Origin of the sequence: Desulfopila aestuarii DSM 18488 (genome assembly GCF_900143695.1) — a bacterium.
Lineage (GTDB): Bacteria > Desulfobacterota > Desulfobulbia > Desulfobulbales > Desulfocapsaceae > Desulfopila > Desulfopila aestuarii.
This window is the reverse complement of record NZ_FRFE01000038.1, coordinates 1-46,292: the sequence shown is the minus strand read 5'-3', so window position 1 is coordinate 46,292 and position 46,292 is coordinate 1. Positions and strand designations below refer to the sequence as shown.

Here is a 46,292-nt window from a genome sequence, read left to right as displayed (position 1 = left end):
TTCGCCGGTTTCTCTCTTCCGCGAATCGCCGTGGAATCTCGACTGATATGTCCGACAAGTTCCTGCGACAAATATGTCTCTACCAACGCATCGTGCACTCGATTGCCAAGGATGCCCGCAGCAAACTCATTGAAAGCGCGCGAAAATGTCGATTCCGACGGGACATCATCAGCATGTATAAACCCGCATATCCGCCGTAAATTCATGGCTGAAAGGAGGGCTCGGCGCAAATCGCTGGTTGTTGCAAGGCGATAGTACGCTTTTACCACAAACGCTCGGGCCAGAGCCTGCCGGTCGAGAGGCTTTCGCCCCGGATAACGATAATTGGTTATATTTTTCGGTACATATCGTTCAACCTGGACAAGTTCCAGAATTGATACCAATCGTTCCTCCTGTTCAGTTAACGGTGTTGGCAAGCATTGGTTTAGATGAGGAAATAGACTTCTTTGGACACGTCCCATCAACCATGATATCGTGTCTATGAGCTTCATGGCATTCTCCTTGGATTGGTTTTGCTGGATACAAAACTATACCAGGAAATGCCATGAAGCTATGTTATTTCAACATGTCAAATCAAAATGCTCCCTGATTTTGTTATTGCACGTCTTTTTGCAAAAGGCTCATTGGTAAGAAATAAACCGATTCAACTGAGCTCATCCCATGAAGGGGCGAGCTTACCCCATCAGGGCAAAACCGCCCCATTATCTATTTTATGTACTCCAGCCACAGCTTACCGAGGTTAGCATCAATGCAGTGGGGTGATTCTTCCCCATTCTGAGGCAAGGGCAATTATTCACTTTGCTCCTCACAAATCGCATATTTTCTCTACATAACAATATGTTGAAAAAATGCTCTAACCCTGGACCAGAAAATGCGCACTATTGTGTAATTGTCCGTGAATCGATTTCAAGCAAAAAACACTGTCCCTATAACACATATCTTCTACAACAAGGGCAGACAGGTTGTCAGCTATCAGTGGAGGAGCATCATGAAATAATCAATTTCTGAAACAGCTCATACATCCCAGATTCCCAAAGATGAGTACGATATCAATTTTGAATTCAACTTGACCTTCAGCCTGACGGATTACATCCTCATGTTCATGTATCTTGTGATTCTTTTGCCCGTTGAACTGGTCAACAGAATCATGAGCGACTGCTATGTCGCCTATAAAGAGAGGAAGGCGCGTGAGGAAAGCATGAGGCCGCTTTTTATGGAATGACTGACAGGGCAGCATAGATAATTGTTCGGGTCGACCATTGAAACGTTTGACTTCTTCACCTGTAAAGCTCGCCTTCTACAAGCTAGTTTTGCAGGTGTGGATAGAACGAGTGAAGACCAGTCATTAAATTTTGAATGTACCGGTGTTGTTGGATACAAAACTCTTACAGAACGCTCCTCCATCTTTCCTTTTTCATCCACATCCTTGCACGAACTCCTGATAATGTTATTTTCCCATTGACTTAATAACGATAATCGTTATTAATAACAACAATCATTCGTTTCCTGATTGATCTATCACAAGCTCAACGTTGTGCCGGAAGTTTTTACATCATTACCACTGTTTCACAATGATCCCTTGAAGCGGCTGGGCGGGCTATTCCGCCTGCCAGAGAAGTGACACCCGTATACCATTTATTAACGGAGCGATACATGAAAAAGGTATTGATTGCGTACGCAAGCAGGACAGGTAACACAGGCAAAATGGCCAATTTTCTTGCTGAAGGAGTAAGGTTCGCTGGGCACACTGTTGAGATAAAAAAGATCTCTGAAATTGAAAACGCCGAAGAGCTGAACGGCTACGATGCCTATCTCTTTGGTTGTCCCACCTACCATAAGGATATGACAGGCGGCATGAAGCAGTTTTTGTTCCTCGCCGAAAAAGCCGAGCTCACCAGTGCTGCCGGTGGTGCTTTTGGCTCCCATACTCACAGCGGAGAATCAGCCCCAATGATTTTTGACACCATGGAGTATGTCTTTAAAATGAAGATGACTAACCTCGGGCCACTTAATCTGACCGAAGCGACCATCGCCACCCAGGAAGGCCTGAAAGCCTGCCAGGATTATGGCAAGGCACTGGCTGAAACCCTGTAAGGACAAACGTTCTGCGACGTGCGAAAGTATTCAAGGCGTGATCACAACCCGATGTTCACGCCTTATTCAATTTCTGGGCAACTCCTCTGCGTCGCCAGCATGAACCAGGACCAGTCCATTCCCTCTCATCCGAACCACTACCTGCTGACACTGTTGAATCCCTTCTGAGAATTTCAAATCGTCGGATTCATTATGAACTCCCACCCCGACAATTGAGAGATCATCTCCATGACAAAGACCCGCTTTCCTTCTTGGCAGATCAGCTCGCACATGGTCAAATATAGCTGAAGTATGCAGGGAGAAAACCTGTTACAGCTATTTGACTATTCAATCAGTCACTCAATTAACGGCTGGCACGTTGATTCGCAAAGCCAGCGAATTTGCTTGAATACAAAAATATTCCCCACTCTCGTAACACACCGACAATGGAGTTATACCTATGAAGATCATGATCTGCGGTAAAGGCGGATGCGGTAAAAGCACCCTCACCGTTCTACTTGCCAAGGCGCTTACCAACGCAGGCAAGAGAGTACTGGTAGTGGACGCCGACGAATCCAACCTCTGCCTCCACCGATTGCTTGGTGCAAAACAGCCAGAAATCATGATGGATGCCATGGGCGGACGCCAGGGCACCCGCGAAAAGCTGAAGCAGGCCAAGGATCAGGACCATGAAGACGATTTCTTCAAAAACATCATGAGCGTTGACGATTTGCCTCCGGATTGTGTGCAAGAAGCAAATGGCATCAAGCTCCTGGTAGTCGGAAAAATCAAGGAGTTTGGCGAGGGCTGCGCCTGCATGATCGGTGGCATCTCCAAAGCCGTGCTCTCACGGTTACACGAAGCCAAAGACGAGATCATCTTGATCGACGCCGAAGCTGGGCTCGAACATTTCGGTCGTCAGGTAGACCGGGGCTGTGACATGGCTCTCTGTGTGATCGACCCCAGTTATGAATCGATCCAGATGGCTGGCCGCGCCCGTCAAATCGCTGAGGCGGCAGGGGTACAGACCTATTTCATCCTCAACAAAGTTGAGGACGATGTGCGGCAAGTGATGGCCGAAAGCCTCGACCCGAAAAGGGTTATTGGAGCAATCCCCCGCAGCGATACCCTGTTCATCCAGAGCCTGAGAGGTCAGCCCCTCTCCGTCGAGATGACCGAGATCGAGGAAGCCTGCGCATTTCTCTTGAACTACAAAAAGCCGCTGACGCTGAGTATGAAGCTGTAGAAAATGAATCCTTCTTTTCTGGCTTTCACCTATACCTGAAGAATCGAGATAGTATGACATATTCAATCGAGCCAGACGACCTCCGCAATATGGTCGGAGATACCATATTTAACCGTGGCAGGAAGTACACCCATCGGGTTTCCCATCTTTCGAGAATCGAAGACGGTTCGCTGGTGGCCTGGGTCACAGGAAATCGACGCTATACTACTTCGGTTCAGCCCAGCGACAATGGAGCTCTGGATTACTTCTGCTCCTGCCCATATCAGGGACTGTGCAAGCATGTGGTAGCAGTGGTGCTGAAAGCCAGTGAGCTGCAGCTCGCCAACGAAGAAATCCCCCTCCTTGATCAGGATGATGATCTTTACCAAGACCTTTTTTACGAAAAAGAGTTCGATGAAGATACGGAATCAGGTGACACTGAACAGCATATCCGCACTTTTCTGGCAGAAAAAAACCGAGATGAACTGCAGGAGATGCTCGTGGCCTTTGCTCTTCGACACCCGGAAATTGCCGGTGAAATCCATAAATCTGCACTGTTAAGTGATGGTCAGATAGATACACTCGTTCGCGAATTGCGTCGAGAAATCCGGGACCTCACCGAAGAAGATGCCTGGCGCAGCCACTGGAATGACGAAGGGAATCTACCAGATTACTCCCATGTTCAGGAGCAGCTACGTAACCTGCTTGCCTCCGGATATGCCGATGAGGTCGTCAAATTGGGTGAACAGCTCTTTGAGGAAGGCCATTATCAGGTGGGGCAGTCTCATGACGAAGGCGAAACAGCCGCGGCTATCAGTGCCTGCCTCGAAGTGGTTTGTGAAGCCCTGCCCAGATCCTCAATTCCGCAACCGGAGCAGCTATTGTGGTATTTCGACCGGCAATTGAAAGATGAGTATGACATTTTAGGCGATCCAGCCATAATCTTTGACAATCCGATATATACCACCGCCGACTGGCAGGTCGTCGCTGACGCTCTCGAGATGCAACTTGCCGAAATGGCCAAGCCGAAATCCTCCTCATTCATTGATACCTTCCGACGAAAAGCGGTCATGGACCAGCTCTTGAATGCCTATAGCTTCAGCGGCAATGAAAAAAAGATCATTCCCTTGCTGGAAAAAGAAGTTAAGTATTGTCAATGTTATACCCAACTAGTCGATGCTCTCCTGCAGCAGGGTGATCGGGAAAGAGCCCGGGCATGGTGCATTGAAGGACACAAACAGACGCATAAGGATTTGTCGGGTCTTGCCGACAACCTGCAGCGTCGATTATGCCAAATGGCGGAAGAGGAGAAAAACTTCAAACTGGTTGCAGCGTACCTCGTTGAGAACTATGTCCGCCACCCGTCACGGGAAACCTATCGAAATGTAGCTGAAGTTGCCCAACACATCGGCCTCTGGCCTGCAATCCGCACTGCACTGCTTACCTATCTGGAGAACGGTACAGCTCCAGCCGGCAGTAAGGGCAGTACCGCAACCTGGCCCCTTCCCGAACCTGAGACAGGGCCACGACGGCTGACGAAGAACGACAAACCTCAGAAAAATGAATCCCTGGCGTTACGTATTCAAATAGCTCTCCTGGAAGAGCGCTATGACGACGCCGTTGCTCTCTATCGAGAACTGTTAAAGGCAGGAAGATACCGAAACACCCAGCTAGACAATGAGCTGGCCAATGCAGTACAGGAAACCCATCCGGATCTCACATTGCAAATCTGGCGAACGGGTGCCCAGCGACTCATTGACGAAGTCAAGCCAAGCTCCTACCCGGGAGCTGCCGGCTACCTCCGAAAAATGCAACGATTATATGAAAAACTCGGTAAGGACGACACATGGACAACCCTGCTCCAACAGATACGAAAAGAACACAAGGCCAAGCGACGTCTCATGGAAGTGCTGAACGATCTGGAAAAAAATCCGGAACGGTACAACTGAAAAAGCGGCAACCCAACACCAGACATCATGCCCTTTGATTACCAGACCATTGAGCTGCTGCGTAAGAATCACCCCGCCTGGCGGCTGCTCTGTTCCGATCACGCTCCGCTGGTAGCCACCTTTCTGCACCGGGTTTTTATCAAACCGAATATCCGGGTACTGGCGCTGGCCGACCTGGCCGAGTCCTTGGAAGACGAACTGTTTCTCTTACGTGAAGCCTACGGTTCAGGGGCATTCCCCCGTTCAGCCCAGGAGTACCTGAACGACTGGGCGGACAACAGTAAGGGATGGCTCAGGAAATATTACCCGCCCGGGGTGGACGAGCCCCACTTCGACCTGACCTCGGCCAGTGAGAAAGCCATCTCCTGGCTGGAGAGCCTTGCCGAACGCTCTTTTGTCGGCACGGAGTCGCGACTGCTGACCCTTTTTGCCCTGCTTCGCCAGATAGCGGAAGGGAGCGAAACCGATCCCAAAGTGCGCATCAGTGAGTTACAGAAACGGCGAGACGGGATCAACCGTGAAATTGAGCGAATCGAGGCCGGTGATATCTCCCTTCTTGACGAAACCGCGGTCAAGGACCGGTTCCAGCAATTTCTGCAATTGGCACGTGAACTTCTTGCCGATTTTCGTGAAGTGGAACACAATTTCCGCACGCTTGACCGCCAGGTGCGGGAGCGCATTGCCCTATGGGACGGCAGGAAAGGGGAACTGCTGCAGGAAATCATGGGCCGGCGCGACGCCATCGCCGATTCGGACCAGGGCAAAAGTTTCCGGGCTTTCTGGGATTTTCTCATGTCCCAGACCCGGCAGGAGGAACTAACAGACTTACTCGAACAGGTGTTGGCTCTGGAACCCGTTACCTCAATGGCGCCCGATCCGCGGCTGCGGCGAGTACATTACGACTGGCTGGAAGCTGGGGAGCATACCCAGCGCACCGTTGCCCGCCTTTCACAACAACTACGCCGCTTTCTCGACGATCAGGCCTGGTTGGAAAATCGCCGGATCATGGAACTCCTCCACGAAATCGAGTCCAAGGCCATCGGCGTACGCGAAGCAGCACCTTCCGGAAATTTTATGGAGATAAATGAGTTTAGCGCAACCGTTGAGCTGCCGTTTGAACGACCGCTCTTCATACCTTCCCCAAAGCTGCACATTACCGATATCACACTCAAGGAAGGCGAGGCCGAAATGGATACCGCTGCCCTCTACGCCCAGGCGATGGTCAATCGAGCCGAACTTGCCCGCCACATTCGCCAGGCTCTGCAATCACGCGCCCAGATCAGCCTGGCCGAACTTATCTCTCTACACCCTCTGCAACTTGGGTTGGCAGAGCTGCTGGCCTACCTCCAGCTGGCAAGTGAAAGGCCCAACACCGTCATCGACGAAACAGTAGTCGACACCATTGAATGGACCACAAAGGAAGGTACCCGCCGTCGTGCCGGAGTTGCACGCATTCTTTTCACACCAACCGGTAAGGCATAAACAGAGCCCGCGGCCACAATGAATTACTGAAAACCGATTTTTTTTTTTGGGAAAACCAGCATGAATGAACATTCTGCAAACATCGGAACCACTGAACAACCTGGCGATCTTTCCATCGTTGTGATCGCTCTTTTACAAGGAGTGGTGTATCGCGACGAACGGGGAGAAATATGGAACGCCCTCATAGCGTTACAGCCGCAGGTGCGCGATTATCTGGCGGTGATAGGGCTGGAACTGGTGCTGGATGAAGCGGAAGGCTATGGCTTTCTCCAATCGCGTCAACATGAAAGCGAAGACGGAACAGTAGTTCTGCCGCGTCTGGTGCGGCGTCAGCAACTCGCCTATCCGGTGAGTCTGCTGCTGGCCCTGCTGCGAAAAAAACTCGCGGAATTCGACGCCGCTGGTGGCGACACCCGCCTGATTCTCTCCCTCGACGAAATCGTTGAGCTCTTCCGGGTCTTTTTGCCCGCCGGCAGCAATGAGGCCAGGCTGATCGATCAGATAGATGCCCATATCAACAAAGTGGTGAAAATCGGATTTGTTCGCCCATTAAAGGGCCAGCAACAGCTCTTTGAAGTGCGTCGCATTCTTAAGGCCTTTGTCGATGGTCAATGGCTGGCTGAGTTTGACCAACGGCTAGGGGAGTATCAGCAGGAACTCCGGCAAAAGGGAGAGAAGGCCAATGGCTGAACCGTTACGCCTCGATTTTGTCGGTGACGACCGGCTAGCCGGTTTTCGTCTGCAACGGCTGGAAGTGTTCAACTGGGGGACCTTCGACCAGCAGGTGTGGGTGCTGAACCTTGGCGGCAAGAACTGCCTGCTCACCGGGGATATCGGCTCCGGCAAATCAACCCTGGTCGATGCCGTAACCACTCTGCTGGTACCGGCCCACCAGGTCGCCTATAACAAGGCAGCGGGTGGTGAGAGCCGGGAGAGAACGCTCCGCTCTTATGTCCAGGGCTATTACAAATCTGAGAGATCCGACACCAGTGCCAGCGCCAAACCGGTGGCGCTCCGGGACAACAGCAGTTATTCGGTCATTCTCGGGGTTTTTCACAACGCCGGTTTTGGCAAAACCGTTTCCCTGGCCCAGGTGTTCTGGACCAGCGATCCTCAAAGCCAGCCCGCCCGCTTCTATGCCGCTTGCGAGAAAGAACTTGTCATCACCAAGGATTTCAGTGGATTCGGCGGCGAAATCGGCGTACTTCGTAAACGACTGCGAGCAGAAGGGGTCAACCTGTTTGAGAGTTTTCCGCCCTACGGCGCCTGGTTCAGACGACGATTCGGCATTGAAAACGAACAGGCTCTGGAGCTTTTCCATCAAACCGTATCGCTTAAGTCGGTGGGCAACCTTACCGGCTTTGTTCGCACCCATATGCTCGAGCCCTTTGCGGTCACACCCCGCATCGAGGAATTGATAGGCCATTTCGACGATCTTAACCGAGCCCACGAAGCAGTGTTGAAAGCCAAGAATCAGATGGAACTACTGGAGCCGCTGGTCGCCGACTGCGACCGACACCAGCAGTTGGTAATTGATGCAGAGGGTTTGCGTAGCTGTAGGCAAGCGTTACGACCATGGTTTGGCGGGCTCAAACTTGACCTTCTGACAAAACGGCTGCAAAAACTTTCTGAGGAGTTTCAACGCCACACCGTCCGCATTGATGCTCTCACCGAGCAGCGACGCCAACTGCAGTCCAAGGACCGGGAACTCCGGCGCAGTATCGCGGAAAACGGCGGCGACCGCATTGAACGTATCGAAGAGGAGATCCGGAGCTGCCTTGTCGAACAACAACGAAAACAACGAAAAGCCGAGCAATATACAGACCTGTTGAAACCTCTTGGTCTGCATCCGGCAGACAGTGTCGGGGCATTTCTAGTTCTCAGGCAAAAATGCGATCTCCTGCTGGAAAAAACCGAGGCAGAAGAGGCCGCCATCCAGAATCGTCGTAATGAAATCGAGGTGGAATTTGCCCGTCAAAGGGAAGATCATGCGGGGCTCGAAGCCGAACTCATCAGCCTCAAAGCTCGCCGCAGCAATATTGAAGAAAAACAGATAGCCATCCGCCGCGCCCTGTGCCATGGGCTGGGCCTCACGGAAGAGGATATGCCTTTTGCCGGTGAGCTGATCCAGGTCCGCGATGATGAACGGGACTGGGAGGGTGCTATCGAGCGGCTGTTGCGTAGCTTCGGCCTTTCATTGCTGGTGCCAGACGAACATTACCGCAAGGTGGCTGAATGGGTGGACAACAACAACCTGAAAGGACGGCTGGTCTATTACCGGGTACGCTCCAGGAAAAACATGGTATTACCGGAACCGCACCCTGAGAGCCTGCTCCATAAGATCGCCGTCAAACCTGAGTCCAGACTCTATGATTGGCTGGAAAACGAGATTTTCCGGCGCTTTGATGTGGTCTGCTGCACCAGCCAGGATCAATTTCGCCGTGAGACCCGGGCTATTACCCGCTCCGGTCAGATGAAAGCACCGGGCGAACGGCATGAAAAAGATGACCGCCACCGTATCGAAGACCGTAGCCGCTATGTACTGGGCTGGTCCAATGAGGCGAAGATCAGGACCCTGGAAGAGAAGTCACGCCTCATTCAGGGGAAAATCGCCAATACCGCTTCAGAAATAGCCAGCCTCCAGACCCGGCAGCTGGAGATAAAAGAGCGGCTGAATGTTTTTATACGACTGGAAACCTATGACGATTTCACCGAACTCGACTGGCAGCCCCTGACCGTCAAGATTGGCCGGCTGGAGGATGAGCGCAAGCGATTGGAGAGCGCTTCCGACATCCTGAAGGTTTTGGCGGAACAACTTCGTGAGGTGGAACAGAAGCTTCTGGAAACCGAAGAGAAACTGAGAAATCAGCGAGACATTCGCGCGAAAACCGAACAGAAGATAAGCGACGCGCAAAACCTGCTACAGGAGACCCAGGCCCTGGTTGATGATGCGGTACCATCCACCCTTGCCGAATATTTCCCGCAACTGCAAACCTTATGCGCTGAGGCCCTGGGCGAGCATCAACTCACGGTCGAGTCCTGCGACAACCGGGAGCGTCAGATGCGTGACTGGCTACAGGCCGCCATCGATGCCGAGGACAAGAAAATTGCAAGACTCCGTGACAAAATTATCGATGCCATGCGCCGCTACAGTAGCAGCTATCATCTGGAGACCCAGGAAATTGATGTAGCAGTGGAAGCGGCCGAAGAATACCGGGAAATGCTACGTCATCTCCGTGCCGACGACCTGCCTCGTTTCGAGGCCAGGTTCAAGGAGTTGCTCAACGAAAACACCATCCGGGAAGTAGCCAATTTCCAGTCGCAGCTGAACAAGGAGCGGGAAACCATCAAGGAGCGCATCGGCCGCATCAACGACTCACTGGCCCAGATCGATTACAACCCCGGCCGCTATATCGTACTTGAGGCGACTCCCACAACGGATGCCGATATCCGCGATTTTCGCAGTGAGCTCAAGGCCTGCACCGAAGGAGCCCTGACCGGTTCGGACGACGCCCAATATTCCGAAGCCAAATTTCTCCAGGTGAAACGGATAATCGAGCGGTTCCGTGGGCGGGAAGGGCAATCAGACATGGACCGTCGCTGGACGGCTAAAGTCACCGATGTCCGCAACTGGTTCACATTTGCGGCCAGTGAGCGCTGGCGGGAAGATGACCGTGAGTTCGAACATTATGCCGATTCCGGCGGCAAGTCCGGCGGCCAGAAGGAAAAACTGGCCTATACCGTGCTTGCTGCCAGCCTGGCCTACCAGTTCGGTCTGGAATGGGGGGAGGTGCGATCGCGTACCTTCCGGTTTGTGGTCATCGACGAAGCCTTCGGTCGCGGCTCCGACGAGTCGGCCCAATATGGTCTCAAGTTGTTCAGCCAGCTGAATCTCCAGCTCTTGATCGTCACGCCGCTGCAGAAAATTCATATCATCGAGCCGTTCGTCGCCGGTGTCGGTTTTGTTCACAACGCAGATGGCCAGGTATCGGTGTTACGCAACCTTTCCATTGAAGAGTACCGGGCAGAAAAAGAGGCTCTGCGGACATGAAATGGACAACTCCCGCGGATATTCGCCGCCAGGTACAAAAACTCTGGGACAAAGGACTGCTGCTGGCAACTCTTGCCGACGATGAATCGATCTTCCCGCGCCGAATTCCTCTGAAAGGACCGGGGTCAGCCGAGATGGCCGAACGATTCGCCGAAGTGCGTAGCTGGATCAGTGATCTCGATCAACATGTAGGACATTATCGGTTGGAATGGCGCACCGTTAATCACCGCACCCTGGGTGCCAACTCTATCCCTGCGGCAATCTGGATCGATACGCTTGAAGACGCCCTGAAGCTCATCGGCAGACAGCAGGATGCCAACATTTTTGCGGGAATTATCGCCATGAGCCGCGCAGCGCAACCACAACTCATCACCTGGTTGGCAAAGCGGCCATTGCGCGGGCTGGCCCTTGCCGACAGTTGGCAACACCTGCTTGCTGTGGTCGCCTGGCTCAAGGCCCACCCGCACCCGCAAATCTACCTACGTCAGGTGGACATCCCCGGCGTGCACAGCAAGTTTATCGAAAGCCACCGGGGGGTACTGGCTGAGCTGCTGGATCTCACCCTCGCACCTGACGCCATTGATGAAAGGGAAACCGGTGTTGCCGGCTTCTGCAAACGCTACGGATTTCTCGATAAACCCTCCCGAATCCGGTTTCGCCTGCTCGACCCTTCTACAACCCTCATTGGTCGGGAAAATGCTCAGGATATCACCCTCACAGACCAAGCATTTTCTACTCTCGACCTTACTGTGAAACACGTTTTTATCACCGAAAACGAGATCAATTTCCTGGCCTTCCCCCGGGCTCGCAACAGCATGGTCATTTTCGGCGCCGGCTATGGTTTTGCCATGCTCGCTGAAGCCCACTGGCTGCAAAGTCGAAAAATCCATTACTGGGGCGATATCGACACCCATGGATTCGCCATTCTCGATCAGCTTCGAGCGTATTTACGGCAGGTTTCCTCCTTTCTCATGGACAAGGAAACCTTTCTCGCCCACCGGGAACACTGGGACAGGGAACCACAGCCGCAGGCGCGAGAGCTTACGAGGTTGACCAGTGCCGAGCAGGAACTCTATGACGAGCTGTGCACCAATCGACTCGGAACGCATCTCCGCCTTGAACAAGAGCGTATCCGCTTTAACCGGGTTCTGGATATGGCAGCCAAGCTCTCTGCCCAGTAATGGCGCACTATTCGAGGCCGGGTGCAACGCGAAATAGCTCCACCAGCTGCTCACGATCCATCTGTTTTATGATGCAGGCCTCATCTTCATGAATCAGCGACTCGGCCAGCTGCCGCTTCTCCTGGAGTAACTGGTGAATCTTTTCCTCCAGGGTGTCGACCGTAATCAGGCGAAACACCTGCACCACCTTCCTCTGGCCCATGCGATGAACCCGGGCGGTGGCCTGCTCTTCTTTGGCGGGATTCCACCAACGGTCATAATGGATCACCGCCTGGGCACCGGTCAGATCGATCCCGACCCCGCCGGCCAGAAGGCTGGCACAGAAGACCCGGCTGTCGGGATCGGTATTGAAGGTCTCGATCATTCGCTGCCGTTTGTTGGCAGACATATCGCCTCGCAACCGGGCGACTCCGATTCCCTCTTTACGGAAATAGTCTTCGATCAAATCCAGCATCCCAAGATACTGGCTGAAGACGACAAATTTCATTTCCGCCCCCAGCAACTCCTCACTCAGCTCGACAAACAGGTCCCATTTCCCGCAGTTGTATTGAGCTGGGTCGCTGCCTCCTGCAATGAGACACGGGTGACAACAGATCTGCTTGAGGCGGGTAATGGCGGCCAGGATATGCATATAGGGAATTGCCACCATGTCATCCGACAATCCCGCAAACTCCCCCGCCTTGCTATCCAGAACTTCCTTATAGAGAATAATCTGATCAGCACTCAAAGCACATCGACGATTATCCTCAATGACGTCGGGCAGCTCCTGCAACACCTGCGACCGGGTTCGCCGCAGGATGAACGGATGAATCAGGCGACTAAGGCGCTCTCGCACCTCGCTGCTGCCCCTCTCGGTTATCGGCTGCACATACTGCCGGGCAAACTGCCGCTCACTGCCCAAGAGTCCCGGCAGACAAATGGCAAAGAGCGACCGCAGATCCTGCAGCGAATTTTCAACCGGGGTTCCGGTCAGACCGATCTTGACCCGGCTGTTCAGCCCGGCAACCGCCTGATGGATGGCAGTGGTGTGGTTCTTCACCTGTTGGATTTCATCCAGCAGCATCACATCGAACACTAGGGTCTGCAACCGGTCAGAATCCTGCCGCACCACCCCATAGGTGGTGATAATGACGTTGTGGGGCCGAGCCTTTTCAAGATCCCGGTTCGGACCATAATAAACATCATAATCGAGCCCCGGATAGAAGGTATCGATTTTTTCCGCCCAGTGCAGCACAACTGAGGCAGGGCAGACAACCAGGATCGAACTCTTCCGGTTATCTTCCAGGAGAAGCTGCATCAACGCCAGCCCCTGGTGGGTCTTGCCAAGTCCCATATCGTCGGCGAGCAGCCCGCCGATCCCGAACCGGACAAGCCGCAACAGCCAGGCCAGGCCGTTACTCTGATAATCCCGGAGATGCCTAGGAATCCGCGACAACATGCTGCCGTCCGCCCAGCGTTCCGCATCAAGCATCTCGGTTATCTGTTTTTTAACATATTCCTCCTTTACCGTAACATCGACCTTGGGAATCAGGGCCGTGAGCCTGAATAATTCCAGATAGCTCAACCGTATCCGGTCACCACCCGCATCATGGCGCTCTTCGACCAGCTCATAGAACCAGGACAAAGGGGTTCCATTGAGATTGAGCCACAGGCGCCCCGGCAGGCAGCTGAGCTTCCGCTTGCAGGCAGCTTGAATCTGGCCCAGCGAAATGGTGGCAGTCCCCAGACCATACCGGCATGAGAGGTTGATGCTGTCGCCCTCTTCTCTAAAAGAGTCAATGATCAACCGATCGGGGAAATCACGGATTTCCAGTTCCAGCAACTGAGATTCGACAATATTATCGACAAAATGCAACGGCTTTTCATTTTCGCGAAGAAAGGCCGCAAGGTCATTAGGCACCACGGTAAAGGGAATATCCTTCTGTTCTTCCGCATGGAGGAAACCAAGAAGGGAAAGCGAGGTCGTCCGCCGGCACGGATTGCGAAACTGCCCCTCAGCCGACAACCGGGAAATAGGCAAGAATCCTTCACCTTCCAGATACCAAGCACCACCAAAACGGCTTCCTGACTGTTCCTGCCGGTCGAGTACCCTGCCATCTTGTAAACGTAGTGAAGGAACTACCTCCACACAGTTTTCCTCGTTGAAAAAGACATGATAACATTCACTGGCAACCGGCAAAATTCGCACCGTCTCTTCATCATAAGGTATGTTCTTCACAACCTCCCAGGTCCTGTCCTGCGGCAGCTCCAGCGAAAAGCTCCCCGGCTCACCAGCCTTGCCCAGCTTGAGGAAAAAACGTGAATCGACAGGGTCTTTCGACAATTCCGGAACCGCACCGCCATGGCCAACAAAAAGCATCCGGGCCAGCCAGCTCCAGAATGAGTTGTCCCGCTTCCAGCCCACACTGACGCTACCCGCATTCTGGAGCTGGCGTTCACCGGCTGTCATGGTCAAGACCTGCAACTCACCGATCAACCGTGCCACACTCGCTTTGCCGACGGCCGCCTCGTCATTTTCCATATCACCTGGGAACAGCTCCTCGCCTAATAGCTGCCATGAGAGAGGCATATGCACCGCAAATCTGCCATCTGCAGCCTCAACTTGCCAAAACCATGACGTTTCCTGCTTCTCGCAGCGCATCGTGTATTTGCCCCGGCTCAGCCAATCGTAAAAGAATTCCCCGATTTTTGCCCAAAAGCTGTCATTATACACCAGCGAAACGGGCCTCGGCTGCGACTGCCCCCAGGGGGCGATCAGACTAAGAATGGCAACAGCCGCCATGTGCGGACACCGTTTTCGCTGGGCGCCAGCACCACAAAGGCCGCAATAATTGTTGCGAAGAACAAACCCCTGTGAAAGTTTGGCACTTGGTTCAAACTGCAGGGTCACGGATGCCTCAAGGTCGATACAGGCCCCCACACACCCTCGGAGCACATGGAAAGCACTGATCCGGCCCTGGCGAATGAGCCCCAGCCCTTCGTCAAGTGTTGCCCGGGAAAACCAGGATCGTAACTGCACCTCCTCCAGAACCGGCAGGAAGGAAGGAATTGTATCAGTTGCAAGGTTATACATTGGCGTGATGGATCGCTGATATTTTGTTCAGACCTATCTATTTCATCTTGATCTATCCTGGTCAAAGCAAACTCACGGGTAAACCGGTAAGCGGTTTCGACCCTCCTGGTCTTTTTGGCCAGATCGTTTTTTGCACAGCAAGCCACCTTGTGGATCGCAGTCTCCGCCACTCTACATGCCGATATTAAACATCGCCTCAAGATCGTGTCGCGAATAGGCCTTGTAGGCGAGCATGGTCTCGGTTTTCTGGATGGCGTCAATGGCGAGCATCTTCTTGGTGACCAGCTCGGCCAGTTCCTCATTATTGGCCACCCGGGCTATGGCCACGATATCGTATTTGCCGCTGACAGAATAGCTCTCGGAAATACCCGGCATCTCCGCCAACTGCTCTGCCACCTCATTGATCTTCTTGCGTTCGACCTTGATGAGAATAACTGAAGTTACCATTGCACCTCCTGCCTTGGGTTTTGTCGTCGGTAGATTATTATTTCCGTTCCGTCGTCCAGATTCTGCGTCATCCTGAAATGGATAAGTTAGGAGAAACAGCTCTAGCAGAATTATCCAACTGAATCGCGTACCACTTGAATTACACCATGATGAGATTTTAATGACCCTCTCTGACCTTCTTCAACCGGTACACACTTTTGTGTCAACTTGCAAGAGTTGCATCAAGAGGATAGGCAAAAGCAGACGCACAGATCTCTGTTCATGATGTTTGTAACAGCACTTGAAGATTTCGAGAAAACTCGCGACTCAGACTGAACCCACCCGCTCCTTATTCACCGGGCCAAACAGGTACCACAACAAACTGAGCAGTTCCGCTGCCAGCAACAACCCGAAGGCCCAGTTGAAACCGGGAGCTGCAGGCTGACCTCCAACAGGAGAGAGAAGGTCGATCAGCCAGCCGATAAACCACTGCCCGCCAAAGGCGGCCACGAATACCAGCAGATTGATGGCAGTGGAGACCCGACCGGCCAGATGTACCGGGAAACTGTGATTGAGTGCCGCATAGGAGATGATACCGGAGGTACCGAAAAATCCGAAGCCGATCCAGATTAGAGTTATGAAGTGATCAGGATTGGTCACAAGTGCCAGCTGAAACAGCATGAACAAAGTCATACCGACCACAGCGGTGGTGGCCACCTTAATTCCTGCACGGGCCAGCCGGGCTGCAAGACTGCCCATAACGATAAATCCACCAACCATGGCCAGTGCCACCAGGAAGAGGATATTGGCCACTGCTGCCCGATCATACCCGGCCACATGGGTGAGCCAGGGCCCGGCCCACAACCCCTGAATCGACAGAAAGGTGGCCTGGGATGAGGTGGCGAGTGGTGCAATCCTCAAAAAATCACGGTTTGTGAAAATCTCCCAGACCGAGCCAAGTTGTGCTCGCAGATCGGTGTCCCCCACCGACGCTATTTCCTTTTCCGGCACCAGGGTCACGATCAACCCACTGATAATGAGGGAGAGTGCGGCAAGGCCAGCAAACAATCCACGCCAATCCGTGTAGTGGAGAATCATCTCCACCGGAGTGGTAGCGGCAAGAGCGCCAAGACCACCAGCCGCCATCTGGAAACCGTTGATAAGTGGCCATCGCTCCCGGGAAAACCACATGGTATAGGCCTTAAACGCCGCCATGAGACAGGCCGAAACCCCAAACCCGATCAGCGCTCGACCGCACACCAGCCCCCAAATAGTCTCCGCCCTGGAAAAGACAAACGCCCCAAAAGCTGCCACAACCAATAGCATCGCCTCGACCCGCCTTGGCCCAAATCTGTCCAGCAGAATACCTAATGGCAACTGAAAGGCAGCAAAGGTGAGAAAGTAGGTGGCAGTAAGCATTCCCAGCTGGGAAGAACTCGCCCCAATATCATGGATCAGATCAGGGGCGATTACCGCATTGACAACCCGAAAGAGATACGAGAGAAAATAACCGGCGGCAAAAGGCCCAAAGACCCGCAGGAAAGAGGAAAAGTGTCGCGACATTATCTGCTCACAGGTTGATATTTGCTCGTCTCATGGATCTTTTGACAACATCCGCCCACTACAGGGTTTTTATACATAACGCTAAGCCTTTTGCAAAACGAGGTTTTTTGTTCAAAATAAAGACATACGAATTATTTTACCACAGGCATAGACAAAATATTCCGCGGATAACGTTTTGATCATACCGACGAATTTGGAAGAAAAGACCATTTTACAAGAGGCTCAGATCACCAACGACAATACCCAACCGATCCAACCTCTTTTCGCTTTTCTTCATTTTTCCACGGCATGTTTTCGAAAAGCTGGCTACACTGACCCTGCTGAAACAGGCTGTCATAATGACCTCAACAACAAACAGGAGTCTCTATGGATATCTCAAAAAAAATTCAGGAGCTCAAGCAGCGCCCTGATTTTCGCGATAATGTCGGGATGATACTCATCCACAATGGAGTTGTGCGCAACTGGTCGCGTAAAGATCACGCCAAGGTCGTCGCGTTGGAAGTTACACCAGATTTGGCCAAAATCGAGCAAATCCGGCAAGAGTACCTTCAGCGCGAGGGCATATGGGAAATCGTTATCGAAGCACTTTCCGGCAAATTCCAGCCGGGAGATGACCTGCTGTTCATCATTGTGGCGGGTGATATCCGGGAAAACATTAAGCCCGTGCTCGCAGAACTGCTCGATAGGATCAAAGCGGAAGCCGTTTCCAAAAAAGAGATTATGGCAGAGTAGGTCTTTCTGAAAAAGCCGACGAAAAAGCCTCTCCGCAACTAACGGCGGAGAGGCGGCAGATCAATACCAATTTTTCAAGATTACTTTATCGTTCCCGCCCTCGCACCTCGATAATCAGTTCTGCAACGGGATTCAGCCAGCGATGGATGGAACTGTCCAAATCGCTTATACCGCCTGAAGGATCGAGATCGCCGATCGTCCCCCTGTGGATATGTACGGTTGTGTTGGTGTCATAGCTTGAAACGCCCGTTCCACCGGTTCCACCATCCCCTCCGGGAGCGGCAGGAATTCCGGGAGCACCGGGTGCACCACCACCGGTTATCAGCTCATCGTTAGCCTCAGTGCCCGCATCATACCCGTAGAGAAAATAGCTGTAGATGCCGGGGCGATTCGGAATAGGTAAAGAATCAGCACCGACAAAGCCGTCATTGGTGGGCAGCAGCATGGCGGTCAGCGAAAGATAGTCATTTGTTTTGCCAGGATTGAGTTCTACATTGTCAAGGATTTCACCGGGCCCTAAAAGGCCCCCTGCCGGGTTGACGATAGTATCCCGGTCTTCACCGCCGACCATCTCGGTCAGCAAGGTAATATTTCCCCCCTCAGCCATGTTCTGTAAAGCAAAAGAAGCCGGACTACCCAACTCAAACAGCCGGGTTTCATAATCATGGGCAGTGATCAGAAGTGGCGTGAAATACAGTCCATTCGTCAGGTTTTTCACGGTCACATATACTTTTCCAGCCATTGCCTGTCCTGCTGAAAAAACGACACTCAACAATAGAAATACCAGGGTGCGCATACCATTCTTTTTCATAATCTCCTCCATATCACTGATGATGAAGTTGGTGAGTGATGAAGCAAAAACGCATTATCACTCTGAGCCTTATTCAAAATGAGTATTTTCGTTCAGAGTCCAGGTATATGCATAATATTCCAATTATATATTTTTTAAGCATAACGCCGAGTTTGGACGAAAAGACCATTTTGCAAATGGCTCACTCTGTCTGAAAAGAAATGTATGCCCCGCAAGTAACCAGAGGATAAAGGTCAGATAAAGATTGTGTAAAGATCGCTATTCAAAATTGAGTGGCTCAACGTGTGTCCTGCACCCCATACCCGATCGCTCATTTCCCAGCCGGTTGCATACGCTGCACAAAATAGATAGGATTGAATATAGGACTTTGCCGTTTCGCAAAGGAAATTTGCAGCTCTCAGCTCCTCATCTCAGCCACCGAAGCAGGAGGCTCCCTATGAAATTTCAAGCATATGGCATCAAGGATATCGACCAGATTCAGCAATTGCGACGGTTAAGCGAGGCCGACCGGTTTGCCATCAAAGTTGTTGCCAACGTCCTCCCGTTTCGCGTCAACACCTATGTGATCGAACAGCTTATCGATTGGAACAACATCCCCCTGGATCCGATATATCAAATCAGTTTCCCTCAGCCAGGAATGCTCTCGTCCCGACATTTCCATGAATTCGCCACCCTCCTTAAGGAAAATGCCCCTTCGGATCAAAGACGAGCAGCGGCAACGAAGATTCACAAAGAACTCAATCCTCATCCCGCCGGTCAGCAGACGCTCAATGTGCCAAAGCTCGATGCCCGCCCCATAGAAGGTGTGCAACATAAATACCGGGAAACTGTTCTCTTCTTTCCACGACAAGGCCAGAGCTGTTTCACCTATTGTACCTTCTGTTTTCGCTGGCCCCAGTTTGTCAGGGAGAAAGAGTTGCGCATAGCCGCCTCGAATTCCGATGCACTTTACGCGTACTTACAATCACAACCGGAGGTCACTGATCTGCTGGTAACCGGTGGAGATCCTCTGGTAATGAAGACCAGCCTCCTGGCACGATACCTGACACCCTTGTTACGTGAAGAGTTTTCCCACATCCAAAATATCCGGATCGGCACCAAGGCACTTTCCTACTGGCCTTTCCGGTTTCTCACCGATAGTGATGCCGACGATCTTTTACGATTATTTGAGACGGTGGTAGAAAAGGGCAGACAGCTGGCACTCATGGTTCATTTCAACCATTGGCAGGAACTCGAAACAGAACCGGTACAAAAGGCAATATCACGTCTCAGATCTGCCGGAGTGATATTACGCTCTCAATCGCCGATCCTCGCTCACGTCAACGACGCCCCTGATGTATGGCGAATCATGTGGCAGAAGCAGCTCCAACTGGGGATAATCCCTTATTACATGTTTGCTGTACGTGATACCGGCGCCCGCAACTACTTTGAAATTCCATTGGTGAAATGCTGGGAGATTTACCGACAGGCACTCCGCCAGGTCTCCGGCCTGGCTCGTACAGTGCGTGGACCTTCCATGAGCTGCGGACCTGGTAAAATCGAACTGCAGGGTATTGCCGAAGTAATGGGTCAAAAGGTCATGGTCTTGCGATTTATCCAGGGACGCAAGTCAACCTGGGTGCAGCAACCGTTTTTTGCCGAATATAATCCTGATGCAACGTGGCTGGATCATCTCCGGCCAGCTTTCGGAGAAGAAAAATTTTTCTTTGAAGATGAGTACAACGCGATGCTTTCGAGATGACCAGCAGTTGTTGTTTGCTTGAAAAGCAATCCAGAGGCAATTTTAGGATGAAAACTACCTAAAATCTCATACTGCCTTACCTTATTATCAATGGGAATGATTCACAGTTACAGGAACTGTTCTACCCGGAATTTACCATGGTGCCAGCAAAGCAGGGCTCCCAACAGCACCACCATGCACCTCTCAAACATCTCTTTCCGCTTAGTTGAGGTTACTTACCATGATTCTTTACGACCAACGCATCCCTGCCAGCCTCATCGAATTCGGCATCCAGATTCCCGTAAAGGATAGCCGCTCCATAAAAACATTCAAGGCACTGCTTGATGATCCAAAACTTCTTCCTCTTCGGGAGCACTGGCATCACGACCGCATCGTCGAGACCATTTCAAGAGAAGACCTCTTGCGGGTCCACTCAGCCAACTATGTGAACCGGCTCTACTCGGACGGTCTAGAACAGGAGATTATTTCAACCTTCGAGCTGATCGATGCCGAGGGCAAATACTATCGTTATGCGCCGGAAACAGCGACACGGCCGCTTACAGACCTCTTCGAGCGCCTCTTGACCAAGGCAGCAGGTTCAATCCAGGCTGCACGGCTTGCCCTGGATCATGGCTTCTGTTTTTCCTTTACCGGCGGAGCCCACCACGCACAGCATGATTTTGGCAAAGGATTCTGCATGATGAACGATATCGTCATCGCTGCCCGTAAACTCCAACATGAGAAAAAAGTTGATCGCGTCTGGGTGATTGATGTCGATGCCCATAAAGGGGATGGCACGGCTGCACTCACCGCTGGTGACAGTTCCATACGAACCCTGAGTGTGCATATGGCAAGTGGCTGGCCTCTTGACGAACCTGCAGTTTTCGCGGACGGCAACGCTAATCTGTCTTTTATCCCAAGTGATATAGATATCCCGATCGAAAGCGGCGAAGAAGGGTACTATATCGAAAGACTGCAAAAGGGGCTTAACAAATTGGCAGAGAACGCCAGCGCCGATCTGGCCATTGTCGTCTGCGGGGCCGATCCGTATGAGAACGATGAACTCCCTTCAGCCTCTCGCCTCAAGCTCTCTCTGGAACAGATGTTTGCGCGTGACCAACTCCTGTATACCTGGCTTATGGAGCGTAATATCCCGTCAGTCTTTCTGATGGCTGGTGGGTATGGTGAAGATGTTTGGCGGGTTTATGCACAGTTTTTGCGGTGGGTGCTTCATCTTCGTCATGCGTCTCATGGCTGAGTTCATAACACGAAAGTGGCCAATAACCACCAAGCACCTCCAAATAACCGAACAATATGGCCGAAGCGGAGTTCTATCTGCTCCGGCCAGGTGGCTTTCAGCCGATCTTCTGAACCCGGTTCACGCTCATGCTGCTGCGCTGAACGGTTCGATGATAGGTAACGTCGGGTTTGCCAAACATCATCACATAGCCGACCAGGTGTGTTTCGGGTATTCCCAGCTCTCGTAACAGCTCTGGTATGAGCATGGTCAGGACACCCTTGCCCAAACCGCACCACACTGTTCCCAGTCCCATGCTCGCCGCCAGCAGCTCAAAATAGGTCAACGCGATATGGCAATCGACCTCGGGGCTCGGACTGGTCTTTGGCGATGAGGCAATCAGCATATGCGGGGCACCACGAAAGATCGTGTCCCTATTATTTTCAATGGCATCCGCGATATATTGCTTAAAATAGTCCATACCGGGCGGGTATGCATTGGTGCTATGAATTGTGTTGAGTTTTTCATACGTCCTTTCACGCAATCTCTCCATCACTTCGGGATTATCGATCATTGTGAAATGGACCTGTCTGTTATTGACGCCGGTTGGCGCATAGCTGATTGTTTCCAAGAGCAAATCGAGATCCTGCCGGGCCACGGGTTCTTTTTTATACAAACGAACTGAACGCCGCCCCTTCATAAGCGTCGACAGCTGTAATGGTTCGACGGAACTGCCGTTAATCGTAATCGAATCTGAGGGATCAAGTCCCAGAATGCTCAGAGCACCAGTACTGCAGACAGCAAAACAATGCTGACACTGAACGCAGCTGAGCTCGTTGCTCTCCGAAATTGCCGGGATATCGCCCTTCATTTCGATAAGCTGGAATGGACAGACATTCGCGCACTCGCCGCAACCGACACATACGTCTTCATCTACCTGAAACTGTAAGGCCATGCTTTTCTCCCGAATTGATTGCTAAGAAATTCACCGTCTATAATTGCACGGAAAATTTTTTAGTATCAATAACACCATTGTGGTAAAAAAAGAAAGGAGGAGTCGAAATGAACATCTCTGTTCGGACTGATGCAAATCCAGGTCAGGCCAATATTGGATCGATTGTTATCCATAAACGACCAAACCGAAACAGGTGAGAACATGTCCTTAGATGTGCATATCAACCGGCATGACGAATTCCTGGAACTGGTGATCACTGGAGCCTTTGAATTAGAAGCGGCGATCAAGACCTTTCAGCAGTTGCTTATAACCTCCAGTTATCATGATGTATCAAAGGTCCTTGTCGATTTCCGTTCACTGTCGAAAATTCCTGCGGCAATTGAGAGAATCATCTATGCATTCGAATCTCTCGATCATTACCTCTGTCATCTTTCGACCGGCGGTCAGGAACTCATGATCGCATATGTCGGCAGTCCGCCCTTTATCAGCTCATACCGGCCGGGCATGGAGATAGCCAAAGCAAACAATCTTTCGGTGGATCTCTTTACCGATATTGAGAAAGCCTATAACTGGTTGGGCATTACGCCTCCCGACGGTACTCAATCAACAGGCAGGATAACTTCCGGCAACTGACGAATAAAAGGTTAAAAATAGGGCTGATGTTATTGCTCTTCAAAGCTCACATCGAGCACTTTTCCGTCATCATCGAGAAACCAATCCCCCAGTATATTATAATAAACAATATGGGTGATGAACTCTTCGGTTGCCAGAAAATCATTTACCAGATGATAGATTGTTCGGAGATTCGTGCTGTCGATATTGAGGATTTTCATTCCGATTCCATCTCTTAATTGATAAACAGGTAGCCCTTTAAATCGCAGCCTTCCACGCCGGCTGGTGCAGACTTCCACCTCGTATTCCATGTCTCTTTCAGGGAAAAATGTCGGATCGGTAATACGTAGTCCGCCTGCACTGATATCGCGGGTTCTGGTCTGGATAACCACGCCATCTCCGCAGGAGAGTGAGGCTTCTCCGATTACAGGTACCCTGAGATGTATCCGCTTATGATTCATGTTTCCCTCAATGCTTGTATGGGCCGATGAGCGAGCCCGCGAGATACCAAGAAGGCCATTTTGCGAGAGGCTCCAACCGCTGATATAAGAACAACGCATTCATTGCCCCCTGGTTACATCATTCATACTGAAAGAAGCAGCCCTCCAAAAAACAGAGAACTGCTCCTTTTGGTCGTCCGGCACCTTTCTCATCTCGACGCTATTTCTGCAAAGCGAAGCGGTATGTCTCTGGAAAAAGCGTGAATAAGTTAATGAAATTATTAAATCATAATGGTAATAATTTCAGCACAGTGAATGATATAGTTCCAATAATCACTGAGGACAACACATCTCCACCTCTATCATAATCACTTGATAAGATTAGAGATACCGAGATGGATCTAACATTCAATGACATGCAGGATTCTGTAGCACTGGAGTAGCCAATGAAGCAATTTACGTTTTCAAATGTTGAAAAGGAAATGGAGGTATACGGCTATGATTCAATGGTAAAGAGTCATTGTCGTATGTGTCATGGTGGTTGTGGCGTATTGGTCTACACCAAACATGGAAAAGCGGTAAAGATTGCTGGCGACCCAGATTGCCCGATCAACCATGGAACCCTGTGCCCGAAAGGTTTTGCATCACTGCAACTTGCCTATCACCCGGACCGTCTTCATTATCCCGTTCGGCGCGTTGGACCTAAAGGCAGTGGCAAGTGGGAACGCATTTCCTGGGAAGTTGCAATGGATACCATTGCCGAGAAAATGCTCGGTTATAAAGAGAATTTTGGTGCGGAATCCATTGTCATGGGTTACGGCACCGGTCGGGAAAACGAGAGTGTTATCTACCGTTTTTCCAATTTGCTCGGAACTCCAAACGTACTGACTGCCGGGCATTTCTGTTATGGCCCGCGCCTTGCCACCAGTATTATCACCTGCGGATCCAATCCCATCGTCGATTACGAAAACCATCCCAAGTGCATTATTGTCTGGGGAAATAATGTCGTCATCAGTAACCCGGACGAATACAAGGGCGAACCCTTTTCAGTGAGCCTGGATAGAGGTGCAAAACTCATTGTGGTCGATCCACGAATGACCCGTATGGCATCCCGGGCTGATATCTGGCTGCAATTGCGGCCTGGAACTGACACCGCACTTGCCCTAGGCATGGCCAATGTAATCGTGAGTGAAGGACTGTACGATAAGGAATTCATTGCCAACCACGTTCATGGCTGGGAGCCTTTTGTCGAGCGAGTCAAACAGTATCCTCTGGAGCGGGTAGAGCAAATAACCAATGTGCCAGCCGAACAAATTGCGGCTGCAGCGCGTCTCTATGCCACCACCAAACCGGCTGGAATCCAGTGGGGTGTGGCCATAGAACAGCAGGTGAACTGTGCTGACAATGACCGGGCCTTGATGGCGCTCATGGCTATTACCGGCAATATAGATGTTCCCGGAGGTCAGGTTCTTTTTAAAACTCCGAATATCCGGCAGGTCAGTGATTTTGGTGCTCACAAGAGATTGCCACCGGAACAGGCTGCCAAGCGTCTTGGTGGCGAACGTTTTCGCCTGGCCAGTAAATTTTCCATCATCAATCCCAAGTGTGTCTGGGATGCTGTTATTACAGAAGAGCCCTATCCGGTCAAGATGATCTTTTTAATCAGTTCCAATCCGGTCTTGAGTAGAGCGAATGGTGCTGAAATACGTGAGGCCCTGAACAAGATCGATTTTCTGGTGGTATCCGATTTCTTCCTGACCCCAACTGCCGAGTATGCCGACATCGTGCTGCCCTCCGCAACCTGGCTGGAAATGGATTATATTGGGGATTATTGGAAACGGCATGGATATATCCTGCCACGGCGCAAGGTTATCGAGGTGGGTGAATGTCGACCTGACCATGAAATGCTGAACGACTTAGCGCACAGAGTCGGTCAGGGTGATGACTGGTGGGAAACCTTTGACGGAGGGCTCGATTACATCCTTGAACCAATGGGCATCACCTTCAAGGATTTCAAGGAAATGGATTATATCCGTGGAGAAGTGTCCTACCGCAAGTACCTTGAGAAGGGCTTTTCAACGCCAACCAGAAAATTCGAGCTCTATTCAACGCTTCTTGAAAAATGGGGTTATGACCCTTTGCCACAGTACAACGAACCGCCGGAGAGCCCGGTCAGCACCCCGGAACGATTGAAACAGTACCCATACACCCTGATTACAGGACGGCGGCAACCTGGCTTTTTCCACACCGAAAACCGGCAGCTTTCATGGATGCGTGAACTGCATGACGATCCGGTGGTTGAAATCCATCCCGATACCGCGGCCAAAGAGGGAATCACTGAGGGACAATGGGTGGTGATTGAATCAAAACGTGGCAAAATCAGACAACGGGCCAAATTTTTCAAAGGGCTGGAACGCGACGTAGTGTCTGCCGAACACGGCTGGTGGTTCCCGGAAGAGAAAGACACGGGACATGGCTGGAAGAGATCCAATGTCAACCTGTTGATCGACAATGGATATGAAAACTGTGATCCAGCAATGGGCGCTACCCATATCCGTTCGCTGCTGTGTCGGATTTATCCAGAGAAGGAGGATAAATAATGAAACCATATGAACTGGTTATAGACCATGAGGCCTGTTGGGGGTGCCGAACCTGTGAGGTAGCATGCAAACAGGAATTTGGTACAGCAACCGGTGTTCAGCTGATATATATTTCTGAACATTCACAAGATGATGACCGTGGACTGCCGCAGTTTAGTTATAAGGTCAACTTGTGTCGCCATTGTGAAGATGCACCCTGCGTTGATGGTTGTCCTGAAAGTGCAATACACCAAAGAGAAGATGGCATCGTCATTCTCGATGACGCCCAATGCAGTGGTTGCCAGGCCTGCCTGAGCGCCTGCCCCTATGATGCAATTGCCTTTGATGAGAAAAACCAGGTTGCCCGTAAATGCAACCTTTGTCATAACCGAGTAGATAACGGTCTGGTACCAGCCTGCGCTGATAATGTTTGTCTGGCGCACTGCATTTATTTCGGCGATCAGCAAACAGTATCACAACAACGGCAAAAGAGACTGGGACGGGGGGATTGCGATTAAGCGAGTACCCACCCAGCGCGGGACGCTCTAAAATCTCGCGCCTTTTCTTTCGTTACCCCAAAACCGAAATGGGCCAACTCATTGTGTTCCAATGAGTTGGCCCTTTCGTCATGTAGTACCAGAGATCAGAATCCACCCTGAGGCAGATCGTCATGATTGAAAACCTGACCTTTCTGCCCACAGTAAATATCACTGCCTTTCAAGCGCAGTTGCCGACATGATCGAGAATTTTGAGGTAGGCGCCCCGGATTTCATCCGGGGAGAGGCCAGACTCCTCTATATATTTGTTTGCAGCTGACTGATATTGTTCACTGGTTTTGTATACGTATGTTCCGTCTCCGTTTCTGTCTATAGGGGATGGAAATCTCCGCATCATGTTTTTCATATCATCCTCTCTCACTGGTGGAATCTTACGCCTTCACAGTCCCGCATTGCGCATCGTTAAAGCATGAATTGCGCTGACACGACTGGCAGGGGTTCGGTTTTGCCGTGTCTCGATCGCTATACTGCCAGTCCAGATATGCCGGAAAAAAGTTGCAATAGGGTTTGAGGGATACTTCTGAACGTTTTTCGTTGTACATAAGCGTTGCCTCCTTACCTGAGCTTTCAGAGCCGTTGTTTAGCCATTATCCATTTCCAGTTGCTTTTAGACATATGCTCTTGAACCTCTTGCCTTATAGATAGCCAGATCTATGCCATTTCGAGAGATATTGGTAACTAGCTGATTATGAGCAATATAAAGCATTATCCAAGAAGGATGGCGGGTGGTGCAAATAGTCGCACCATTCCAGGAGAAAAGGAGGGGAACTACCTAAATGACATTTTATTTCAAGAAGATGAGTGGATGTGGTAAAAAATGGGCACTGGTACAGAATGTAACACCCCTGAAGGCGCTGCTCAATCCTTCAGCGTGCCACCCCTAGCCTGTTTGTATTGACTTGAGATTTCTGGCGAGCGTCTGACGTGAAATCCCCAAAAGACGGGCAGCCATCGACTGGTTGTTATTTGTGCGAAGCATCGCTTCCCTGATCAGGAGGTCGCTTGCTTCCTTCAGGGTGGGAAGCGGGCCACTCAAGGAAAGAGGTATGTCGGTGGGGTGGTTTTCGCTTTGGGTTCCGGTTGCCGGAGTGTCGGTCTTATGCCGTTCCAGGTGTGCATAAAAGCTATCCATGGAGAGGCTTCTATTTCGGGCGGAGCCTACCCCGTCGAAAACCATCGCCCGAAGTTCGCGAATGTTGCCAGGGAAATGATACTGGAGGAGCAGATCGATAAGCTGATCCGGGTAGAGCGGTTTCGGTTTCTGCAAAGCCTGCGCGGCCTCACTGAGGAAATGTTCGAACAGCAGGTGGATATCCTCTTTTCTCTGGCGCAGGGGCGGTAGCTCGATATGGTGTGCTCGTAACCGGTAATAGAGGTCTTTTCTGAATGTTCCCTCCTGCTGGGCGCGGGTGAGATCGATATTTGTGGAGACGACAATCCTTGCCTCATTGACTTTGGGGAGATCGGCGCCGAGAGGAAAATATTCCCCCTCCTGGAGCAGTCGCAACAGCTTGACTTGCGACTCTTTACACAGATCACCGATTTCATCGAGGACCAGGGTACCCTGGCCGGCACGTTCGACAAGTCCCGCTCGTTGCTTCTCTGCACCGGTGAACGCGCCCCTGACGTGACCGAACAGGGTGTCGGAAAAGGCGTTGTCGTCAATACCGGCAACATTGACAAAGACGCAGTTACCCTCACGATTGCTGATCGTATGGACGGCTTTGGCCATAAGCTCTTTTCCAACCCCGGTTTCGCCGGTAATAAGGAGCGGTTGCGAGCTTATGGCTATTGATTCCACGTACTGGAAGATCGCCAGCATCGTTTTGTTGTTCGTCAAAATCTTAGAAAATGCGTCAGATCGCGTAAGACCCTGATTAAGGATTTTTTCTTTCAGCTGAGAATTTTCCTGCCGCAGTTCCTGGATTTCGATGGCCCGCCGAACAATATTCTGCAGTCTGCTGCGTGTTACCGGCTTCACCAGGTAATCAAACGCCCCCTTTTTCATGCACTCCACGACTGTTTTCACATCATCATTACTGGTGATGACGATGACGGGGGTTTCCGGAAATTCAGCGACGAAATGATCAAGAAGTTGCTGGCCTGAAATGCCGGGCATGTTGAGGTCGAGGATGATGACGCAGGCCTCTTCCTCTCGCAGCAGGTTAAGAGCCTGTCGGGAGTCCTGGCAGGAGATGATATTGGTGTAACCGGCGGTGGAAAGGGCAATTTCATGCACCCTCAGGGTGGTCGCTTCATCGTCCACGAGCAGAATCGGGAGTGAGGGCGATTGCTTGCGTTCGTCCATTGGTGAGTAATGTTCTAAAAGAGTGTTGAAATGTGATCCTTATCCAATTTGGCAGGCCTGCCCGGAAATTCCCCCTCAACAGTATCGGAACGAAGTACTTTTGTACAGTCTGGAGAGCAGAATGGTCCATATCGAGCGTCATGCTCGGCCATTCCAGGGAAAAGGCACGACAACGGCGGATTGTGCTGCTACGGGTTCAGCTGAGAACCATTTTGCATCATCCGTATCATTTTGCTGTATTCCTTCATGGCGCAACTCGTCATCTGGTAACAACCCATGCCGGTGCCGGTATCGGTATTGACGATACACCGGACCGTTTCCGGCGACCAGTTCTGGCATTCTTCAAAGCAGGTATTATAGGCGCTGTTGCCGTCATCAACGCTGGCGCCGCCAGCCTTTAAAGCGCATACCTTGTATTTATAACAGGCAGCTGAGCAGCTGTAGTTAAGTTCCTCTTCCGGCTCCTGCTCGTAGATATCTACCTCTTCCTCACAATAGGGATTCGCCCAGGTGAGCGACGAACACTTTTGCGCCTTGTTCATGCAGCGCAGAACGTCATCATTCCACTCGGAATTACAATATTCCTGACAGATTTTGGCCTCATACAGTACGGCCCATGGCGAATTACCATCGGCATCCTGTTGATATTTTGTGATTTCATCTGAGCAGATTTCCGAAATCTTCGTAGTGCAGATTGCAAAACAAGTAGGGGGAGGCTCCTTCTCCTGCTCCATCTCAATATCCGTCTTGAGATTGGGGTTATTGTCAAAGCGATCCCCGGGTTGGTCAGCAAGAGTCATGTTTGGAAAACAGATAAGAACAAGTGCAAAGAAAAACAGTGCTGTGGTTTTCATTTGGTACCTATTCTCCTTGAATTGCTGCCAAGGATTCCTTTGGCATTTTGACAAGACGCTCTCTTGCCCGAAGAAAGCTGGAGTCACGTAATAAGTGCAACACGTCGACCAGTAAACGCCTCCAGAGGCGTCAGGCCGTTCAGTACTTTTCTTGGTGTTAGGTTTAGCACGTATTCGATGTCCAAACTGCCACCACGAATATCTGCTTGCCTACTCATGTCGTGGCCGCTGGCTTTGTCCCTCATGCCATAGCAAAGAGGTGATCCAGTTGGCCCATCATCTGAAAGAGGGGGTTATTTTCCCTGTTCCACACCGCCAATACGTTTTCAGTATAGCAAAGATTTTTCGCAAGTACTTTCTTTATAACAGGAATTTTCTCGGGAAGCAGTGTCAGTGTGTCTCAAAGAGTATTACGAAATAGTTGAGATCGGTTTTGGACAAACAACCGGGGCTAGCGGGTATTTTTATGTCATACCCATAGTGGATAGTCGGCGCTGCGCCAACTTTTTAGAGCATATGTACTGAAGATGCTGAATAAGGAAGGGCTGATCGATGACGCATTCATTAAAATAATCATGAAATGACGTCACAATTCCGGTTTTAGGGTTCATCATCAAGTACGGATCAAGCCGGAGGATGAGAAGGACGAGAAAACCTGTCACAGTATATTATCCGCAACACATTTTCGAACTCCAAGATCCAACATGTAGATGAGACTCAGATCGTACTGTACAGCTCTAATATGAGCCATTGAAAGAACAAAAAAAATTTGCACGATGATTCACAGCGTTCCATACTTCTCCGCAAGGCTTGTAAAGCGTGTGATCCGCAACTTTTCAATTGCAGACCAGATCTTTTCCGCGATTTCAGGATGGCTCTCGTAGAACTGATGACTGATCAGCAGGTAATACGGTTTTTCCGCCAGCGGAGGAGAGATTCTGCGAACTCCGACTGCCAGCTGTGGTTCATTCTTTAGAATTGTATCGGCGGTGAGTTGCTGCATCGCTCCGGCAGCGATCCTGCCACTCTGGAGCATCATGAGAATCTGTCTGCTGGTGCTGACCTCTTCGATATCAACACCTTTCTCCATCAGGTCTCCGACAATGGAGTATCCTCGAGGCGCTCCGACCGTGCCATCCCCAAGGTTGCGGATAACTTCTCCATCCCAGGTAACGGGAGAGTTCTCAAGAACATAGAGGCCATAGGACATGGTCGTTATTCGTTGCTCCTCGTTCACTGAGCCGTTTTTCCACGGGTATCGTCCCGTTTCCAATCTTCCAGCCTTGAAAGAGGCATTGAAAATACCGTCGAGCTGGCCATCTGCAAGATATTGCGTGCACCGAATCCATGGATAGCGACCCAGTCTCACCCGCAGCCCTGGAATTTCCTGCTCAAGGAGTTGTACCATCTCCACGGCAACCCCCGGTTTATCTGCCAGCACCTCATCCTGCCCCATATAGTAAGGTGGCTGTTCCGCATTTTCATAGCCTACATTGAAGAAGACCGGTTCCGCAAATACGTTCATTCCGCTAAAAAAGAGGCTGATTAGCAGGCAGCAAACGGTAAGTTTCATTAGGCTACAGTCTTTTAAGTTATTATATTTTATAATTTTTCTATTTGTATAATGAGAACCCTTCATAGGGTATGACTATTCTATACTGTACATGAGTCAAAATGCGACAGATAAAATCACGTACCTGGCATCGAACTCCTTGTTGCGGATCGTTTTTGCATTGTCCCTTGAAACACAAAAGGGGGATGACCGAAGTCGGTCATCCCCCTTTTGTTTAATAAACCTGCTTCAGTTTTATGACTGAGCCGAGGACGATTCAGCTTTGTGGCCAAGTGTCATGGCACTGAAAACAATGGTAAGCACGCAGCAGGCGAGCATGGTGGCAAAAACTCCCTGCCAGCCAAAATTATCGGCAATCCAGCCAACGCCTGTACCGGCTGTGGCTGAACCGAACACGTAACCAAAGAACCCGGTGAAGCCTGCTGCTGTTCCCGCCGCTTTTTTTGGTACCATGTCAAGCGCATGCAGACCGATGATCATGATCGGTCCGTAGATGAGGAAGCCGATTCCGACCAGCGCCAGATAGTCGACCCACCGCGGTCCGTTCAGGTTGAACCAGTAGATCACTACAAAGATCATGGTCAATCCCATGAACAGGATGGTCGCAGGGGCGCGCTTGCCCTTGAAGACCTTGTCGGAAACAATACCGCAGATTATGGTGCCAGGGATAGCCGCCCATTCGTAGAGTGACCAGGCAATACTTGAGTCCTTGAAAGAGAACCCTTTTGCGGACTGAAGATAGGTGGGAATCCAGTCAACCACACCGTACCGGACGAAGTAGCAGAAAGCATTGGCAAAAGCGAGGGCCCAGAGATACTTGTTATTGAGAACATGTTCGAAGAAAATTTCCTTGTAGGAAAAATTCTTCTCATGTTTTTCGGCGTCATAGTCGGCAGGGTAGTCGTTCTTGTACTGCTCGATCGGTGGTAAACCGCATGATTGCGGGGTGTCTCTGAGCAGGAAGAAGATGACTACAGCACAAACCGCTGCGATTGCCGCATTGAAGTAGAACTTGGCGCCCCAGTCGCCGAACATGGTCACACCCCAGAGGGCAATGGTCGCCACAAGTGCACCACCGATGTTATGTGCCACATTCCAGACTGAAACGGTGGTTCCACGCTCCTTGGTGCTGAACCAGTGGACCATAGTCTTTCCGCAGGGAGGCCACCCCATCCCCTGAACCCATCCGTTTAAGGTCATCAGGGCGACCATGAGGGATATGCTGCCGAAGACCCATTTATTGGTACCGACAAAGAACAGGATCGCACAGGAAAGTATGAGTCCGAGCGGCATGAAATATTTTGGATTACTGCGGTCGGAAACAGATCCCATGATGAACTTGGACATACCGTAAGCAATGGAGAGACCTGTCATCGCTGTTCCCAGCATCGCTTTGGTGAATTCAGGATGCTCATTAAGGATATCCGGAATGGCCAGGGCAAAGTTTTTGCGAACCAGATAGAATGCTGCGTAACCGATGAAAATTCCAAGAAACACCTGCATGCGTAGTTTCTTGTACGTTGCATCCGTCTTCTTATCTACTTCCTCCACCCGGACTTGTGTCTGTGTCTCCGGTGTCTGGATAGATCGGGTCATGAAAAAACCTCCATTGTTTAAGTTAACTCCAGAATTTAGACGTCAGCTGATCGGTTTCGTTCTCTACAATCGTCTTCACAGCCGCTGCCCACAATGACCAATACCTTGAGTCCCCGGGTTCAAGATGGTGCCTCTTTTCGACTTGCGAGGAATCATCATTGCTGACCAGAGGTAAACAGGCCTTCTGTACTCCAACTGCAGCAGCCTGGTTGAGTCTGCGCGGCGTTACTAACAAAATATGTGCCAGAAGAAAAAACGGACTTTTCCGGTAATCGCCGTGGGGTGATTGGGATGATTGATGAGAACTGTGAAGAGCGAGAAAACAGGTGGATGTGTGTCTCTGTTGCACTGGCGTGCCTTGATCTGTCAGCTGATTTCGTACTGACTACCTAAGTCTATGCCATTATGGAGAGTTGCACGTAATGTAGGCGATGTTTGAATTTGCAGGACGATTGTTCACAAAAAGTGAACAATCGTCCTGTGTTGTTGAAAATACCTGGAGGGCAATGTGTGATGTACTGTTTGGCGGAACCGATAACGTAGTTACTCCCACCCCATCCTGTCGATATCGTGCTCTTTCAGGAGGGTGTAGAGCCTGGTTCTGCCGAGGCCGGAGATGATACAGGATTTGCGGATATCACCACGCGTCGCTTTCATCAGTTTTTTCAGGTAGGCTTTTTCCGCCTGTTGCATGACCATGCGCCGATGCTCCTTAAAGTTTGGCAGGGGAGACAGCTCATTCGTATCAGCAGGTAAGCGTGCTTCCCGCTCAGGTCTGACTGGCTCTGCAGCATTGGTTTCAGGCTGCCTGATTGTTGATGTAACTGCCTTGATTCGAATTTCCCGCGGCAGGTGCTTGGAAAAGAGCGTCGGCTCATACAATGCTTCGCTTACTGCTGATTCAACTGTATTGAGCAGCTGCCGTACATTGCCTGGCCAATCGTAATTTTGCAGAGTCTCGATGAATTCAGGTGAGAAATCCTTGGGCTCACAGTGTAATGATCGGCAGACCCTGCTTATAAATCGGTTTGTGAGAGGTTCGATATCCTCCTTTCGTGCCCTGAGCGGCGGCAGCGTGAGAGGAATTGAGTTGAGCCTGTAAAGCAGATCTTCACGAAACAGTGAATTCTGAACCATCAAGACCGGGTTCCTGTTGGTGGCGGCAATAAGCCGAAAATCACTGGAACGCTCTGTCTTGCTGCCCACGGGCCTGTACTTATGTTCCTGCAGAACCCGCAGAAAGACCTTTTGCAGGTTGAGATTCATCTCTCCCACTTCATCGAGAAACAACGTGCCGCCATCAGCCAGACTGATCAGTCCCCTTGCCGTGCGGTCCGCACCGGTGAAAGCGCCTTTCTCGTGGCCGAACAGAGCGCTCTCGGCGAGCGTTTCAGGAAGAGCCGCACAATCGATGACAATGAAATTCCTGTCTCTTCGTTCGCTGTTATTATGGATGGCCCTGGCAAAAAGCTCCTTGCCTGTCCCGGTTTCGCCGGTAATGAGCACGTTGGCGCTGGAGTGGGCAGACTTTGCGACAGCGTCCAGACACTCTCTGATAACGGTGCTGGTGCCGACAATCTCCTCACGGTCGAGTTTGGGTTCATGCCTGCTTATTGAGCGGAGCCCGTCACGGTATTTGAGAATTCTGTTGAGCGGCTGGATGATCCGTTTGGGAGAGAGTGGTTTCTGAATATAGTCCCAGGCTCCTTTGGTGATGGCCAACTCGGCATCTGAAGAATCCCCCTGGCCAGTAATAACAATGATCTCAGGGGGGAACTCCACACCAAGCAACTGGTCAATGGCATCCAGGCCGCAACCATCCGGCATGCGCACATCGAGAAATATAACGTCGTAACTTCCCTCAAGGGCCTCTTGCACCCCGGCCTGCAGAGTTGTGACATGTTCAGCATGGTGATCGACGCTGTTTACCAGCTCCGCCAGCATGCCCCCCATCTCAAGGTCATCGTCAATAATCAGTACATTCGCCATCTATTACTATCCTTTCTCTTCCCCGATCTCATTCCACACCATGTCCACAAGCTGCCTGGCGCCAACGGGCTTCCTGACAAAAGTGCGGATTCCTGCCTCTTTTGCGTCCCGCTCGAGGTCCGGTTCGCTGAAGCCGGTACATAAAATTACCGGGAGATCTCTTCGCACAGCAAGAAACTGACGTGCGAGATCGATCCCGGTGATATTGGGCATGGTTTGATCCGTTATTACCAGATCGAATCGGCTGGGATCTTCCATAAAAATTTTACGGGCGCTGACACTGCTTGTTTTGCCTGTAACTTCATATCCGAGATGTTCGAGAATTTCCTGGCAGAAGCTTACAAGTTCCTCCTCATCATCGACGACAAGAATTGAACCTTTGCCTTTTGGGATGCGTTCCCCAATCTCGTCAATGTCATCAGCTTCGCGGTTGCCGATGTCAAACAGCGGCAGGTAGATATTGAAGGTACTGCCACTGCCCGGCAGGCTTTCAACCGCCACGGCCCCTCTCAGGTCCCGTACAATGCCATGAACTACGGCAAGACCCATGCCTGTCCCTTCCCCAGTCTTCTTGGTCGTATAGAACGGCTCGAAAATCCGTGATATCTGGTCATGCTCAATACCTGTGCCCGTGTCTCGCACTGCGAGATTAACATAGTTCCCAGTATCGGCCAGGTCGAGTTGCTCCGCCTTTTCCGTGTCAACGGTTTCAAGACTCATCGAGACGATGAGTTTTCCGCCATCCGCTTGCATGGCATGGGCTGCATTGGTGCAAAGGTTCATGAGGACCTGATGCATCGAGGTCTCATCAGCCCAAACGACAACCTTGTCATCGACACCCTGTTCGACGATAGCTATGGTCGAGGGGATGGATGCTCGTAGAAACTGCAGTGTATCATGTACCAGTCCGCCGAGGTTTATAGGTTTTTTCCTTGAATCGGTTTTGCGGCTGAAGGTGAGGATCTGTTCGACCAGGTCTTTGGCACGGTAGGCCCCTTGCAAAACGTGCCTGATGCGTGATTCGAGGCGGGGAGAGCCCTTTGCATCGAACATCTCGATCATTTCCCCATACCCTACGATCCCGCCGATGATATTGTTGAAATCGTGAGCGATGCCGCCGGCAAGGGTGCCTATCGCCTCCATTTTCTGGCTCTGATGGAGCATCGCTTCAAGCTTCTTCTGCTCCGTCACATCGCGCTGGTAGAGCATGACGCCAGAGACCGCGCCATCCTGCTCAAAAATAGGATAACAGGTAATGACCATGTACGTGCCCGTACCGTCGTCACCGCTCATAACCAGTTCATTTTTGACGCTGTTGCCGGCGAGGCAAGCCTCGAGATAAGGCAGGATCTCCTCATCGAAAACTTTCTGTTCATAGACTGAGCCGATATAGGAACCGATGAGCTGATGCCGCTCTTGGCCGGTGTTTTCAAGATATGCGTTGTTAACTGCCTGGATAGAGAATGTACGGTCTAAGAGCAACATATAGTCGGTAATGGAGGCGACCATCTGTTCATATTTACGCAAATCACCCTCAGCCTGCCGCCTGCCCGTGATATCGCGGGCAATGCCGATAACCCCCTGAGGTGCGCCGAGGCTGTCGAGCTGGGCTGTGAGGCTCAGCTCAACGGGAATGATTGTTCCGTCAATTTTTCTGAGCTCATCCTCTATGAAGATATCGTTTTTTCCCGCCTGTACATATATGGGCAGATCATCGAGTTCTTTTCTGATGTGAAACAACTCCGAGAACGGACGCCCGATCTTTTCGGCTATAGGGATGCTGGTCCACTTCTCATAGTTTGAGTTGAGAAAGAGGAGATTTCCCGAGGTGTCAGCGGTGAATATTACATCAGACTGGCTTTCAACGAGATTCCTGTATTTTACCTCACTTTCCCTCAGTTCCGTTTCCCGTATTTCCACCTGATCGACCATGGTGTTGAATTCTGCTGCAATGGCGGTCAGTTCATTGTTCTCTTCCAGCTGAACCCGCTGTGAGTAGTCTCCTCTGGATATACTGTGAAAACTATCAGCCATGATTTTGAGGGGCTTGAGGAGATACTGGCTGATAAGAATCCAGGATACACTCCATACTGAAAACAAAACTGCCAGGATGACCAGGATGTCCGACATGATCATCTGCCTGGTCAGTCTGCTGATTTCACTGTTGTTGAAGGTTACAAGCAGACGACCGATGAGTTTGTCGCCATGATGTACAGGTTTATCCAGTTCCCAGCGTTTACTCCCTCGTGTATCCTCCCGGTCAGAATTGTCCACATGGGCGACGAGCCTGTCGTGATCGTCGTAGACGGAGATTGTGGTCAGGCTGCTGTCATCGGCAAGGATCGCGACATATTTATCGATAAAGTCAACATCATACTGCCATAAAGGTTTCTGCAGGGTATGCACGGCCTTGATCACTTTGTTCTCAGAGACTGAGACCAGTGTTTTCATGTTTTCAGTGTATACAAAGTAGTAATCAAAAGACAATGAGATCAGAAAAGCGGGAATCATCGCCAGCAGCAGCGAAAGCATGAAATCGGTGCGTAAGGAGTTGCCTTTTCGCAATCGGGCAAGAGGTGAGGGGGATATCATGATACTGTCAGGTGAGGCAGAAAATTTACCTGTGTCCGGCCTCCCGATCAAATTGAAAATGGGTTGGTTTCGTCTGTAAACCTAGTTGTTTATATGTTTGTGTCTCACATACAACATAAAACACATGGTGTCAGCAATTTCTTGCACCCGGGATGTGGTTGCAGAGATGTTCTGAGCAGAACTTTCGTTGCCCGGACCTCTTGCCTGTCAAGAGACTGCCAGATTTGCTGTCACAGCACCCAAAATTATGAAGTGTGATGAGAGTGAGCAAAAGATATTGTTCTATCTGGTTACCCCTGAAAGTCAGCGTTGTATGGTGAGGAGTGAGGTAACGACAGGGTTAGGCGTATTGTTCTTCGAAGGCTAGATCGAGCGTTTTGCGGTCATCATGCATGGATATCCAAATCGCTCTGTAATTCCAACTTCTCCACGCCGGGCGGTGCTGACTTGCTTATCGTATTCGATCTCTTTTTCGGGGAAGAGATCGGATTGCTCATAGGCCAAAAAATATCATCATTTCTGCATCGCCTCATGCACCTTGACGGAGAGCTCGTGCATATTGAACGGCTTCTGGATGAAATGCACATTTTCGATGAAAAAGCTTGGTTGAGCTACAGTTGTGGACGTATATCCCGAAGTAAAAAGCTGCTTCATATCAGGTTGAATGGCTTTGAGTTCCTGCGCGAGATCCCAGCCGTTCATTTCCGGCATTATGACGTCTGTCATCAGCAAGTCTATTTCTTCCTGATACTGTCTGGCCAACTGGATGGCTTCTGCAGGCGAAGATGCGGTGACAACGTTATAACCCAGATTCTTCAGCATTAAGCATGCTATCTCGAGGTTGGCAGGCTCGTCTTCAACTAAAAGGATAGTACCCGAGCCTAAAGAGAGCTCTTTACGCTCTTCCTCGACCGATGAAGGCACATGCGGTACGTCATACCGTGGCAGATACAGCTTGAAGCTCGTGCCCAATCCCGGTTTGCTGTCAACCGTGATAAAGCCATTATTCTGCTGCACTATTCCATAGATCATTGCCAGGCCCAAACCGGTACCCTTCCCGAGTTCTTTAGTTGTATAAAACGGTTCGAAGAGCATGGTTTTGACATCTTCATGCATGCCACAACCGTTATCCGTGATAGACAGGACAACAAAATCACCTTCCCGGCATCCCACCTTATCTTTACAGAACGCCGCATCAACGCTTATGTTCCTTGTATCTATGGTGATTTTTCCCACGCTTTCAATGGCATCGCGAGCGTTAGCACATAGATTTGTAAGAATCTGATCAATCTGGGTAGGGTCCATCTTGATCGTCCAGAGACTCTCACCTGGCTGCCAGACGAATTCGATATCCTCTCCAATTATCCGCTGTAAAATGGTCAATACACCGTTGACCGTCTCATTTAAGTCAAGAACCTTTGGAACAACTGTCTGCTTACGTGCAAAAGCAAGCAACTGGCGGGTCAGGTCGGATGACCGCCTGGCCGCCTTCTCAATCTCTTTTATACTATTGAGGTGTGGACCTGATAGCTGTGAGGTGTGCAAAACCAGTTCGGTATGGCCGAGAATCACACCCAGCATATTGTTAAAATCGTGTGCTATGCCTCCTGCCAATCTGCCTATCGATTCCATTCTATAGGCCTGGGCCAGCTGCTCACTCAATCTTTCCCGATCTTCTTCGGCCTGCTTACGTTCGGTAATCTCAGTTGTCATACCGCAGATACCGGTTACCAGGTCATCATCGTTTTTCAGGGGGAATTTGACGGACAGGAAGTATCGTCTGCCATTTTCGCCATCAAGAATTTCTTCCTTTTCCTGCACTGTTCCTGATTCAATGACATCCAAGTCATTTCTGCGGAATTGCTTGCCGATGTCTCCAGGGAAAAGTTCTTCATCTGTCCGCCCAATGACGTTTTCACGCTGCAGACCTGTCACTTCCTCCCATTTCCGGTTGATCAGGGTGTAATATCCGTCACGGTTTTTAACGAAGATGAGAGCACCGCTGTTTTCAATCAGATCACTGAGAAATCTCCGGTTTTTGCGGAGATTTTCTTCCGATTTCAGCCTATCTGAAATATCACGCATAGCTGCAAGAAGCAGCTTTTGGTTTTCGAGTTCAAAAATACGAGCTGTGATCTCGACGGGGAAGATCGTCCCATCCTTTTTGCGATGATAACTCAGCGGAATACTGATGTGACCATTATTCGAGAGAATTTGTGGAAATGTTTCTTCCGCATCAGCAAAGAGCTCGGCGGGTTGGAGAGCAAAAAATTCCTCGTGACTATAGCCATAGAGATCAATGGCTGCATCATTTGCTTCTACGTTTTGTACTTTGTCCAAATCGATAACGACAATAGCATCCGATTCGGCATTAAAGAGGTGCCGATACCGTTCCTCGCTTGTCTCAAGAGCCTTGGTACGTGTATCAACTGCTTTCTGCAATGAACGGTTCCAGAGCGAGAGACCTGCAAGCAGAAAGAGCAAAAGTCCCGCTCCCCCCAGAATATATCCGACAGGGAAGCCGCTCCACAGCCTGGAGCCATACCATTTTTTTTCAATTTCAATGAGTTCGGCCTGTGAAATCTTTGCAAAGCCTTTCTCTATCTCCTGGAGTGTAAAGGCGTCACCTTTCTTAACAGCTCGATGGAACTCACCGACATAAATCGGTGAGGATGCCTTATATTGCTCGATCATGCCGAATTTGTAGAGGAAATACATTGCAGGCGGCTTGTCGATAACAAACACATTGACCTTGTGGTCTTTGGCAGCCCGGATAATCTCTTCATAACTGTTGAAAAGAATAAGATTGCCGACACCATGACTTCGCAGGATACTCACTGCAGCATCACCCGTTTTTGCGGCTACGGCAAATCCTCGCAGATCATAAGCATTTGTGATGCCACTAATCTCCGAATTGAAAAATGCAGGAACCTCCAAACGGGCATAGGGGGCTGTATAATCGAGCCAACCTGTTCGCTCTTCAGTTTTGAAGATTGTATCAATGACGTCGAATTGCCCGTCTTGCATTTTCTTTAGGGCATCCCCCCAATTCATTGCGTTGATTTCAACTCGGGTGCCTGTTTTCTCGCCAAAAAGCTGCCATTGATCGACCAGGATTCCCTGAATGCTACCGTCAGCGGCTTGGAACACATAGGGTGGATAATTGTTATCCATCACAACTCGTAATGTGCGAGGCGAAGAATTCGTCTGAGCCAAAACAAGCCCTGCGAAAATCGTATAACAACAGATAGTAATGACGACAGAAATCGTGAGGAAAGTGCGTCGTGACAAAGTTTTCAGCTTACCTAAAACCATTTTTACATGCCTTCTCATTGCAGAATGCCTGGAAAAAACATCTGACGACGGATCGAGAAAAACTGGCATTATCGGGTTCATACAACTCGACAATAGCCGTAGTTGGATCAATTTCAGTCTGGAAATCATTTTTTAGGGTAACCCCAAAAAACAATTATATACCCCCCTTTGAAAGACCCTCAAACGATCTGGTTTGCTTAGAGGCCTGTTTTTGTTGTATGCAAGGCATACTATGAGTTGCTTTTTTCTTTCTCATCCAACGGTAGATTTTGATGATCGTTCTGCAGAAATATCTCATGATTGGTCAGCCACTTGCCAGTCATTTCATAAAAAAAGTCCAACTCGTGCTGGGCCATTCCTCTCGGGTCAAAACGCAGCTTTCTGTGCTTTTCGAAGAGCTTTTCGATCAGGCCAAGGTCAATGGGGTGAACATCATTCACTCTCCTGGCCCATAAAATGAAAGATTCCTTGGTCTTCCTGGGAACCCCTATCTTGTTGAGAGCATCTTCAATCCGGTTGAAAGGCGAAACCGGTGGTGGAAAGGTACGTCTGACCTTTTGCTTTGCGGTTGCAACTTTTTCTGCTCTTATTCTGCTGTAAATACGATAGAGCAGTATCACTGACAACACGATCACCAAACCAGACAATAACAGACGGTAATTCTGTTCGGTATTTATTCGAAAATAGGAATACTTGAGCCGCAAATATGCCAAGATGTCCTGCAGCCATTCCAGGGTTGAACGATTACGGCTGTCGATAGTCAGCCAGTCAGCTGGTGTGGTGTCTACGATCAACCAGTTGCCATCTACATATGCTTCGGCCCACGCATGGGCATGCCTTTCCCGCACAATATATTTATGTTCGAGTCTACTGTATTCAGATACGGCAAAGCCTGTCACATACCGGCTGGGAATACCAAGTTTTCTGAGCAGCATGGCTGTAGCGGTTGCATACATTTCGCAGTGCCCTTCCTTGCTCCCCAAAAGAAAATTCTCGAGAGCAGACGAAAACGTTCCACGTCCTTGCAACGCAAGTGAATAGGTGAAGCCGTCAGCAAAATAGTGTTTCACTTGTTGCACCTTTGCCATGCCTTGCAACTCTGTAGTGTGCCAGTCTTCAGTCACTTTCGCCAACAGTTGCTCCAGTTCGACTGGAATCACGAGATTTCGACTCAGGGACTGATCAGACTTACGGCCAACATTATCAACATAGCTTATTTCGTACGTAACAAGCGGTGCTCCATCGACAACCTTAACAGTTCCGGCAACATTTTGTTCCAGCTCATAGAGTGTTTCCCCTTTAACCTGGAAACTGCCATACGGCTGCGGTAACAATCCCTTTTCCTTTGGCAGATAATACTCAATGGTTACCTCCGCCCCTGGCGGATGGGGTCTGGGAATCAGATCCCAGGCCATATCCTCAACTGGGAGGTAGGCAAAAGTTTGATTACCGATCCAGATATTTTTTCCCAGTAAATCATAACTGGCTTGCTTGAGTAAGGGCGGAGGTATTCCATCTGTTTTGAGCCGTAAGAAAATTTCGCCTGAAGTTTTCAATCTTCCAACTGAGCCAAATGTCAGGGTGGCCTGGAACGGATCCGCGTATTGTGAAGAGAAATAGCCACGCCAATGCCTCCGAATTTGGGCATTCACATATTCATGCAGTCTCTCTGCACCTTTTACTCCCAGATAACCAGTAATTGCAGTCAGGAGAAATAGGCCGGCAAAGGCGGCGGCTGAAAATGATCTGCCCCGATTGACAAACAGGAGCCAGAAAAACAACAAGATACCACCTGGGAAGAACAGCTCTGATCTGCTGTTGGCCATAGCCGCGGAAAGCAAAGTGAGCGGGAAATAGTAGAGACGAAAATCGAGAGGCTCGTGCTTAAACGTTCTCTTACGGTTAAACCCGAGTCGGGTTCTAATAATGATATTTTCCCTACCTGAGTAAAGCTGTGCCAGGAGAAGGGGGATCAGGACAAGGGGTTGCCAGATGACTAGAGTCTTGAGTAAAACGATTTTATCAACGTTCAATAGGATAAGGGCGGTGGTGGAGATAAAAATGACCGAAGTGAAATCAGACACTTGGACACAATCCTCATCAGTCAAGGTCCATCGTTGTTGAAAAAACATTGCGCCACCGGTCGAAATGGCCAGTATCGAGCCGAGCAGGAGGTTGCCACTCTCCAGCCCCCAGAATATAAGAGACGCTGCAATGAGCAATGGTGGTATGATCATGGCAAATGCACCACTTTTACAGGATTGCTGGTATCGAATATCACGGCATTCGGTGAGGAGATGTTCTGCAGTTGCAACGTGCTTCTATCCCGTTCAGATGACACAAGGATAATGGAATGCGGAATATTGTTGCTAGCCAGATAGTCAATGAGGTTCTTTCGCTGTTCATCCAAATCAATAAGGACCAGTATCAGCCCACTCAACCCGTCAGCATGGCCGAATACCATCTTGGTAAGATCCTCGAATGAACCAGTGCTGCATGGAGTAATACATGCCAGAACCTCCAGCATGCCCTGTGATCCTGCCTCTCCTCGTCCCATTGAGACAGAGGAGACACACCTGTCGCACGCAAAAAGAAGATCGATATGACAGCAGCCAGCATCATGTTTAGCAATGATTGACGCGGCAACGGATACAGCATCCTCAAAAACATCATTTGCCGTGTTGGTAAAGGTATCCAGCAGCACGCCTAACCTGGAAAAATACTCCTCCTGGTACTGCCTGACGATTGCGTTTCCCACTCTGGCTGTCGATTTCCAATCGATATGTTTGACGGGATCTCCCTGCCGATATTCCCGTAGGGCAACGAACTCACCGGATTCCCCATAGCTCGCCGCTGAGATCAACCCACCCTGATGATATTTTCGGGAACCTGAGAGTTCGCCATGGACGACGGGATACAGCCTTGGCAACACCAAGATTCTTTTGGCATCACTGATCTGGACCTCATTTTTAAACAATCCGAACGGTTCAAGGCGATGCAGGGAATAACCGCTCAGCCGAATATAACCTCTTCGCAGGGGTACGAAGGACACTTCAACGTTAATGGTTTCACCTGGTGAAACAACAGGCAAGGAAATGGGGACAAACTTTGCTCCAGCTTTTCGCTCAATGAGCCATAGCCAACGATAATACCCAAGTTTTCGATCAAATGCGTTCCGATTCGACTCCCCGTCCTCCACCGCAGAAGCAAACTCCTTGTAGCTTGGAGTGATTGTTTGTGGCAGTTCGGTATAGAAAATCCCTGCGGATGGCTTTGAACAACTATTTTTAAGCTGCAACAGATAGGTCATCTTGTCACCAGCAGTACAAGTATCCGGTAACATGCGGCGTACCTTAATTGCCGGCACACAAAAGATGGAAAGAGGGAAGGAGACAAGAAGAAGGGCAACCGCAAGAGATGCCAATTGATATATCATCGTCAACCGGGTATTGAACCCGAAAAGAATTGCTAGCAGGGAGAATGTCAGCAACAATCTCCCGGCAGGACTCATCCTTTGGTATAGCCGCCGCTTTACCGTATTGCTGAACCGATAATATCTATAGAGTTTAGAACTCATTTAGGCAAAGGTGTACTCTCTATGATAGCGTCGATAATCGCTGCTGGCGTCACCCCCGAAAACTTCGCCTGTGACGAAATTTGAAGTCGATGGGCGAGTACATATGGGGCAGCCTCAACTATATCCTCCGGGACAACAAACTGCCTGCCGTCAAAAAGCGCCAATGCTTGCGCTATTCTCAACACAGAAAGCGAAGCCCGCATACCTGCACCAAGCACCACATGCTCTGAGTTGCGCGTACTGCTTACCAAATCGACGATGTAGTACCTGAGTTCTTCGGTGATTCGCACCTGCAGCAATGCTCCGGTGACATTTTCTACATCATTTTCATTGGCCACGGCCTGGATGTTTTCCAGGGTGTGGCCCCGGAGTTGATCGTTAAGGACGACAGCTTCCATATCCCTGTCAAGATAGCCTGGCACCAGTTCAATCATGAACCTGTCCATCTGGGACTCGGGCAAGGGGTAAGTGCCATGCGATTCGACAGGGTTCTGGGTCGCGATCACAAAAAACAGCTTACCAAGAGTATGCCGTTGACCTTCCACGGTCACTTGCCGTTCTTCCATTGCCTCGAGAAGAGCTGACTGGGTCCTGGGACTCGCCCTGTTGATCTCATCAGCCAGCAGGATACTGGTAAATACAGGTCCACGGATAAACTCAAAAAGCCCACTATGCTGCCTATAAATAGACACCCCGACGATGTCAGAAGGGAGAAGGTCTGGAGTAAACTGGAGTCGGCCAAACTTGGTGTTCACAGATCGGGCAAGAGTTTTGGCAAGAGTTGTTTTGCCTGTTCCCGGTACGTCTTCAAGGAGCACATGACCACCTGCAAAAAATGCGGCAAGCAACAGTTTGATCGTCTGGGACTTTCCCCTGATGACCTTCTGTATATTTTCTGCTATACGCTGATAAATCTCTGCTGCATGCACAAAATTTATCGCTTCGATTCTCGACTCGTTCTGGTGATCATGCATCGTCTTGTTGTTCCTGTTGGCGCCTCTCTCTTTCCTAATATCTTCCCATATCTGTTGAAAACAGTATATCACATCGCCAATTTTGACTACATGCAATAGGAAATGAGAGGGGAATATAGATGAATACTTCTGCAGACCTTTACCCCAATATAGGGTACCTAGCCTTCTTCGTCTTGCTCTGTCAACGCACAAAATGTGAGGAGAAGAGCTTATTGTCAGCTCTCACGTAAACGTAGAAGCTATTGTAAATAATTGAAGAATAATTAGAGATTAGGTTTCGAGGAAAATAATATTTCCAAAATCCCGAAAATTTTTACAACCTATTGCAGGATTGCTGCAAACCCTTTGATCTTATCATCTCGAATAAAGTATGGAGCGTCCTTTGGGAGTTATAGTCAAGTCTGGTGTTTGAAGAATCATTCTTAGATATTGACCACCCTGTTCAGCTCACCTTCTTTTACTGGTTCAACCCTCTCGCAATCCTTGAATCTCACCCCTCGAATGACCTCAGCAAGCAGCTTGAATCCCCTTAGCCGACGCCATTTCTTCTGAGCGCTCTGGCCGAGTTTGTAAACCATCGACAAGATAGTATGTCTTGCGACACATCCCCTTGTTTTTGCTGTCCGAAGTCGTACGGTGGCAAACGTTGACTCGATAGGGTTTGATGTACGAATATGTTGCCAATGGGCGGCGGGGAAATCATAAAACGCCAGCATTTCCTCTTTGTCCTTCTCCAGACACTTCATTGCCTTTGGATACTTACCTGAATATGTAGCAATAGTCACATCAAAGGCTTTGTATGCCGCGTCCCTGGTTGGTGCCATCCAGATCTCGTGTAATGCCTGCTT

At 50.2% G+C, this 46,292-nt stretch carries 33 protein-coding genes; 15 read left to right on the top strand and 18 right to left on the bottom strand.

Annotated elements, in window-relative coordinates; all coding sequences use genetic code 11:
• Nucleotides 1-383: transposase (locus tag BUF15_RS23080; protein ID WP_200802464.1), on the bottom strand; the 383-nt coding region annotated here is incomplete at its 3' end.
• Between the two features lie 713 nt (nt 384-1,096).
• Between BUF15_RS23080 and BUF15_RS28140 the strand changes: the two genes are divergently transcribed.
• The 8 genes from BUF15_RS28140 to BUF15_RS23045 all read left to right on the top strand — a co-directional run bounded on the left by BUF15_RS28140 (nt 1,097) and on the right by BUF15_RS23045 (nt 11,961).
• The gene (locus tag BUF15_RS28140) at nt 1,097-1,222 is read left to right on the top strand and encodes a hypothetical protein (RefSeq protein WP_268753215.1); all 126 of its coding nucleotides are present in this window, start codon (nt 1,097-1,099) and stop codon (nt 1,220-1,222) included.
• Between the two features lie 431 nt (nt 1,223-1,653).
• The gene (locus BUF15_RS23075; protein WP_073616247.1) at nt 1,654-2,094 is read left to right on the top strand and encodes a flavodoxin domain-containing protein; all 441 of its coding nucleotides are present in this window, start codon (nt 1,654-1,656) and stop codon (nt 2,092-2,094) included.
• 439 nt (nt 2,095-2,533) lie between these two features.
• Nucleotides 2,534-3,319, top strand: a complete 786-nt coding sequence (locus BUF15_RS23070; protein ID WP_073616245.1) for an ATP-binding protein — start codon at nt 2,534-2,536, stop codon at nt 3,317-3,319.
• A gap of 53 nt (nt 3,320-3,372) precedes the next feature.
• Entirely contained in the window at nt 3,373-5,247 is a 1,875-nt protein-coding gene (locus BUF15_RS23065) for an SWIM zinc finger family protein (RefSeq protein ID WP_073616243.1), read from the top strand.
• A gap of 27 nt (nt 5,248-5,274) precedes the next feature.
• Complete coding sequence (locus BUF15_RS23060; RefSeq protein ID WP_073616241.1) at nt 5,275-6,729, top strand: DUF3375 domain-containing protein; 1,455 nt, start codon at nt 5,275-5,277, stop codon at nt 6,727-6,729.
• 60 nt (nt 6,730-6,789) lie between these two features.
• Nucleotides 6,790-7,419 carry a DUF4194 domain-containing protein gene (locus BUF15_RS23055; protein WP_073616238.1) on the top strand — a complete coding sequence of 210 codons (630 nt, stop codon included), beginning with the start codon at nt 6,790-6,792 and terminating at the stop codon, nt 7,417-7,419.
• Nucleotides 7,412-10,780, top strand: a complete 3,369-nt coding sequence (locus tag BUF15_RS23050; RefSeq protein ID WP_073616236.1) for an ATP-binding protein — start codon at nt 7,412-7,414, stop codon at nt 10,778-10,780. Before BUF15_RS23055 ends, BUF15_RS23050 begins: the two co-directional genes overlap by 8 nt.
• Nucleotides 10,777-11,961 carry a DUF3322 domain-containing protein gene (locus BUF15_RS23045; RefSeq protein ID WP_073616218.1) on the top strand — a complete coding sequence of 395 codons (1,185 nt, stop codon included), beginning with the start codon at nt 10,777-10,779 and terminating at the stop codon, nt 11,959-11,961. Before BUF15_RS23050 ends, BUF15_RS23045 begins: the two co-directional genes overlap by 4 nt.
• A 7-nt stretch (nt 11,962-11,968) precedes the next feature.
• Here the strand turns inward: BUF15_RS23045 and BUF15_RS23040 are convergent, their stop codons facing one another.
• From BUF15_RS23040 to BUF15_RS23030, 3 genes are all read right to left on the bottom strand, one after another.
• Nucleotides 11,969-15,034 (bottom strand): DEAD/DEAH box helicase, encoded by a 3,066-nt coding sequence (locus tag BUF15_RS23040; protein ID WP_073616216.1) that lies wholly within the window; start codon nt 15,032-15,034, stop codon nt 11,969-11,971.
• A gap of 171 nt (nt 15,035-15,205) precedes the next feature.
• Entirely contained in the window at nt 15,206-15,481 is a 276-nt protein-coding gene (locus BUF15_RS23035; protein WP_073616213.1) for an Lrp/AsnC family transcriptional regulator, read from the bottom strand.
• A gap of 306 nt (nt 15,482-15,787) precedes the next feature.
• Complete coding sequence (locus tag BUF15_RS23030; protein WP_073616211.1) at nt 15,788-17,023, bottom strand: MFS transporter; 1,236 nt, start codon at nt 17,021-17,023, stop codon at nt 15,788-15,790.
• 366 nt (nt 17,024-17,389) lie between these two features.
• On the opposite strand from BUF15_RS23030, the gene BUF15_RS23025 reads away from it, so the two are divergent.
• A complete protein-coding gene (locus BUF15_RS23025) occupies nt 17,390-17,755 on the top strand; it encodes a molybdenum cofactor biosynthesis protein MoaE (protein WP_073616209.1) in 366 nt (121 codons plus the stop codon).
• Nucleotides 17,756-17,840: 85 nt separating this feature from the next.
• Here BUF15_RS23025 and BUF15_RS23020 read toward each other — a convergent pair whose 3' ends face one another.
• Nucleotides 17,841-18,566 carry a spondin domain-containing protein gene (locus tag BUF15_RS23020; RefSeq protein ID WP_200802463.1) on the bottom strand — a complete coding sequence of 242 codons (726 nt, stop codon included), beginning with the start codon at nt 18,564-18,566 and terminating at the stop codon, nt 17,841-17,843.
• Between the two features lie 436 nt (nt 18,567-19,002).
• On the opposite strand from BUF15_RS23020, the gene BUF15_RS23015 reads away from it, so the two are divergent.
• Nucleotides 19,003-20,307: a KamA family radical SAM protein gene (locus BUF15_RS23015; protein WP_073616207.1), complete on the top strand. Its 1,305-nt coding sequence runs from the start codon at nt 19,003-19,005 to the stop codon at nt 20,305-20,307.
• 220 nt (nt 20,308-20,527) lie between these two features.
• On the top strand, nt 20,528-21,544 hold the full coding sequence (locus BUF15_RS23010) for a histone deacetylase family protein (protein WP_073616206.1): 1,017 nt from the start codon (nt 20,528-20,530) through the stop codon (nt 21,542-21,544).
• A gap of 97 nt (nt 21,545-21,641) precedes the next feature.
• On the opposite strand, the gene BUF15_RS23005 is transcribed toward BUF15_RS23010, so the two are convergent.
• Nucleotides 21,642-22,478, bottom strand: coding sequence for a nitroreductase family protein (locus BUF15_RS23005; protein ID WP_073616203.1), 837 nt, complete (start codon nt 22,476-22,478; stop codon nt 21,642-21,644).
• Nucleotides 22,479-22,679: 201 nt separating this feature from the next.
• Here BUF15_RS23005 and BUF15_RS23000 point away from each other — a divergent pair, with 201 nt between their 5' ends.
• A complete protein-coding gene (locus BUF15_RS23000; protein ID WP_143170846.1) occupies nt 22,680-23,111 on the top strand; it encodes a hypothetical protein in 432 nt (143 codons plus the stop codon).
• Between the two features lie 29 nt (nt 23,112-23,140).
• On the opposite strand, the gene BUF15_RS22995 is transcribed toward BUF15_RS23000, so the two are convergent.
• Complete coding sequence (locus tag BUF15_RS22995) at nt 23,141-23,551, bottom strand: PilZ domain-containing protein (protein WP_159441361.1); 411 nt, start codon at nt 23,549-23,551, stop codon at nt 23,141-23,143.
• 425 nt (nt 23,552-23,976) lie between these two features.
• Here BUF15_RS22995 and BUF15_RS22990 point away from each other — a divergent pair, with 425 nt between their 5' ends.
• Together BUF15_RS22990 and BUF15_RS22985 are read left to right on the top strand one after the other, a co-directional pair.
• Nucleotides 23,977-26,130: a molybdopterin-containing oxidoreductase family protein gene (locus BUF15_RS22990; RefSeq protein ID WP_084554436.1), complete on the top strand. Its 2,154-nt coding sequence runs from the start codon at nt 23,977-23,979 to the stop codon at nt 26,128-26,130.
• Nucleotides 26,130-26,627, top strand: coding sequence for a 4Fe-4S dicluster domain-containing protein (locus BUF15_RS22985; protein ID WP_073616197.1), 498 nt, complete (start codon nt 26,130-26,132; stop codon nt 26,625-26,627). The genes BUF15_RS22990 and BUF15_RS22985 overlap by 1 nt, the downstream gene beginning before the upstream one ends.
• Nucleotides 26,628-27,546: 919 nt before the next feature.
• Here the strand turns inward: BUF15_RS22985 and BUF15_RS22975 are convergent.
• Both BUF15_RS22975 and BUF15_RS22970 read right to left on the bottom strand, forming a co-directional pair.
• Complete coding sequence (locus BUF15_RS22975) at nt 27,547-28,974, bottom strand: sigma-54-dependent transcriptional regulator (RefSeq protein WP_073616193.1); 1,428 nt, start codon at nt 28,972-28,974, stop codon at nt 27,547-27,549.
• Between the two features lie 188 nt (nt 28,975-29,162).
• On the bottom strand, nt 29,163-29,828 hold the full coding sequence (locus BUF15_RS22970) for a hypothetical protein (RefSeq protein WP_073616191.1): 666 nt from the start codon (nt 29,826-29,828) through the stop codon (nt 29,163-29,165).
• 154 nt (nt 29,829-29,982) lie between these two features.
• Here BUF15_RS22970 and BUF15_RS28480 point away from each other — a divergent pair, with 154 nt between their 5' ends.
• Entirely contained in the window at nt 29,983-30,249 is a 267-nt protein-coding gene (locus tag BUF15_RS28480; protein ID WP_073616189.1) for a transposase zinc-binding domain-containing protein, read from the top strand.
• A gap of 360 nt (nt 30,250-30,609) precedes the next feature.
• On the opposite strand, the gene BUF15_RS22960 is transcribed toward BUF15_RS28480, so the two are convergent.
• The 9 genes from BUF15_RS22960 to BUF15_RS22915 all read right to left on the bottom strand — a co-directional run.
• A complete protein-coding gene (locus BUF15_RS22960; RefSeq protein ID WP_073616187.1) occupies nt 30,610-31,401 on the bottom strand; it encodes a substrate-binding periplasmic protein in 792 nt (263 codons plus the stop codon).
• 234 nt (nt 31,402-31,635) lie between these two features.
• Complete coding sequence (gene pgtP / locus BUF15_RS22955; RefSeq protein WP_073616185.1) at nt 31,636-32,997, bottom strand: phosphoglycerate transporter protein PgtP; 1,362 nt, start codon at nt 32,995-32,997, stop codon at nt 31,636-31,638.
• Nucleotides 32,998-33,540: 543 nt separating this feature from the next.
• Nucleotides 33,541-34,986 (bottom strand): sigma-54-dependent transcriptional regulator, encoded by a 1,446-nt coding sequence (locus tag BUF15_RS22950; RefSeq protein WP_073616183.1) that lies wholly within the window; start codon nt 34,984-34,986, stop codon nt 33,541-33,543.
• A 6-nt stretch (nt 34,987-34,992) separates the two neighbouring features.
• Nucleotides 34,993-37,578 (bottom strand): hybrid sensor histidine kinase/response regulator, encoded by a 2,586-nt coding sequence (locus BUF15_RS22945; protein WP_084554427.1) that lies wholly within the window; start codon nt 37,576-37,578, stop codon nt 34,993-34,995.
• A gap of 513 nt (nt 37,579-38,091) precedes the next feature.
• Complete coding sequence (locus tag BUF15_RS22940) at nt 38,092-40,752, bottom strand: PAS domain S-box protein (protein ID WP_073616179.1); 2,661 nt, start codon at nt 40,750-40,752, stop codon at nt 38,092-38,094.
• A gap of 371 nt (nt 40,753-41,123) precedes the next feature.
• Complete coding sequence (locus BUF15_RS22930) at nt 41,124-43,130, bottom strand: transglutaminase-like domain-containing protein (RefSeq protein WP_073616175.1); 2,007 nt, start codon at nt 43,128-43,130, stop codon at nt 41,124-41,126.
• On the bottom strand, nt 43,127-44,236 hold the full coding sequence (locus tag BUF15_RS22925; RefSeq protein WP_159441360.1) for a DUF58 domain-containing protein: 1,110 nt from the start codon (nt 44,234-44,236) through the stop codon (nt 43,127-43,129). Before BUF15_RS22925 ends, BUF15_RS22930 begins: the two co-directional genes overlap by 4 nt.
• A 230-nt stretch (nt 44,237-44,466) precedes the next feature.
• The gene (locus BUF15_RS22920) at nt 44,467-45,444 is read right to left on the bottom strand and encodes an AAA family ATPase (RefSeq protein ID WP_073616171.1); all 978 of its coding nucleotides are present in this window, start codon (nt 45,442-45,444) and stop codon (nt 44,467-44,469) included.
• 422 nt (nt 45,445-45,866) lie between these two features.
• Nucleotides 45,867-46,292: transposase (locus BUF15_RS22915; protein WP_200802462.1), on the bottom strand; the 426-nt coding region annotated here is incomplete at its 5' end.

Coding starts and splice junctions, on each gene's coding strand:
- BUF15_RS22930 (WP_073616175.1), bottom strand. CDS start 43,130: ATGATCATACCACCATTGCTCATTGCAGCGTCTCTTATATTCTGGGGG.
- BUF15_RS23005 (WP_073616203.1), bottom strand. CDS start 22,478: ATGGCCTTACAGTTTCAGGTAGATGAAGACGTATGTGTCGGTTGCGGC.
- BUF15_RS23055 (WP_073616238.1), top strand. CDS start 6,790: ATGAATGAACATTCTGCAAACATCGGAACCACTGAACAACCTGGCGAT.
- BUF15_RS22975 (WP_073616193.1), bottom strand. CDS start 28,974: ATGGACGAACGCAAGCAATCGCCCTCACTCCCGATTCTGCTCGTGGAC.
- BUF15_RS22945 (WP_084554427.1), bottom strand. CDS start 37,578: ATGATATCCCCCTCACCTCTTGCCCGATTGCGAAAAGGCAACTCCTTA.
- BUF15_RS23040 (WP_073616216.1), bottom strand. CDS start 15,034: ATGTATAACCTTGCAACTGATACAATTCCTTCCTTCCTGCCGGTTCTG.
- BUF15_RS23035 (WP_073616213.1), bottom strand. CDS start 15,481: ATGGTAACTTCAGTTATTCTCATCAAGGTCGAACGCAAGAAGATCAAT.
- BUF15_RS22995 (WP_159441361.1), bottom strand. CDS start 23,551: ATGAATCATAAGCGGATACATCTCAGGGTACCTGTAATCGGAGAAGCC.
- pgtP (WP_073616185.1), bottom strand. CDS start 32,997: ATGACCCGATCTATCCAGACACCGGAGACACAGACACAAGTCCGGGTG.
- BUF15_RS23030 (WP_073616211.1), bottom strand. CDS start 17,023: ATGTCGCGACACTTTTCCTCTTTCCTGCGGGTCTTTGGGCCTTTTGCC.
- BUF15_RS23020 (WP_200802463.1), bottom strand. CDS start 18,566: ATGAAAAAGAATGGTATGCGCACCCTGGTATTTCTATTGTTGAGTGTC.
- BUF15_RS23070 (WP_073616245.1), top strand. CDS start 2,534: ATGAAGATCATGATCTGCGGTAAAGGCGGATGCGGTAAAAGCACCCTC.
- BUF15_RS23015 (WP_073616207.1), top strand. CDS start 19,003: ATGAAATTTCAAGCATATGGCATCAAGGATATCGACCAGATTCAGCAA.
- BUF15_RS23065 (WP_073616243.1), top strand. CDS start 3,373: ATGACATATTCAATCGAGCCAGACGACCTCCGCAATATGGTCGGAGAT.
- BUF15_RS23000 (WP_143170846.1), top strand. CDS start 22,680: ATGTCCTTAGATGTGCATATCAACCGGCATGACGAATTCCTGGAACTG.
- BUF15_RS23050 (WP_073616236.1), top strand. CDS start 7,412: ATGGCTGAACCGTTACGCCTCGATTTTGTCGGTGACGACCGGCTAGCC.
- BUF15_RS22950 (WP_073616183.1), bottom strand. CDS start 34,986: ATGGCGAATGTACTGATTATTGACGATGACCTTGAGATGGGGGGCATG.
- BUF15_RS23010 (WP_073616206.1), top strand. CDS start 20,528: ATGATTCTTTACGACCAACGCATCCCTGCCAGCCTCATCGAATTCGGC.
- BUF15_RS22920 (WP_073616171.1), bottom strand. CDS start 45,444: ATGCATGATCACCAGAACGAGTCGAGAATCGAAGCGATAAATTTTGTG.
- BUF15_RS23045 (WP_073616218.1), top strand. CDS start 10,777: ATGAAATGGACAACTCCCGCGGATATTCGCCGCCAGGTACAAAAACTC.
- BUF15_RS23025 (WP_073616209.1), top strand. CDS start 17,390: ATGGATATCTCAAAAAAAATTCAGGAGCTCAAGCAGCGCCCTGATTTT.
- BUF15_RS22970 (WP_073616191.1), bottom strand. CDS start 29,828: ATGAAAACCACAGCACTGTTTTTCTTTGCACTTGTTCTTATCTGTTTT.
- BUF15_RS28140 (WP_268753215.1), top strand. CDS start 1,097: ATGTTCATGTATCTTGTGATTCTTTTGCCCGTTGAACTGGTCAACAGA.
- BUF15_RS23060 (WP_073616241.1), top strand. CDS start 5,275: ATGCCCTTTGATTACCAGACCATTGAGCTGCTGCGTAAGAATCACCCC.
- BUF15_RS22985 (WP_073616197.1), top strand. CDS start 26,130: ATGAAACCATATGAACTGGTTATAGACCATGAGGCCTGTTGGGGGTGC.
- BUF15_RS22940 (WP_073616179.1), bottom strand. CDS start 40,752: ATGGATAACAATTATCCACCCTATGTGTTCCAAGCCGCTGACGGTAGC.
- BUF15_RS23075 (WP_073616247.1), top strand. CDS start 1,654: ATGAAAAAGGTATTGATTGCGTACGCAAGCAGGACAGGTAACACAGGC.
- BUF15_RS22990 (WP_084554436.1), top strand. CDS start 23,977: ATGAAGCAATTTACGTTTTCAAATGTTGAAAAGGAAATGGAGGTATAC.
- BUF15_RS22960 (WP_073616187.1), bottom strand. CDS start 31,401: ATGAAACTTACCGTTTGCTGCCTGCTAATCAGCCTCTTTTTTAGCGGA.
- BUF15_RS22925 (WP_159441360.1), bottom strand. CDS start 44,236: ATGTTACCGGATACTTGTACTGCTGGTGACAAGATGACCTATCTGTTG.